Annotated in this window: 50 protein-coding genes (1 of these 50 only partly in view); 21 read left to right on the forward strand and 29 right to left on the reverse strand. The window is 65.1% G+C overall.

Annotated elements, in window-relative coordinates:
* Positions 1–10: 10 nt before the first annotated feature.
* From ACZ9AQ_RS18495 to flgB, 4 genes are read right to left on the reverse strand one after another with little or no spacing between them, the layout of a single operon-like run.
* On the reverse strand, positions 11–1,534 hold the full coding sequence (locus ACZ9AQ_RS18495) for a flagellar hook protein FlgE (protein WP_429206093.1): 1,524 nt from the start codon (positions 1,532–1,534) through the stop codon (positions 11–13).
* A gap of 38 nt (positions 1,535–1,572) precedes the next feature.
* Positions 1,573–2,286, reverse strand: a complete 714-nt coding sequence (locus ACZ9AQ_RS18500) for a flagellar hook assembly protein FlgD (RefSeq protein WP_429206095.1) — start codon at positions 2,284–2,286, stop codon at positions 1,573–1,575.
* Between the two features lie 14 nt (positions 2,287–2,300).
* On the reverse strand, positions 2,301–2,702 hold the full coding sequence (gene flgC, locus ACZ9AQ_RS18505; protein WP_429206096.1) for a flagellar basal body rod protein FlgC: 402 nt from the start codon (positions 2,700–2,702) through the stop codon (positions 2,301–2,303).
* A 14-nt stretch (positions 2,703–2,716) separates the two neighbouring features.
* Positions 2,717–3,133 carry a flagellar basal body rod protein FlgB gene (gene flgB / locus ACZ9AQ_RS18510; RefSeq protein ID WP_429206098.1) on the reverse strand — a complete coding sequence of 139 codons (417 nt, stop codon included), beginning with the start codon at positions 3,131–3,133 and terminating at the stop codon, positions 2,717–2,719.
* Between the two features lie 167 nt (positions 3,134–3,300).
* Here flgB and flgA point away from each other — a divergent pair, with 167 nt between their 5' ends.
* The 3 genes from flgA to ACZ9AQ_RS18525 all read left to right on the forward strand — a co-directional run bounded on the left by flgA (position 3,301) and on the right by ACZ9AQ_RS18525 (position 4,904).
* Positions 3,301–4,002, forward strand: coding sequence for a flagellar basal body P-ring formation chaperone FlgA (gene flgA, locus ACZ9AQ_RS18515; RefSeq protein WP_429206100.1), 702 nt, complete (start codon positions 3,301–3,303; stop codon positions 4,000–4,002).
* A gap of 116 nt (positions 4,003–4,118) precedes the next feature.
* Positions 4,119–4,430 (forward strand): flagellar biosynthesis anti-sigma factor FlgM, encoded by a 312-nt coding sequence (flgM, locus tag ACZ9AQ_RS18520; RefSeq protein WP_429206102.1) that lies wholly within the window; start codon positions 4,119–4,121, stop codon positions 4,428–4,430.
* A 3-nt stretch (positions 4,431–4,433) separates the two neighbouring features.
* Positions 4,434–4,904, forward strand: coding sequence for a flagella synthesis protein FlgN (locus ACZ9AQ_RS18525; RefSeq protein WP_429206104.1), 471 nt, complete (start codon positions 4,434–4,436; stop codon positions 4,902–4,904).
* A gap of 30 nt (positions 4,905–4,934) precedes the next feature.
* Here the strand turns inward: ACZ9AQ_RS18525 and ACZ9AQ_RS18530 are convergent, their stop codons facing one another.
* On the reverse strand, positions 4,935–5,819 hold the full coding sequence (locus tag ACZ9AQ_RS18530) for a LysR family transcriptional regulator (RefSeq protein WP_429206106.1): 885 nt from the start codon (positions 5,817–5,819) through the stop codon (positions 4,935–4,937).
* A 115-nt stretch (positions 5,820–5,934) separates the two neighbouring features.
* Between ACZ9AQ_RS18530 and ACZ9AQ_RS18535 the strand changes: the two genes are divergently transcribed.
* The 3 genes from ACZ9AQ_RS18535 to ACZ9AQ_RS18545 all read left to right on the forward strand — a co-directional run bounded on the left by ACZ9AQ_RS18535 (position 5,935) and on the right by ACZ9AQ_RS18545 (position 9,103).
* Positions 5,935–7,050, forward strand: coding sequence for an NADH:flavin oxidoreductase (locus tag ACZ9AQ_RS18535; RefSeq protein WP_476108284.1), 1,116 nt, complete (start codon positions 5,935–5,937; stop codon positions 7,048–7,050).
* Between the two features lie 96 nt (positions 7,051–7,146).
* A complete protein-coding gene (locus ACZ9AQ_RS18540; RefSeq protein ID WP_429206109.1) occupies positions 7,147–7,575 on the forward strand; it encodes a hypothetical protein in 429 nt (142 codons plus the stop codon).
* A gap of 181 nt (positions 7,576–7,756) precedes the next feature.
* Entirely contained in the window at positions 7,757–9,103 is a 1,347-nt protein-coding gene (locus ACZ9AQ_RS18545; RefSeq protein WP_429206111.1) for a chloride channel protein, read from the forward strand.
* 196 nt (positions 9,104–9,299) lie between these two features.
* Here the strand turns inward: ACZ9AQ_RS18545 and rfbC are convergent, their stop codons facing one another.
* The 4 genes from rfbC to rfbB are packed head-to-tail and all read right to left on the reverse strand — an operon-like array spanning position 9,300 to position 12,710.
* Positions 9,300–9,845, reverse strand: coding sequence for a dTDP-4-dehydrorhamnose 3,5-epimerase (rfbC, locus tag ACZ9AQ_RS18550; RefSeq protein WP_429206113.1), 546 nt, complete (start codon positions 9,843–9,845; stop codon positions 9,300–9,302).
* Complete coding sequence (gene rfbA, locus ACZ9AQ_RS18555; RefSeq protein ID WP_429206114.1) at positions 9,845–10,735, reverse strand: glucose-1-phosphate thymidylyltransferase RfbA; 891 nt, start codon at positions 10,733–10,735, stop codon at positions 9,845–9,847. Before rfbA ends, rfbC begins: the two co-directional genes overlap by 1 nt.
* Positions 10,732–11,637 carry a dTDP-4-dehydrorhamnose reductase gene (gene rfbD / locus ACZ9AQ_RS18560; RefSeq protein WP_429206115.1) on the reverse strand — a complete coding sequence of 302 codons (906 nt, stop codon included), beginning with the start codon at positions 11,635–11,637 and terminating at the stop codon, positions 10,732–10,734. The genes rfbA and rfbD overlap by 4 nt, the downstream gene beginning before the upstream one ends.
* Positions 11,634–12,710 (reverse strand): dTDP-glucose 4,6-dehydratase, encoded by a 1,077-nt coding sequence (rfbB, locus tag ACZ9AQ_RS18565; protein ID WP_429206117.1) that lies wholly within the window; start codon positions 12,708–12,710, stop codon positions 11,634–11,636. The genes rfbD and rfbB overlap by 4 nt, the downstream gene beginning before the upstream one ends.
* A 348-nt stretch (positions 12,711–13,058) precedes the next feature.
* Here rfbB and ACZ9AQ_RS18570 point away from each other — a divergent pair, with 348 nt between their 5' ends.
* Positions 13,059–14,132: a M35 family metalloendopeptidase gene (locus tag ACZ9AQ_RS18570; RefSeq protein WP_429206119.1), complete on the forward strand. Its 1,074-nt coding sequence runs from the start codon at positions 13,059–13,061 to the stop codon at positions 14,130–14,132.
* A 120-nt stretch (positions 14,133–14,252) separates the two neighbouring features.
* Here ACZ9AQ_RS18570 and ACZ9AQ_RS18575 read toward each other — a convergent pair whose 3' ends face one another.
* From ACZ9AQ_RS18575 to flhF, 6 genes are all read right to left on the reverse strand, one after another.
* Positions 14,253–14,756 carry a hypothetical protein gene (locus tag ACZ9AQ_RS18575; RefSeq protein WP_429206121.1) on the reverse strand — a complete coding sequence of 168 codons (504 nt, stop codon included), beginning with the start codon at positions 14,754–14,756 and terminating at the stop codon, positions 14,253–14,255.
* Between the two features lie 98 nt (positions 14,757–14,854).
* On the reverse strand, positions 14,855–15,610 hold the full coding sequence (motD, locus tag ACZ9AQ_RS18580; RefSeq protein ID WP_429206123.1) for a flagellar motor protein MotD: 756 nt from the start codon (positions 15,608–15,610) through the stop codon (positions 14,855–14,857).
* Positions 15,611–15,624: 14 nt separating this feature from the next.
* Entirely contained in the window at positions 15,625–16,368 is a 744-nt protein-coding gene (locus ACZ9AQ_RS18585) for a flagellar motor protein (protein WP_429206124.1), read from the reverse strand.
* Positions 16,350–17,078 (reverse strand): RNA polymerase sigma factor FliA, encoded by a 729-nt coding sequence (locus ACZ9AQ_RS18590; RefSeq protein ID WP_429206126.1) that lies wholly within the window; start codon positions 17,076–17,078, stop codon positions 16,350–16,352. The genes ACZ9AQ_RS18585 and ACZ9AQ_RS18590 overlap by 19 nt, the downstream gene beginning before the upstream one ends.
* Positions 17,079–17,122: 44 nt before the next feature.
* Entirely contained in the window at positions 17,123–17,944 is an 822-nt protein-coding gene (locus ACZ9AQ_RS18595; RefSeq protein ID WP_429206127.1) for a MinD/ParA family ATP-binding protein, read from the reverse strand.
* Positions 17,937–19,328 (reverse strand): flagellar biosynthesis protein FlhF, encoded by a 1,392-nt coding sequence (flhF, locus tag ACZ9AQ_RS18600; protein ID WP_429206129.1) that lies wholly within the window; start codon positions 19,326–19,328, stop codon positions 17,937–17,939. The genes ACZ9AQ_RS18595 and flhF overlap by 8 nt, the downstream gene beginning before the upstream one ends.
* 267 nt (positions 19,329–19,595) lie before the next feature.
* On the opposite strand from flhF, the gene ACZ9AQ_RS18605 reads away from it, so the two are divergent.
* The 3 genes from ACZ9AQ_RS18605 (at position 19,596) to ACZ9AQ_RS18615 (ending at position 20,771) form a co-directional block, all read left to right on the forward strand.
* A complete protein-coding gene (locus ACZ9AQ_RS18605) occupies positions 19,596–19,943 on the forward strand; it encodes a hypothetical protein (RefSeq protein WP_429206131.1) in 348 nt (115 codons plus the stop codon).
* A gap of 82 nt (positions 19,944–20,025) precedes the next feature.
* Positions 20,026–20,484 carry a DUF2778 domain-containing protein gene (locus ACZ9AQ_RS18610; RefSeq protein ID WP_429206133.1) on the forward strand — a complete coding sequence of 153 codons (459 nt, stop codon included), beginning with the start codon at positions 20,026–20,028 and terminating at the stop codon, positions 20,482–20,484.
* Between the two features lie 23 nt (positions 20,485–20,507).
* Complete coding sequence (locus tag ACZ9AQ_RS18615; RefSeq protein ID WP_429206134.1) at positions 20,508–20,771, forward strand: hypothetical protein; 264 nt, start codon at positions 20,508–20,510, stop codon at positions 20,769–20,771.
* A gap of 20 nt (positions 20,772–20,791) precedes the next feature.
* On the opposite strand, the gene flhA is transcribed toward ACZ9AQ_RS18615, so the two are convergent.
* The 3 genes from flhA to ACZ9AQ_RS18630 form a co-directional block, all read right to left on the reverse strand.
* On the reverse strand, positions 20,792–22,906 hold the full coding sequence (gene flhA, locus ACZ9AQ_RS18620; protein WP_429206136.1) for a flagellar biosynthesis protein FlhA: 2,115 nt from the start codon (positions 22,904–22,906) through the stop codon (positions 20,792–20,794).
* 4 nt (positions 22,907–22,910) lie between these two features.
* Positions 22,911–24,098 (reverse strand): flagellar biosynthesis protein FlhB, encoded by a 1,188-nt coding sequence (flhB, locus tag ACZ9AQ_RS18625; RefSeq protein WP_429206137.1) that lies wholly within the window; start codon positions 24,096–24,098, stop codon positions 22,911–22,913.
* Between the two features lie 125 nt (positions 24,099–24,223).
* Positions 24,224–25,402, reverse strand: a complete 1,179-nt coding sequence (locus ACZ9AQ_RS18630) for an MraY family glycosyltransferase (protein WP_476108289.1) — start codon at positions 25,400–25,402, stop codon at positions 24,224–24,226.
* Between the two features lie 502 nt (positions 25,403–25,904).
* Here ACZ9AQ_RS18630 and ACZ9AQ_RS18635 point away from each other — a divergent pair.
* Complete coding sequence (locus tag ACZ9AQ_RS18635) at positions 25,905–27,002, forward strand: hypothetical protein (protein WP_429206141.1); 1,098 nt, start codon at positions 25,905–25,907, stop codon at positions 27,000–27,002.
* Between the two features lie 74 nt (positions 27,003–27,076).
* Here the strand turns inward: ACZ9AQ_RS18635 and ACZ9AQ_RS18640 are convergent, their stop codons facing one another.
* The 3 genes from ACZ9AQ_RS18640 to ACZ9AQ_RS18650 form a co-directional block, all read right to left on the reverse strand.
* Positions 27,077–28,078, reverse strand: a complete 1,002-nt coding sequence (locus tag ACZ9AQ_RS18640; protein ID WP_429206142.1) for a fumarylacetoacetate hydrolase family protein — start codon at positions 28,076–28,078, stop codon at positions 27,077–27,079.
* A gap of 224 nt (positions 28,079–28,302) precedes the next feature.
* On the reverse strand, positions 28,303–29,439 hold the full coding sequence (locus ACZ9AQ_RS18645; RefSeq protein ID WP_429206144.1) for a phospholipase A: 1,137 nt from the start codon (positions 29,437–29,439) through the stop codon (positions 28,303–28,305).
* Between the two features lie 153 nt (positions 29,440–29,592).
* A complete protein-coding gene (locus ACZ9AQ_RS18650) occupies positions 29,593–30,309 on the reverse strand; it encodes a pseudouridine synthase (RefSeq protein WP_429206146.1) in 717 nt (238 codons plus the stop codon).
* 221 nt (positions 30,310–30,530) lie between these two features.
* On the opposite strand from ACZ9AQ_RS18650, the gene ACZ9AQ_RS18655 reads away from it, so the two are divergent.
* Positions 30,531–30,947 carry a hypothetical protein gene (locus ACZ9AQ_RS18655; protein WP_476108291.1) on the forward strand — a complete coding sequence of 139 codons (417 nt, stop codon included), beginning with the start codon at positions 30,531–30,533 and terminating at the stop codon, positions 30,945–30,947.
* A gap of 351 nt (positions 30,948–31,298) precedes the next feature.
* On the opposite strand, the gene ACZ9AQ_RS18660 is transcribed toward ACZ9AQ_RS18655, so the two are convergent.
* The 4 genes from ACZ9AQ_RS18660 to ACZ9AQ_RS18675 are packed head-to-tail and all read right to left on the reverse strand — an operon-like array spanning position 31,299 to position 34,479.
* Positions 31,299–32,300, reverse strand: coding sequence for a S49 family peptidase (locus ACZ9AQ_RS18660; protein ID WP_429206150.1), 1,002 nt, complete (start codon positions 32,298–32,300; stop codon positions 31,299–31,301).
* Entirely contained in the window at positions 32,297–32,707 is a 411-nt protein-coding gene (locus ACZ9AQ_RS18665) for a Rieske (2Fe-2S) protein (protein ID WP_429206177.1), read from the reverse strand. Before ACZ9AQ_RS18665 ends, ACZ9AQ_RS18660 begins: the two co-directional genes overlap by 4 nt.
* A gap of 16 nt (positions 32,708–32,723) precedes the next feature.
* Positions 32,724–33,383 (reverse strand): HAD-IA family hydrolase, encoded by a 660-nt coding sequence (locus tag ACZ9AQ_RS18670; protein WP_429206152.1) that lies wholly within the window; start codon positions 33,381–33,383, stop codon positions 32,724–32,726.
* A gap of 58 nt (positions 33,384–33,441) precedes the next feature.
* Positions 33,442–34,479: an RluA family pseudouridine synthase gene (locus tag ACZ9AQ_RS18675; RefSeq protein ID WP_429206154.1), complete on the reverse strand. Its 1,038-nt coding sequence runs from the start codon at positions 34,477–34,479 to the stop codon at positions 33,442–33,444.
* Between the two features lie 656 nt (positions 34,480–35,135).
* Between ACZ9AQ_RS18675 and ACZ9AQ_RS18680 the strand changes: the two genes are divergently transcribed.
* The 4 genes from ACZ9AQ_RS18680 to ACZ9AQ_RS18695 all read left to right on the forward strand — a co-directional run bounded on the left by ACZ9AQ_RS18680 (position 35,136) and on the right by ACZ9AQ_RS18695 (position 42,311).
* Positions 35,136–38,366: an Rne/Rng family ribonuclease gene (locus ACZ9AQ_RS18680; RefSeq protein ID WP_429206156.1), complete on the forward strand. Its 3,231-nt coding sequence runs from the start codon at positions 35,136–35,138 to the stop codon at positions 38,364–38,366.
* A 249-nt stretch (positions 38,367–38,615) separates the two neighbouring features.
* The gene (gene moaA / locus ACZ9AQ_RS18685) at positions 38,616–39,728 is read left to right on the forward strand and encodes a GTP 3',8-cyclase MoaA (RefSeq protein ID WP_429206158.1); all 1,113 of its coding nucleotides are present in this window, start codon (positions 38,616–38,618) and stop codon (positions 39,726–39,728) included.
* A gap of 33 nt (positions 39,729–39,761) precedes the next feature.
* Complete coding sequence (gene moeA / locus ACZ9AQ_RS18690) at positions 39,762–41,645, forward strand: molybdopterin molybdotransferase MoeA (RefSeq protein WP_429206160.1); 1,884 nt, start codon at positions 39,762–39,764, stop codon at positions 41,643–41,645.
* A 129-nt stretch (positions 41,646–41,774) separates the two neighbouring features.
* Positions 41,775–42,311, forward strand: a complete 537-nt coding sequence (locus ACZ9AQ_RS18695) for an REP-associated tyrosine transposase (protein ID WP_429206162.1) — start codon at positions 41,775–41,777, stop codon at positions 42,309–42,311.
* A gap of 73 nt (positions 42,312–42,384) precedes the next feature.
* Here ACZ9AQ_RS18695 and ACZ9AQ_RS18700 read toward each other — a convergent pair whose 3' ends face one another.
* From ACZ9AQ_RS18700 to ACZ9AQ_RS18715, 4 genes are all read right to left on the reverse strand, one after another.
* A complete protein-coding gene (locus ACZ9AQ_RS18700) occupies positions 42,385–43,716 on the reverse strand; it encodes a DNA recombination protein RmuC (RefSeq protein WP_429206163.1) in 1,332 nt (443 codons plus the stop codon).
* A gap of 8 nt (positions 43,717–43,724) precedes the next feature.
* Positions 43,725–44,150 (reverse strand): group II truncated hemoglobin, encoded by a 426-nt coding sequence (locus ACZ9AQ_RS18705; RefSeq protein ID WP_429206164.1) that lies wholly within the window; start codon positions 44,148–44,150, stop codon positions 43,725–43,727.
* A gap of 145 nt (positions 44,151–44,295) precedes the next feature.
* Positions 44,296–46,827: an ABC transporter permease gene (locus tag ACZ9AQ_RS18710; protein WP_429206165.1), complete on the reverse strand. Its 2,532-nt coding sequence runs from the start codon at positions 46,825–46,827 to the stop codon at positions 44,296–44,298.
* 21 nt (positions 46,828–46,848) lie between these two features.
* Entirely contained in the window at positions 46,849–47,856 is a 1,008-nt protein-coding gene (locus ACZ9AQ_RS18715) for an adenosine deaminase (protein ID WP_429206166.1), read from the reverse strand.
* A gap of 604 nt (positions 47,857–48,460) precedes the next feature.
* Here ACZ9AQ_RS18715 and ACZ9AQ_RS18720 point away from each other — a divergent pair.
* The 5 genes from ACZ9AQ_RS18720 to ACZ9AQ_RS18740 form a co-directional block, all read left to right on the forward strand.
* Positions 48,461–50,383 (forward strand): PrkA family serine protein kinase, encoded by a 1,923-nt coding sequence (locus tag ACZ9AQ_RS18720; protein ID WP_429206167.1) that lies wholly within the window; start codon positions 48,461–48,463, stop codon positions 50,381–50,383.
* A gap of 189 nt (positions 50,384–50,572) precedes the next feature.
* Positions 50,573–51,844, forward strand: a complete 1,272-nt coding sequence (locus ACZ9AQ_RS18725) for a YeaH/YhbH family protein (RefSeq protein ID WP_429206168.1) — start codon at positions 50,573–50,575, stop codon at positions 51,842–51,844.
* Positions 51,845–51,880: 36 nt separating this feature from the next.
* Positions 51,881–53,407 carry a SpoVR family protein gene (locus ACZ9AQ_RS18730; protein WP_429206170.1) on the forward strand — a complete coding sequence of 509 codons (1,527 nt, stop codon included), beginning with the start codon at positions 51,881–51,883 and terminating at the stop codon, positions 53,405–53,407.
* 869 nt (positions 53,408–54,276) lie between these two features.
* Positions 54,277–54,939 (forward strand): energy transducer TonB, encoded by a 663-nt coding sequence (locus ACZ9AQ_RS18735; protein ID WP_005665793.1) that lies wholly within the window; start codon positions 54,277–54,279, stop codon positions 54,937–54,939.
* Between the two features lie 85 nt (positions 54,940–55,024).
* A protein-coding gene (locus ACZ9AQ_RS18740; RefSeq protein ID WP_429206172.1) for a MotA/TolQ/ExbB proton channel family protein crosses the window boundary here: on the forward strand, positions 55,025–55,881 show its 5' portion. The gene runs 85 nt beyond the window's last position; only the first 857 of its 942 coding nucleotides appear in the window; the start codon lies at positions 55,025–55,027; the stop codon falls past the right edge of the window.

A 55,881-nucleotide genomic window follows, 5' to 3' on the forward strand; every position in this document is an offset into this window, starting at 1 on the left:
CGTTCAGTCATCAGCGCAGGTTCACCAGCGTCTGCAGCACCGAGTCCTGGGTCTTGATGGTCTGCGCATTGGCCTGGTACACGCGCTGCGCGGTGATCATGTTGACCAGCTCGGCGGTCAGGTCGACGCTCGAAGCTTCAGTGGCGCCTGCCTGCAGCACGCCCATGCCGCCGGTGCCGGCGGTGCCGATCAGCGGGGTGCCGGAATCGGCCGATTCGGCCCAGGCGTTGTTACCGAGCGGCTCCAGCCCGTTCGGGTTGGTGAAGTTGGCCAGGATCACCTGGCCCAACGGCTTGGTCTGGCCATTGCTGTACTGGCCCAGGATGATGCCGTCGGCGCCGGTGGTGAAGCGCTGCAGGGCGCCCGGCTTGTAACCGTCCTGGTCCAGGCGTTTCTCGCTGGTGGCGTTGCCGTACTGGGTGCTCTTGGCGAAGTCGAGCGTGACCGGGATCTGCAGCTCGGCGCCGGTCGACGGCACCACCGGCAGCGAGGCGGCGAACTTGCCGTTGAAGCCCGGGCCAGTGCCGCTGGTGGCCATGTTCAACGCGCCATTGGTGTCGAAATTCAGGGTGCCGAGCGGTTTCGGCGCCACGGCCAGCGAGTCCAGGATGGCGGCGTTGACCTGTTCCGGCGTGGCGCCGGGCACCGCGGCGGCGGCGTTGGCGGCGGCGCCGATCTTGGCCTGGTCGGCCGCGCTCATGGCCGGGTCGGCGGCGACGGCGGCGGCCAGCACGGCGTTGGCCGCCGAGGTGGCGTAGGCATTGATGGCGCCGGCCTTGCCCGCCGGGGCCGCGGTGTCCCAGGCGGTGCGCGCGCCCAGCACGCCGGCGTCGGTCAGGGTGACGCTGGCGGCCTGCGCCGATTCCATCTCGGTGCCGTCCATGCTGGTGTAGACGTCCCACTCGCCGGCCTGGGTCTTGACGTAGTACAGCGACAGGGTGTGCGGGTTGCCCAGCGTGTCGTATACGCTCACCGGGCTCTGCTTGTTGTAGGTGGTCGGATCGGCCGCGTTGAACGGCTTGTTGGCCGGCGGCTGGGTGCGCGAATCGAGCTGGATCTCGGCGAAGATGCTCGAGGTGACCTTCGGCGGCTGGTCCGAGGTGTCGATCTGGATCGGCACCGGCGCGCCGGCGGCCAGCTGGCCGTTCGGGCCCAGGCCGTAGCCGGTCAGCTTGGCGCCCTGGGCATTGACGACGTAGCCGCCCTTGTCGAGCGAGAACTGGCCATTGCGCGAATACTGGACCACGCCGGCCTGCTCGATGCGGAAGAATCCGGCGCCGTTGATGGCGATGTCGAGCGGGTTGCCCGAGGATTCGATATTGCCCTGATTGAATTGCTGGGCGATGGCCGCGACCTTCACGCCGATGCCGGCCTGGCTGCCGCCGGCGCCATTGAGCGCATTGGCGTAGACGTCGGCGAACTGGGTGGTCGAGCCCTTGAAGCCGACCGTGCTGGCGTTGGCGATGTTGTTGCCGATGACGTCAAGCGATTTGGCGGCGCCGTTCAAGCCGCTCAAGCCTTGTTGGAAAGACATGGTAATGCTCCTGATGAGGTAACAGGTAAGCGGCTTGCTTACATGACTTGTTTAATGTCGGCCAGGGTCACGGAACCCTTGCCCGGAAGGTTGAGCTTGACGCCATCCTTGCCGCCGGTGGTGACGCTGGCGACGCTGTCGAAGGCCAGCGCCTTGGCATCCCTGAGCGTCTCGCCGCCGCGGCTGGCCACCACGCGGAACGAATACGCCCCGTCGGGCAGCACGACCGGCTTGCCTTCGCTGCCGAGCTTGTTCGGGTCCGGCACGCCGTCCCAGGCGACCGGGACGATGCCCGCTTCCTGTTCGCCCAGCTCCAGCGAGGCGACGTCCTTGCCGCTCGCGTCGGTGATCACGATCTGCACCTTGTCGGCCGGGGTGTCCAGCTCCACGCCCAGGATCGCCTGGCTCTTGTGCAACAGGATGCCGTCGCCCTCGACCAGCACGCCGGAACCGATCAGCTGGGTGGCCTGCAGCGCCTCGGTCGACTGGTAGCTCGACTTGAGCGTTTCCAGGGTCGTGTTCAGCTTGTTCACGCCGGTCACGGTCTGCAGCTGGGCCAGCTGGCTGGTCATCTGCGCATTGTCCATCGGGTTCAACGGATCCTGGTTCTGCAGCTGGGTGACGAGCAGGGTCATGAACTTGTCGGTATCGGCCTGGACGCTGTCGGTCCCGGTCTTGGCCTTGGCGTTCATCGCCGCCTGCAGGTCGGAAATATTCGAGGTCGGGTTCTGGGAGCTGATCGGGCTGGTCATGGTCGCTGGGAAGGTTATTGGCCGATGGTCAGGGTCTTGAGCAGCATGGTCTTGGCTGCGTTCATGGTCTCGACGTTGGTCTGATAGGAACGCGAGGCCGACAGCATGTTCACCATCTCGTCGACCACGTTCACGTTGGGCATCGATACATACCCCTTGTCGTCGGCCATCGGGTGCTTGGGATCGTAGACCTGCTTGAGCGGCGACGGGTCTTCGACCACTTCGCGCACGCGCACGCCGGTGGCGCCCGAGGCGGTCGGCACCGACTCGAACACGACCGCCTTGGCGCGGTAGGCTTCGCCGCTGGGCGAGGTGGCGCTGTCGGCGTTGGCAAGGTTGCTGGCGGTAGTGTTCAGGCGCTGGGCCTGAGCGCTCATCGCCGAGCCCGACACATTGAAGATATTAAATAGCGACATGGTCAATCAGCTCCTTATTGGCTCTGCAGCGCCGTCATCAGGCCCTTCAACTGGCTGTTGATCATCATGACCCCGGCCTCGTAGCGCAGCGCGTTGTCGGCGAACTGGTTGCGTTCGACGTCCATGTCGACGGTATTGCCGTCGACGCTGCCCTGCACCACGCCGCGGTACAGCACCGGCGTGCCATTGGCCAGGGTGGCGCCGGCGGCGGCGCCGCGCGGGATGTGGCTGTTGCTGGTGGTGTTCATCGCGCCGGCATTCTTGCCACCCGCCATCGCGTTTTGCAGGGCGCTGGCGAAGTCGATGTCGCGCGCCTTGTAGTTGGGCGTGTCGGCGTTGGCGATGTTCGACGCCAGCAGTTCCTGGCGCTGCGAGCGCAGGGACAGTGCGGTTTCATTGAAACGCAGGTAGTTGTCGAGATTGCCGATCATGCTGCCTCCGGGTCTTGGGCTGGTTGGGACAGAAGCGATCATACGGACCGGCCTGCAACACCAATCGACGGAGAAGGAGGTGGAAATCCCCCGCTATTCAATGTTTCACTACGGAATCATTCGACCTAAGATGGCAGCATTCCGATCTCCCATCCACTGGAATCTCCATGAAACAGCAACTCGTCGCTTTTTCGCTGCTCGCCCTGGCGCTCGGCGGCGCGCAGGCGCAGCAACCATCCGGCGCCGCACGCCAGAAGGCGGAAGACCTGCGCAAGGTCGCCGAACAGTTCCTGAAGACCCAGAGCGCCGGCCTGCCGGGCCAGGTGACGGTGACGGTGGGCGGCGTCGACCCAAGACTGAGCCTGCCGGCCTGCCCGGCGCCGGAAGCCTTCCTGCAACCCGGCGCGCGCCCGTGGGGCAAGACCACCGTCGGCGTGCGCTGCGCCGCCCCGGCCTGGTCGTTGTATCTGCAGGCGCAGGTGAGCGTGGTGGCCGACTACGTCGCCGCCGCCGTGCCGCTGGCCCAGGGCCAGCCGCTGGACGCGCACCAGCTGGTGCTGGTGCAGGCCGACATCGCGGCGATGCCGAACGGCATCATCACCGACATGACGCAGGCAATCGGCCGCACCCCGACCATCTCGCTGCCGGCCGGCACCGCGCTGCGCATGGACACCCTGCGCAGCCAGCAGGTGATCAAGCAGGGCCAGTCGGTACGGCTGGTATCGCGCGGTTCGAACTTCTCGGTCACAAGCGAGGCAAAGGCGATCAACAACGCCAGCGACGGCCAGGTAGTGCAGGTACGCACCCAATCCGGCACCGTCGTCAGCGGCCTGGCGCGCAACGGCGGGATGGTGGAAATAGTTCTATAAAGAAATGTGATTTCGCGGCATCGAAATCGTGCTCGATCGCTAAAGTTTGTAAAGGCAGCGCCGTTACATCAAGCAGATCCCGGAGCTTGTAGCTTCGAACCGAGAAGGATGATGCTGTGAAAATCAACGATACGCTCAAGGGCAACCCCGGCCTCCAGCCGGCGACCACCCAGACGAATACCGCGCGCGGCGCCGACAAGGCCGCAACGACGGCGCCGACGACCCAGGCGCAGACCGACAGCGTGCGATTGTCCTCGCAGGGCCAGGCCATGGCCAATGCGGTGGGCGGCGCGCAGGTGTTCGACGCGAAGAAGGTCGAACGCATCAAGATGGCCATCGCCGATGGCCAGTTTCAAGTCAACTCCGAGAAAGTGGCGGACGGCTTGCTGGAAACCGTACGCGACTTGCTCCATTCAAGACAACGCTAAACCATGACGCCGAGCCCGACCCAGACCATTGCAGCCGAACACCAGCACCTCGACGCCCTCGTGGCATTGATGAAACAGGAACAGCAATCGCTGGTCGCGCTCGACGCCGACGAGCTGTCCAGCCTGACCACGCAAAAGAACGCCCTGCTGGCCAGTCTGTCGAGCCTGTCGCAACAGCGCCACGCGGCGCTGCGGGAAGCCGGATGCGAGGGGTCGGAAGCGGGCATGGCGCCATGGCTGGCCGCCAGCGGCGATGGCGAACTGCGGGAACGCTGGGAGCGCATGCTGGACGTGGCCCGCGAAGCCAAGGAACTCAATCGCGTCAACGGCATGCTGATCAGCAAGCAGCTGGCGCACAACCAGGGCGTGCTCAACGCCCTACGCACCCCGACCAATGCGCCGACCGGCGCGATCTATGGCGCCAGCGGCCAGACCGTGGGCCTGGGGGCATCGAAGCGGTATGTGATCGGCTGAAAAGCGCGCTGAACATCGGCAACGCCGGATTCAGCCGCCCAGGCGGGTCAGCTCTTCCTCCAGCGCATCCAGGAACACCTTGACCCGTTCCGGCACGTAGCGCCGGGTCGGCGTCATGGCCCACACCGACAGCTCTTCCATCGTTGCATCCTCCAGCTCGACGCGCACCAGGCTGCCCGCGCGCAGGTGTTCGTGCACGTCCCAGAAAGTCAGCATCGCCAGGCCGAGCCCCTGCACGGCGGCGGTGCGCGCGGCATCGACGCTGCTGGTCAGCACGCGCGCATCGACGCGCCTGCGCTGCAGGCTGGCGTCCACCACGAAGGGCCAGCGCGCCACCGCGTGCAGGCCGATGCACTGGTGGCGCTCGAGATCGGCCAGGGTGGCGGGGGTGCCGTGCGCGCGCAGGTAGCGCGGCGCCGCGCACAGCAGGCGCGGATTGGCGGCCAGGCGCCGCGCCACCAGTTCCGAATCGCCCAGGGTGGCTACCCGCAGCGCCAGGTCCAGGCCCTGGCCGACGATGTCCTGCACCCGGTCGGACAGGTCGAGGTCGACGCGCAGGTCGGGATGGCGCTCGAGCAGGGACGGCAGCAGCGGCAGCACGATGGCCTGGCCGAACACGCTGGGCGCCGTCAGGCGCAGCAGGCCGGAGGCGCGCATGCCGCTGGGCCGCAGGGCGCCGCGCGCGCTTCCCTCGGCCTCGGCCAGGGTGGCCGCATATGGCGCGAAGGTCTCGCCCTCGGCGGTCAGCGCCAGCGAACGCGTGGTGCGGTGAAACAGCCGCACGCCCAGGTCGGCTTCGAGCGCCGCGATGCGGCGCGACGCCTGCATCGGACCGATGCCGAGCTGGCGCGCGGCTGCCGACAAGGTGCCGCCGGCTGCCACCGCAAGAAAGATGCGCACATCCGAAATCTGCATGTTTATAACCGTATATGTTAAAGCGGCTGCTCACCGGCTCGTCTTTATCGTTCACTGGCGCTCGCCTAGCATGACTTCATCGTCGCCAAGCGACACCACCCGAGCGAGAACCGGCATGAGCGATACCCAGAACATGATTTTATCCGCAACCGATATAAAAGGCGCCAAGCTGCGCAACCGGCTGGCGGTGGCGCCAATGACCCGCGTCTCGGCGACGCCGGAAGGCGCCCCGACCCGTGCCATGCATGACTACTACCTGCGCTTCGCCCGCGGCGGCTTCGGGCTCGTGATTACCGAGGGCCTGTACACCGACCAGGCGTTTTCGCAGGGCTACCTGAACCAGCCCGGCCTGGCCGATGACGAACAGGCGCGCGGCTGGGCGCCCATCACGGCGGCGCTGCGCGACCAGGGCGCCCTCGCCTTCGCCCAGCTGATGCATGCTGGCGCGCTGAGCCAGGGCAATCGCTTCCGCAGCCACGGCGTGGCGCCATCGGCCATCCAGCCGAAGGGACAGCAGATGACCTTTTACTACGGCAAAGGCGAGTATGCCGTGCCGCACGAGATCAGCGAGGAAGAGATCGCGCAGGTCGTGCAGGGCTTCGTCGACAGCGCCGTGCGCGCGGTGCGCATCGCCGGCTTCGACGGCATCGAGATCCACGGCGCCAACGGTTATCTGCTGGACCAGTTCCTGAGCGCGCATACCAATCTGCGCACCGACCGCTGGGGCGGGCCGGTCGAGCGACGCGTCGGCCTGCTGGTCGAGGTGCTGACGGCGGTCAAGGCGGCCGTGGGCCCTGGGGTGCCGGTCGGCATCCGGATCTCGCAAGGCAAGGTGAACGATTTCACCAGCAAGTGGCCAGGCGGCGAACGCGACGCGCAGGCGATCTTCGGCGCGCTGGCGCGGGCCGGCGCCGACTTCATCCACGTTACCGAGTTCGAGGCATGGCAACCGGCCTTCACCGACGGCCGCGACAGCCTGGTGGCGCAGGCGCGCAAGCACGCGCCTAGCGTGTCCATCATCGCCAATGGCGGCTTGCATGACGCGCACCGCGCCAACCAGGTGTGCGCGGACGGCGCCGACGTGGTGGCGCTGGGGCGCGGCGCCCTGGCCAATCCCGACATGCCGAGCTTGTGGCAGCGCGGACTGGCGCCCCGCGCCTTCGACGGCGCCATCCTGGGACCGATCGCCGACATCAAGCAAAGTGAGCTGGCGCTGACTGGGCTCGACTGAACGGAAAGTCCTACGCGCAGGCGCTCTCTGCTCCTATTGGGAACACTGACGGGTGAACCCAGATGGGCATTTTGTCAGTGTGCCAAGGAGAACATGATGGAAGATCAACAACCGAAGGACGCCCGGCAAGACAATCCCGACCAGGGCCTGCGCCAGGGCCGCGCCGATTCCTCTGCGGGCTTCGTGACCGACGACAGGGGCGGCGCGTCGAGCATCGGTTCGGGCAACCAGCAGTCCGGCAACTTCGCCATGGCTGCGCCTGAAAGCAACGTCGGCCCGGCCGGCGCGGCGCAAAGCAGCCGTGGCACTGCCTCCGGGCCGATTCCCGGCGGCGCGCTGGGCAAGGCGCAGGCCGGGCAGGACGGCCAGTCGGAGATCGGCGGCGCGGCGACCGGCGGTTCGCCCGGTACCCACTTCGACCGGGCGGCGCAGGATTACGTGGGGCGCGCCAGCGAAGACAAGATCAGCGAGCGGCTGGCCGACGGGGCCGAAAGTTCCGGGACGCCGGGAGACGGGCCGCGGTAGCCGGACCGGGTGAACGCGCGCCAGGGCGCCATCCCGCCCGCCGTCGCCGCCATCGGGGCAAGACGTTGTCGCCATGGCGGATGACGGGCGGATGCCGCTCCAGGCGTCCCGGTTGCGCACCGAACAGCAATACATTCCTACAAATGCTTATAATGATGGCTCCGATCACTGTCCGGCCATCATGCCGCCCGAACCCTCTTCGCACGACGTGCGCTCCGCCTTCCGGCGTGAATTCGTTTCTCCCCATCTGTGGCGCACCCGGTTCGTCGTGGTCAGCATGGCCGCCGTCGCCGGCCTGGTCGTGGTCGCCTTCACCTGGCTCGCCGAATCGGCCTTCGGACAATTCCAGCAACTCAATGACCTGGCATGGTGGGCGCCGCTGATCTGGACGCCGCTGTGCTGCGCCGCCATCGTCTGGGTGACGCGCCGTTATGCGCGCGGCGCCGGCGGCTCCGGCATTCCGCAAGTGATGGCGGCGCTCGATCCCGCGCTGTCGGGCGGACGCCGGCCCCTGCTCGTGTCGCTCAAGCTGAGCCTGGCCAAGATCGGCCTGACCTCGGCCGGCCTGCTGGGCGGCCTGTCGCTCGGGCGCGAAGGCCCGTCGGTGCAGATCGCGGCCGGGGTGATGCTGTCGGCCCGGCGCTGGCTGCCGCGGCGCAGCAGCATCAGCGCCCATTCCCTGCTGGTGGCGGGCGGCGCCGCCGGCATCGCAGCCGCCTTCAACACCCCGCTGGCGGGCATCATGTTCGCGATCGAAGAGCTGTCGCGCACACCCGAGCAGCGCAACAGCGGCCTGATCGTCGCCGGCATCGTGCTGGCCGGCCTGATCGCGGTCTCGGTGCACGGCAACGGCCCCCATTTCGGCGTGATCCATGCCGGCCCGATCGGCCTGTCGCTGCTGTGGCCGGGACTGCTGGCGGCCGTGGTGTGCGGCTTTGCCGGCGGCCTGTTCGCGCGCCTGCTGCTGGCCAGCCTGCGCGGCACCTCCCCTGACCTGCCCAGCCGCTGGCGCGCCCGCTATCCGGTGCGCTTCGCGCTCGGCTGCGGCCTGGCGGTCGCCATCATCGGCATCGCCAGCGGCGGCGCCACCTACGGCAGCGGCAACGAAGCCACCCGCAGCCTGCTGGAAAACGAAGCCAGCGTGCCGGTCGCGTTCGCCCTGTTCAAGTTCGCCGCCACCTGGCTGACCGCGTGGTCGGGGGTGCCGGCCGGGATTTTCGCGCCATCGCTGTCGATCGGCGCCGCCCTCGGCCACGACATCGCCGTGCTGACCGGCTATCCGCATGCGCCGGCGCTGATCGCGCTGGGCATGGTCGGCTTCCTGGCCGCGGCAACCCAGGCGCCGCTGACGGCATTCATCATCGTCATGGAAATGGTCGACGGCCATGGCATGGTGCTGAGCCTGATGGCGTGCGCGGTGGTGGCCAGCACCGTGTCGCGGGTGCTCAGCCCGCCGCTGTATGGGGCGCTGGCGGCGATCCAGTTGCCGCCGCGGCTGCTGCGCGAAGGGAACGGCGAACGCGCATGACGGGCCCGGACTGAGGGAAGCGCTGATTTATTCTGGCGGATGGGATTGGCGACGGAAAAAGGCGCCCGGCAAGGCGTAAACCGCAGCCATACCGCGTGGTATGGCGAGGATTTACAACGCAGCAGGGCGTCTTCTTTCCGTGCCAAGACCGCCGCCATGAATAAATCAGCGCTTCCCTAGGCATCGGGATGACGCGTCAGTCGAACAGTTCGGCCGACGCGAATGGCACGCCCTGGCGGTCCTTGGCCGAGACGACCGGCGCGCCCGTGCGCGGCCACCCGATCGCCAGCTGCGGATCGTCCCAGGCGATGCAGCGCTCGTGCTCGGGCGCGTAGTAATCGGTCGCCTTGTAGACCGTCTCGGCGCTGGCGGACAGCACGATGAAACCGTGGGCGAACCCTTCGGGCACCCACAGTTGCGCCCGGTTTTCGGCGCTCAGCACTTCGCCCACCCACTGGCCGAAGGTCGGCGACGAGCGGCGCAGATCGACCGCCACGTCGAACACGCTGCCCCGCACGACGCGCACCAGCTTGCCCTGCGCCTGCCGCACCTGGTAATGCAGGCCGCGCAGCACGTTGCCGGCCGAACCGGAATGGTTGTCCTGGACAAACGCCACCGTGCGGCCCACTGCGGCGTCGAACAGATCCTGGCGAAAGCTCTCGTAGAAGAAGCCGCGCTCGTCGGCGAATGCGCGCGGAACGATGCGCAGGACGTCAGGGATCGCCAGCCGCGTAATCTGCATCAGCGTCCTTCTTTTGCCGTGCGCAACAGATATTGTCCATAATTGTTGCCCTTCATTGACGCTGCCAGCACTTCCAGCTGCCGTGCGTCGATCCAACCTTTGCGAAAAGCAATTTCCTCAGGACACGACACTTTCAGGCCCTGGCGTCGTTCGATCGTCGCGATGAACTGGCTGGCGTCGAGGAGCGATTCGTGGGTGCCGGTATCGAGCCACGCATAGCCTCGCCCCATGACTTCCACATGCAGCTTGCCGCTCTCCAGATACATGCGGTTCAAGTCGGTGATTTCGAGTTCGCCCCGCGCGGACGGCTTCAGTTCGCGCGCCATCGCCACGACGTCGCGGTCGTAGTAGTACAAGCCCGTGACGGCATAATTCGAGCGCGGCGCGGCCGGCTTTTCCTCGAGGCTGACCGCCTTGCCTTCGCCGTCGAACTCGACCACGCCATAGCGCTCCGGGTCCTGGACATGGTAGGCGAATATGGTTGCGATGTCGTGACGCGCATCGGCGCGCTCGAGCATTGGATGAAGATTGTGGCCATAGAACAGGTTGTCGCCCAGTACCAGCGCCGACGGCGCATCGCCGATGAAGCGCTCGCCGATGAGGAAGGCCTGCGCCAGGCCATCGGGCGACGCCTGCACCGCGTACGAGAGATTCAGCCCCCAGCGCGCACCGTCCCCCAGCAATTGCTGGAACCGCGGCGTATCCTGCGGCGTCGAAATGATCAGGATGTCGCGGATCCCGCCCAGCATGAGCGTGCTCAGCGGATAGTAGATCATCGGCTTGTCGAATACCGGCAACAGCTGCTTCGACATCGCCAGCGTGGCCGGATGCAGCCGGGTGCCGCTGCCGCCGGCCAGGATGATGCCCTTGCGTTTCACGGGTTCGCTCATAGGTTTCCTTGCGCCGACAACTCGGCGATCATGCGGTTCACGTGGTAGCGCCAGTCGGGCGGCGCCAGGCCGAAAGTGGCGCAGAATTTGCTGCAATCCAGACGCGAATTCGCCGGTCGCACGGCCGGCGCCGGCAATGCGCCGGCGGCGATCGGCTGCACGGCATCCGGTCCCGCTGCCAGCACCGCGCCATGCGCCTGCGCCTGCGCCAGCACATGCCGGGCGTACGCATGCCAGGTGGTGCTGCCGCTCGCGGCGACGTGATAAGTGCCGGACAGGCGGCGCGCGTCGTCCTTCTGGGCCGCGATGCGATACAGCGCCAGCGCCGTGGCGTCGGCCAGCAGTTCGGCGCCGGTCGGCGCGCCATGCTGGTCGGCGACCACGCTCAGGGATGCGCGTTCCTTTGCCAGCCGCAGCATGGTCTTGGCAAAATTGCTGCCGCGCGCAGCGAATACCCAGCTGGTGCGCAGGATCAGGTGCATGGCGCCACTGGCGCGGATCCGTTCCTCGCCGCCGGCCTTGGTATGGCCGTACACCGACAGCGGATTGACGGCGTCGGTCTCGACCCAGGCGCCCTCTTTCGCGCCGTCGAAGACATAGTCGGTCGAGTAATGCACCAGCCAGGCGCCCAAGGCGGCGGCCTCTTCGGCCAGGACGCCGGGCGCGACCGTGTTGCAAGCGTGCGCGGCGTCGCGGTCGCTTTCGGCCGCGTCCACTGCCGTGTAAGCGGCGGCGTTAACGATCACATCGGGCCCGACGGCGCGCACCAGCGCCCGCAGCGACGCGGAGTCGGCGATATCGGCTTCGCCGCGGCCACAGGCACGCAGCTCGCCCAGCGGCGCCAGCGCACGCTGCAGCTCCCAGCCGACCTGGCCATCCTTGCCGAGCAACAGGATCTTCATGCGGCCGGCCGTCCATCGGCGTAGTGCCGGTCGATCCAGTCGCGGTAGCCGCCGCTGGTCACGTTGCGCACCCATTCGCCGTTGGCCAGATACCACTCGACGGTCTTGCGGATGCCGGTCTCGAACGTCTCGGCCGGGCGCCAGCCCAGCTCGCGCTCCAGCTTGCCCGCATCGATCGCGTAACGGCGGTCGTGGCCGGGGCGGTCCTTCACGAACGTCATCTGCGCGGCATACGACTGGCCGTCGCCGCGCGGACGCAACTCGTCGAGGATCGCGCACAAGGCGCGCACCACGTCGATATTGGCCTTCTCGTTGCCGCCGCCGACGTTGTAGGTCTCGCCCGGCCGGCCGTCGGCCAGCACGCGCCGGATGGCGCTGCAGTGGTCGAGCACGTACAGCCAGTCGCGGATCTGCCGGCCGTCGCCATAGATCGGCAGCGGCTTGCCGGCCAGCGCATGGTGGATCACCAGCGGGATCAATTTTTCCGGGAAATGGAACGGGCCGTAATTGTTCGAGCAGTTGGTGGTCAGTACCGGCAACCCATAGGTATGGTGGTAGGCGCGCACCAGGTGGTCCGACGCCGCCTTGCTGGCGGAGTAAGGGCTGTTCGGCTCGTAGCGGTTCTGCTCGTTGAACGCCGGCGCGTCGCTGGACAGCGAGCCATACACCTCGTCGGTGGACACGTGCAGGAAGCGGAACGTCTCACGCAGCCCGGGCGCCAGGCCGTTCCAGTAGGCGCGCACCGCCTCGAGCAGATTGAAGGTGCCGACGATATTGGTCTGGATGAAGGCGCCGGGGCCGTCGATCGAGCGATCGACGTGGCTTTCGGCCGCGAGATTCACTACCGCACGCACCCGGTGTTCGGCCAGCAGGCGGCCTACCAGCGCGCCATCGCCGATATCGCCGCGCACGAAGTGGTGGCGCGGATTGCCCTCGAGGCTGGCGAGGTTCTGGAGATTGCCGGCGTAGGTCAGCTTGTCGAGGTTGACGACTGGCTCGTCATGCTGCGCCAGCCAGTCGATGACGAAGTTCGAGCCGATGAAGCCCGCTCCGCCGGTCACGAGGATGGTCATTCCTGCGGTTCCTGGTAAAAGTGTACATGGTCAGGCGGCGCCAGGGCGCCTTCCTGAGCCCAAAATCCAACGCACCATTCTCGGGGCGATATAGCTCGATTGTCAATGAGCGGCATGGCCCCCGGACAGCGCCGTACGCCAGGCGCGCCTACGCGGCTGCGTCGCTCGCCAGCCGCACGCCCATGGTCGCCCGCCTGCCAGCGGTCGCTGTTCTGTTACTTATTTGTATTAGTTTCGCCAGCCCATTGACTTGGTTTAAGAAGAGTAACAATGAACGTTGCATCAGCGCAAGATGCAGCACCTGTATGGGGTGACAGTGGGGAATCGCCATCATTTCAGGAGCCCGCCATGTCCCTCCACCCTGTCCTCCCGTCGGCCGCCGTCGCGGCCCTGGTGCTGTCGTTCTGCAGCAGCGCCGCGGCCGCCGTCGAGGTCACCGTCACGCCGGTGAAACCCGCCGTCGAGCGTGGCGACGACGTGCTGGTGCGCGTCACCCTCACCAATGCGTCCGGGGCCGCCCAGCACCTGCTGCGCTGGCGCACGCCGCTCTATGGGGTCGAGGCGTCCCTGTTCGAGGTGCGGCGCGACGGCCAGCCGGTGCGCTACCTCGGCCGGCGCATCAAGCGCGCGGCGCCCGGCCCGTCGGACTACGTGCGCCTGGATCCCGGCGCCTCGCTCAGCAAGACCGTCGAGCTGTCGCGGCTGTACGAGATGAGCGTGACCGGCAGTTACACGATCCGCTACCACAGCGCCGCCATGCCGGCGCCGGGCGCCGGTGTCCAGGCGGTGGTTGGCGAGCTGGTCTCGAAGCCGGTCAGCATCTGGGTCGACGGCCGCCTGCCGCGCGGCGCCAAGCCGGCCGCCATCGCGCCGGAACCGGGCGGGGCCGGCCTGAGCTACGCCAACTGCTCGAACGCTCAGCAAGAGCAATTGGTGACGGCGATGGATGCAGGACGCGCGATGACGCGGGATGCCCACGCCTACCTCACCTCGGGCAAGCAGTATGGCGAGCGCTACACGACCTGGTTCGGCGCGCCCGACGCCGCGCGCGGCGCCAAGGTCAGCGGCAATTTCACGGCCATCAAGGACGCGTTCGAGAACAAGCCGGTCAAGATCGACTGCGATTGCGACGAACCGTATTTCGCCTATGTGTATCCGGCGCGTCCCTATACCGTGTGGGTGTGCAGGGCGTTCTGGGCCGCGGCCGTGACCGGCACCGATTCGCGCGGCGGCACCCTGTTGCACGAGCTCAGCCATTTCGACGTGGTGGCGGCGACCGATGACCACGTGTACGGCCAGTCCGGCGCCGCCGAACTGGCGCGCACGGCGCCCGAGCGGGCGATCAACAACGCCGATTCACATGAGTATTTTGGGGAGAACACGCCGGCAGTAGGGTTGGCGGCTTCGCCGCCGACGCGGTGATGGTTATCGGTGCCCTTTTCGCGCCGGATGATCTTGCCGCTACCTATCACCGCGTTGGGTAATCTGGTCCAGTGGACCAGATTACGAGCCGCCGACCCTACGGTTCAAGCAAGCGTTGATTCACCGCTGCGTAAACGAAAACTTCACCGGAATCGCCGGACTGCTCTTGATGCTGCCCGCATCGACCTTGCCCAGGCTGGACAGCCACGGTCCGGCATAGCGGATCTCGTAGCTGTGCTGCCCTGGTTTGAAGGCATAGGCCTGGGTGATGTCGATTGTGTTCAGGTGCGTGGTCTGCGGCTTGACCTCGAGGTAGTCGGCCGGGCCCAGGGCCGCGCGCTTGACCATGCGGCCGGTGTAGGCCACTTCTGCCCCGGGTGTGCGCAGGTCGAAGCGCGGAGCGGTCAGGTCGTCGCCCAGGGCGATCTCGCGCGGGATCCACACCGACTGGTCGCCGCGGTTTTCGATCAGCACCCGCACCTTGACCGACTTGGCGCCGGTCTTCACTTCGAGCCGGTGATGCACGTTCACCTTGGCCTCCACGGCCTTGACCGCGCCGGCCAGGCCGCCCAGCGCCAGCAGCGTCGCCAGCACAGCTGCCGGCATGCTTCGTTTGACATGCATCTTGCCTCCTTCCGGGACGGGGCCACCACGGTTTGACAGACTCGCCGCCGCGGGCGCGACAACGGTCTTCCAATTATGACACGGGTAGTCGTGACAGTTCAGGGCAGAATGTTACCGCCTGTTTCAGGCAAGGCCGCCAGGATGGTCACCGCCACCCGCCGGTTGCGGGTCTGCCCGGACACGTCCGTATTCGGCGCCACCGGCCGCGTGTCGGCAAAGCCGATCGCCGACAGCCGCGCCGGCGGCAGTCCGTGGTCGATGAACAGGCGCACCACGCTCGAGGCGCGCGCGGTCGACAGTTCCCAGTTCGACGGATACACCGGGCTGGCGATCGGCACGTCGTCGGTATGGCCCTCGACCTCGATGCGGTGGCTGTCATCCCGGAGCAGGCCCGCCACCGCGCCCAGCACTTCGCGCGCTTCGGGATCGAGCAAGGCCTGGCCCTGCGCGAACAGCACGCTGGCGTTGATCTCGACGCTGATGCCGCGCGCGTTCTGGGTCACCCGCACCTGGCCCGACTTCACCAGCGGCAGCAGGGTCGCCGACAGCGCGCGCGCCATCGCGCCCATGCGCTCCTGCTCGCGCCGCGCGGCCTCGTTGCGCTTGCGGTTGATGATGTGCGACAGCGGCAGCACCGGCTCGACATTGGTGTTCACCTGCGTGGCCGCGCCGCGCCCGCCGAAGGCGTCGCCCAGGGCGTCGGACAGCACCTGGTACTTGCCCTCGTTGACGATGGAGATCGCGTACATCACCACGAAGAAGGCGAACAGCAAGGTGATCAGGTCGGCGTACGAGATCAGCCAGCGCTCGTGGTGTTCCTGCGGGACGTCCTCGTCGTAGCGCTTGCGGGCCATGATCTCGCGTGCCGTCAGTGGCGCGCCAGCAGGCTGGCGACGCGCTCGTCGACCACGCGGCCGTGGTCGCCGCTGGCCAGGTCGGCGAACACCTCGGCCAGGATCTCGTACTGCGCGACCCGGTCGTTGACGATCGCCTTCAATTTATTGCCGACCGGGTAGAGGAACAGGTTGGCCAGGCCCACGCCGTACACGGTCGAGACGAAAGCGACCGCGATGCCCGAACCCAGGCGCGCCGGGTCGGACAGGTTTTCCATCACCTGGATCAGGCCCAGCACGGCGCCCAGGATGCCGATCGTCGGCGCATAGCCGGCCGCCGATTCCCAGATGCGCGCCGCTTGCCGCTGGGCGAATTCATAGCCGTTGATCTCGTGCTCGAGCAGGCTGCGCAGCTTGTCGGGCGCGATGCCGTCCACCACCAGGCGCAGGCCCTTGGCCACGAACGGATCGGCCCTGCCCATATATTGTTCCAGCGACAGCAGGCCGTCGCGGCGCGCCGACTGGCTCCACAGCGCGATGTCGCGCGACAGCTTCTGGCGGCCGTTTTTTGGCGGCACGAACACCCAGCGCAGCATGCCGAGGCCGCGCAGGAACGTGCGCGACTCGCTCTGCAGCAGCACGGCGCCGAAGGTGCCGACGACGACGATGGCGAAGGCCGCCGGCTGCATCAGCGATGCGAACCTGCCGCCGTCGAGCGTGTAGCCGAGGAAAATGCCGGCGATCGCCAGCACCAGGCCGCCTACGCTGGCCCAGTCCATATATGCTCTCTCAAGGTGGTGCGCAGGCGCGCGACGGCCTGGGTGTGCAGCTGCGACACCCGCGATTCGGAGACGCCCATGACGGCGCCGATTTCCTTCAGGTTCAGCTCTTCTTCGTAATACAGGCCCATCAACAGCTTCTCGCGCGGCGGCAGGTTGTCGATGGCCTCGATCACGGCGTGGCGGAAGTCGGTTTCCATCAGGCCGCGCAAGGGGTCGCTGTCGTCCACCGCATAGCGGTCGAGGAAATTGCCGTCGCCGTCGTCGTCATGGAAATCTTCGTAATAGAGCAGCTGGTGGCCGCCCGAGTCGGCCAGCATGTCCTGGTAATCCTCGAGCGAGAGCTTGAGCGAGCCGGCCACCTCGGATTCGCTCGGCGGGCGGCCCAGCCGCTGCTGCAGCGCGTGCATTGCGGTCTCGACCTTGCGCATGTTCTGGCGCGTACTGCGCGGCATCCAGTCGCTGCTGCGCAATTCGTCGAGCATCGCGCCGCGGATGCGCAACACCGCATAGGTCTCGAATTGCGCGCCGTGGGTGTCTTCGTAGCGGTTGATCGCGTCCAGCAGGCCGATCATGCCTGCTTGCACCAGGTCATCGACTTCCACGGAAGGCGGCAACTTGGCCTTCATGTGGTGGGCAAGGCGCTTTACCAACGGCATATGCTCCGTCAGCAAAGAATTCTTGTCCGTTTTCCCTTTGACCGTGTACATGCTGGTGTCAGTCTTCTCTCTACTTGTTCTATTGCCGATGCCGGTCACGAACCTAAGCGGGCTGCGCCGCCCTGCTTGCCGAACTGCGGCATGGCGTTCAGCGCGAACTTGCCTGCGAGCTGGCGAAACGCCACCGACGCACCGGCCAGCGGAAAGGCATCGACCACGGCCCGGCCCAGGCGCGCGGCCCGGTGCAGGTATTCGTCGGCCGGCACAGAGCCCATGAAGCTGAGCTTGACGGCAAGATAACGTGTTGCTGCCGCTGACATATTATCGTATACCACCTTGGCCTCAGTCTCTGTCGCGCCGGTAACAAGGATCCCGAAAGGGCGCCGGCCCAGTTGCTGCGACAAGCGCTTGATCAGTGCGTAGGCATTCGTGATCGACGCCGCGCTGGTGGATACCTGCACCACGATCTCGGAATCCACCATCGAAGCCACCGGGAAATCGCCGTCGGGGCCGAGTTCGGCGTCGACGATCACGATTCCCGTTTGCAGCGCCAGCACGTCGAAGGTCTTGCCCAGGCGGCGCGCTTCGGCCGCCGTGTCGGGCACGCCCATCGGCACCACCGAAAAGCCTTGAGGCGCCGGGCGGATCACCTGGTTCAAAGCGCTTTCCTGGCGCGCCACCTGCAGCAGCGAGGCGCTGCGGTTCATGCCAAGCCGGCGCGCGACGCCGTAGTCCACTTCGCAGGCGTCGACGATCAGCACGTCGTTGCCGGCCTGGGCCAGCGAAGCGCCCAGGTTGACCAGCATGGCGCCCTTGTCGTCTTCGGGCGTGGCCGAGAGGAAGGTGACCACGCGCGGACGCGGGCCCTGCAGCATGCGGCGCAGGCCTTCGGCCTGGTCGAAATCGAAACTAGCCAAGGCTCACCTCGCGCGCGGCTTGGGCTGCCGCCATCATCAGCGGCAGGTCGGCGTCGGTAGTAGCGTTGCCGCGGTTGCGGAAGGCGCGGTCGACCAGCAGGGTGCGGTCGGCCACGTGCAGGTCTTCCGGCACACGCTGGCCGTTCGAGATGTAGTGCAGGTTCAGCTTCTGGCGGATCACGATGTCGAGCACGCCGCCGATCGACGTGGCTTCGTCCAACTTGGTCATGATGGCGCCGTGCAGGCCGCTGCCCTGGTAGGCGCGCACCACTTCGTTCAGCGTTTCGCCCGTCGAGGTCGAGTTCAGGCACAGCAGGCGCTTCACGTCGGCGCCCGAGCCGGACAGCATGGCGACCTGCTCGGCCACCATGTGGTCGCGCTGCGACATGCCGATGGTGTCGATCAGCACGGTGTGCTTGTTGCGCAATTCCTTCAGGGCGATGCGCAGGTCGGCTTCGTCCTTCACCGAGTGCACCATCACGCCCAGGATCTTGCCGTAGATGCGCAGCTGCTCGTGGCCGCCGATACGATAGGCGTCGGTGGTGATCAGGGCCAGCTTGTCCGGGCCGTGGCGCATCACGCAGCGCGCGGCCAGCTTGGCGGTGGTGGTGGTCTTGCCGACGCCGGTCGGGCCGACCAGCGCGTACACGCCGCCCTGCTCGAGCAGCGCGTCTTCGTTGCCGATGGTGGTCAGGTTACGGGCCAGCACGGTCTTTACCCAACGCATGGCCTCGAGCGCATCCTTGGTTGCCGACATTTTCTCGATCAGATAACGCGCCAGGGTGGCCGAAAAACCGGCAGCCAGCATCTCGCGCAGCACGGTGGCCTTGTGCGGCTCGCGCTGGGCGGTGGCGTTCCACGACAGTTCGGCCAGCTGGGTTTCCATCAGGCCGCGCATGGCGCGGATCTCGCTCATCATGCCGTTCATTTCGGCGGCGGCCGATTCCTTGGCCTGGGCGATGGCGGCGCTCATCATCGAGGTCATGGCGCTCATGTCGATCGCCGGCTCGGCGCTCGGGGCGCGGCGCTCGGCGTAGGTCGGGGCCGGGGTCACTTCGGTATAGGCTGGCGCGACCGGCGCCCTCGGCGCGGCCGGGGCGGCGTCCTGCAGGCGGCGCGACAGGAAGGCCGGAGCGGCTGCGGGGGCCGCTGCCTTGGCTGGCGCCAGGTCGTCGAAGTGCTGCAATTGCGGCGCCGGCTGGGCCATTTCCGAATCGGCGGCCGGCGCGGCCAGCGAGGCCACGTCATCGTTGTCCAGCGCCAGGATCTCGACCTGGCCGTCGACCGGACGGTTGGAGAGGATGACGGCGTCCGGCCCCAGGGCTTCGCGCACCTTGCGCAAGGCATCTCGGGACGTTGCTGCCGTAAATTTCTTCACCTTCATCTGGTTCTCCGCGCTTCAATCTGGTTCTGCATGACGGCACGATGCCTGTCGATAGGAACCATTATTGACGATGCTCTAGGGAAACCATCAGGGGAAAAGGATGGGGAAAAGGGCCTATTTCATCGACATCGGCAACAGCGATACATTTTGATTGAATGGCAAGCCGGTATTGTCGTCAGAAGGCGTCGCGGCCGGGCGATCTTTGTCCTACAAGAGAGGTCTAAGTGGGCAAGACAGGCTGACTGTCGATGGCCCCCGGGAGGCACCATGGTCAAATCGATTCGGCTGTTGTATCGCAAGGTCCAGGGCCGCGTGCGATGCAATTACAACTGGGACTGGCAAAAGATGTGCGAGCGCTCCGCCGTCATGGTCACCGCCGTCGAGTGGAGCGCCGGGACCGGGACCGGCGCCGCGGCCTATCCCCACGATTCCTCGCCCGGCCGCCCCCACCTGGGCCGGGCGAACGTGTATGTGACCAATATCGGACCGCACGATTCCGAGGGCGGGCCAGGCGGCGTCGAGTTCTATCTGCACGCCGACTCGGAGGTTCCGCTCGACGTGCTGGTGACCATTACCGACCTTGGGCTGGTCGAGCGCACGATCACCATCAAGTGATGAGCCTGTTGTTGCGGCTCAGCGAGCGAACGCGATCTATCTCCCATCATTAGCGTGTGCCAAAGCTTTTAGGAGATAGAGAATGATCGAATGCGCGTTTGAACTCAACGGACGGCCGATGAGCATGTTCAAAATGAATGCTTTGCAGTTCCCAGCTTTTTCAGGACTGGACAACCATGCCAACCAGCCGAGATTTGCATGCAATCCAGATCTCGGGCCGATTCCGCCTGGTGCTTACTACATCGTGGACCGGCGGTCAGGCGGCCGGTTGGGGCCGCTGCGCGATTTTTTCGTCGATCGTTCGGAATGGTTCGCCCTCTACGCAACGGATGGCAAAATCGACGACGAGACTTTCTGCAATGGCGTGAAACGAGGAAACTTTCGACTTCATCCACGCGGAGCGGCAGGTATTAGTAGAGGATGCATTACCATTCAACATCAAGCTGACTTCAACATCATTCGCGCGCACCTGAGAGCAGGCCGGCAGATCAACATACCAGGCAGTTCCATGACAGCTTACGGGCGGGTGACGGTCAAGTGAACAAGGTAATGACACGGACACTGATGACGATCTGGGTATTCGTAGCGACAGTCATGCTTGCTCGCTTCTGGCTACACTACTACTATCTCTTTCCACAAATACCTGAATCATTCGCCATCTGGCTGAGTACTCTTTACGGCGCTCGCAACGCAGAGGAAATAGCCGATATGGAAACCCTTCTCGCTTTGAGCACCGCTTTAGTCATTGTAGGGGCTGTCACCTTGTTCGCACGATGGATCTGGCGCAAATTCCGCCCGCTGGTGTTGCAGTCTGAACGATCAGGGTAACTCCACGCCTCCCTGCGCAATCACATCGGCACACCCACCAGGCTGGTCACCCGAATCGTCTTGGTTTCCGGCACTTCCGCATGCGACAGCACCTTCAGCTGCGGCACGGCGCGGCGCAGGAAGCGCGACAGGAGCACGCGCAGCGGGGCCGGCACCAGCAGCACCGGGGTGTGGCCCATCTGCTCCTGCTGGTTGGCCGAATGGGCCGCCTGCTGGGCGATGGTGTCGGCCAGGCCCGGCTCGATGCCGGTGCCGTCGCCGCCGGCGCCCATCGCCTGCATCAGGAGGCGCTCGAGGCGGTTGTCCAGGGTCATCACCGACAACTCGTTCTCGCCCGGGAACAGCTGCTGGACGATGGCGCGGCCCAGGGCCACGCGCACCACGGCGGTCAGTTCCGACGGATCCTGCGTCATGTTCGCGTGCTCCGACAGCGCCTCGATGATCGAGCGCATGTCGCGGATGTGCACGCCCTCGACCAGCAGGTTCTGCAGCACTTTCTGCAGGATCGACAGCGAGACGACCTTCGGCACCAGGTCTTCGACCAGCTTCGGCGTTTCCTTGCCCAGGTGGTCCAGCAGCGCCTGCACTTCCATGCGGCCCAGCAGTTCCGACGCGTGCATCGTGATCAGGTGGTTCAGGTGGGTCGCCACCACGGTGCCGGCGTCGACCACGGTGTAGCCCATGCTCTGCGCTTCGTCGCGCAAGCCGGCGTCGATCCAGGTGGCCGGCAGGCCGAAGGCCGGATCGACCGTCACCAGGCCTGGCAGGGTGCCGCTGGCCATGCCCGGGTTGATCGCCAGGAACTGGCCGTTCAGCGCTTCGCCGCTGCCCACTTCCACGCCCTTGAGGGTGATGCGGTAGGCCGATGGCTTCAGTTCCAGGTTGTCGCGGATGTGCACCGGCGGCGCCAGGAAGCCCACTTCTTGCGCGAACTTCTTGCGGATGCCCTTGATACGCTTGAGCAGCTCGCCGCCCTGGTTCTTGTCGACCAGCGGGATCAGGCGGTAGCCCACTTCCAGGCCCAGGGTGTCGACCGGCATGACATCCTGCCAGGTCGCTTCTTCGCTCTCGGCCGGGGCGCGGCTTGCCGCGGCGGCATCGGCGGCGGCAGCGGCGGCCGCTTCTTCCTTGGCCGGCCCTTCCTTGCGGCGCTTGGAAATCATGTAGCCGGCGCCGGCCAGCGAACCGCCCAGCAGCAGGAATACCAGATTGGGCATGCCCGGGATCATGCCCAGGGCGCCGATGATGGCGGCGGTGATGTACATCGTTTCGGGCTTGGCCATCAGCTGGTTGGTCAGCTGCGAGCTCACGTCCTCGTCGTTGGCGACGCGCGACACGACCATGCCGGCCGCGATCGAGATGATCAGGGAAGGGATCTGCGCCACCAGGCCGTCGCCGATGGCCAGCAGGGTGTAGATCTTGGTCGCCTCGCCGATCGCCAGGTCGTGCATCACCACGCCCACGATCAGGCCCGCCACCACGTTGATCACCGTGATCATGATGCCGGCGACGGCGTCGCCCTTCACGTACTTCGAGGCGCCGTCCATAGCGCCGTAGAACTCGGCTTCCTGCGCGACTTCCTGGCGGCGCTTGCGGGCGTCGGCTTCGCCGATCAGGCCGGCGTTCAGGTCGGCATCGATCGCCATCTGCTTGCCAGGCATCGCGTCCAGCGCGAAGCGTGCGCCGACTTCGGCGATGCGGCCGGCACCCTTGGTCACGACCGAGAAGTTGATGATGGTGAGGATGATGAAGACGACGATACCGACGGTGTAGTTACCGCCGATCAGGAAGTGGCCGAAGGCTTCGATGACCTTGCCGGCCGCGGCGGAGCCGGTGTGGCCTTCGGTCAGGACGATACGGGTGGAAGCGACGTTCAACGCCAGGCGCAGCATGGTCGAGACCAGCAGGATGGCCGGGAAGGCCAGGAAGTCGAGCGGCTTGACCGTATACAGTGCGGTCAAGAGCACGATGATCGACAGCGCGATATTGAAGCTGAAGAACACGTCGAGCGCGAAGGCCGGCAACGGCAGGATCATCATCGCCAGCAGCATGATGATCAGGACCGGCGCTGCCGCCTTGCTGCCTTGCGCACCAAGGCCGCTCATCCAGGCTGGCAGTTTCATGCTGTTGGTCATTCATTCACTCCGTGTTCAGTTCAGTTCGGCCCCCCCCTGGCTTGGGCGGCGCGTGCGACGCCGGGTTCAGCGGGTCCATCTCGTCAGGCACCTTCAACTTCGTCGGGCGATCCGGGTACTCCCCTTCGCCCTTCTTGTAGGCGCGCAGCTGGTAGACGTAGGCCAGCACTTCCGCCACCGCCGAATACAGCTTTTCCGGAATCTCGTCGTCGATGTCGGTATGCTTGTACAGGGCGCGGGCCAGGGCCGGGGCTTCCATCAGCGTGACCTTGTGTTCCTGGCCCAGCTCGCGGATCCTGGCGGCCACGTCGTCGATGCCCTTGGCCACGACCCGCGGCGCGCCCTTGCCATCCGCATACTTCAGCGCCACTGCATAGTGAGTCGGATTGGTCACGATCACATCTGCAGTAGGTACATTCTGCATCATCCGGCCCCGGGCCATTTCGCGCTGCAACTGGCGAATCTTCCCCTTAATCTGAGGATTGCCGTCCGACTCCTTCGATTCCTGGATCACTTCCTGGCGCGTCATCTTGAGTTTGTCCTTCCAGTGCCATAACTGGTAAGGCCCGTCGATCAGGGCGATGACGCCCAGCGCGCCGACGATGAACAGGAAGGATTTGCCGATCATGGCGCCCACGTGGGCGCTGCTTGCATTGAGCGGCTCGACCGCCAGGCCCAGCATCGCCTCCTTCTGGCTGCTGACGACGATATAGGCCACCACGCCCACCACGATGGTCTTGGCGACCGCCTTGAGCAGCTCGACCAGGGCGTTTTTCGAAAACATATTGCCAATACCCTTGATCGGGTTCAGCTTCATGAAGTTGGGCATGAACGCCTTGGACGAGAACAGCCAGCCGCCGATCAGGAGCGGCGACACCAGGGCGATGACCATGATGGCGACCGCGATCGGCAGGCAGGCCAGCAGCACCCCCACCAGGTCGCCCAGGATGCGCTCGATCAGGATGGCGGGATTGAAGACCTGTTCGCGGTCGAGCGACAGGCCGGACTTGAGCGCCAGGCTCAATTCACCGACGAGCATGCCGCCGAAGGCCCACAGGCAAGCCCCGGCGGTCATCAGGACGGTAAAGGTGGCCAGCTCCCGCGACCTGGGAACGTCGCCTTCCTCGCGCGCCTTCTCGATCTTCCGGGGCGATGCGTCTTCTGTCTTTTCTGCGTCGCTATCTTCCGCCATTCCTGCTCCGTCAAACTATTTCACATGCGCCTTTGCACTGCGCAAATGAAATTATCGCCGGAATTGCCGTGCGGCCAGGAAGAAAACAAGAGGGGAAATCGGCCGCTGTTCGCGGCCGGCAGGCATTACATACGGCGGTGGACGAAGGCCGCGGCCGGCTGTTCGCGTCCACGGTCGGCCAGGGGCGCCGCCTGGGTGGCCGCGGTCGGCTTGGCGATGCGGGCGGACACGATCACCGGCGCAATCACCGGAGCGATCGGAGCGATCGGAGCGATCGGGCCGACCATGGGCTTGACCAGCTTGACGGTGGACGCGGTGGCCGGCGCCAGTGCGGCGGCAGCCACATGCGCCGGCAGGCGGCGGCGGGCGCGCCAGGCGGCGACCACCAGCCCGTACACCGCCAGGTACAGCGCGAAACTGGCGACCACGCCCTGCATCAGCACGCCGGGCGTGCCGGCGTGGTTGACGGCCAGCGCGGCCGGCACCAGGGCGATGCTCCACGACACCGGCGATACGCAGGCATTGCGCAGCGGCGCCGGCAACATGCGCAGGTAGCGCGCGGTGATCGCCGTCTTGACCAGGCTGTGCAGGTGCCAGCTGTCCGGATGGCCCGGATGGCGACGGCACCACAGGCGGCGGCAGATGGTAAACACGGTTTCGAAGACCGGATAGGCGCAGGCCAGCAGCGGAGCCCAGGCCGAGACCGACGGGTTGCGATAGACCAGCATCACCGACAGCCAGGCCAGCAGGAAGCCCAGCAGGTAGGCGCCGCCGTCGCCGAGGAACAATTTCCCAAGGGGGAAATTGACGACAAAGAATCCGGCCGTCACCGCGCAGATCACGAAGCACAGCTGGGCCAGGTGGACGTCGCCGGCGCCCAGGGCGATCAGGCCCAGGGTGGCCAGGCCGATCACGACCGTGCCGCTGGCCAGGCCGTTGAAACCGTCGATGATGTTGACCGCGTTGGCCACGCCGCCGACCGCGAAGGCGGTGAACAGCACCGAGAACGGCAGCCAGCCCAGCAGGCTGTCGAGCGGCGCCAGGCCGGTGTATTGCAGGGTGACGCCGGTCAGGAACCAGCAGACCGCGCCGCTGGCCATAGTCGCCAGCAGACGCGCGCGCACCGACACGGTGCGGGTCAGGTCTTCGGCCAGACCGAACACGAAGGCCGGCAACGAGGCGATCAGCACCGGCAGCAGCAATTCTTGCTGCGCCTGCGGCAGGACGCCCAGCGCCATCCACAGGCCGGTCATGATGGCGGCGCCGCCGATGCGTGGGGTTGGCGTGATATGGAATTTCTGCACACCGCGGGTCGCGTCGAGCGAATAGCGCCCATGCCAGCGTGTAGTGAACACGAGCAGGAGGGAACAGATCAGCGATGTAATAAAGCCAATTTCGAGGCCGGCCATGGGAAGGTTATTAATACTCATAGAACCACTTTGTTAACTCGTCAATTCTATCGCATTTCTCGTTGATCTTCCGACAAACGTGCTGGGCCACGGATTCTATCCCAATGTCACAACAGTGCCGTTTCGTTATACAAGCCATTGATTGTGCAGCAACAATTCGACGATTCTAGGTAGATTGCGATCTGCCAATCAATCTCCCTGAAACTTCTCCTAATATTTCTCGACAAATTGTTACACTTTTCTCCAGTGAAATTTAGATAGATTAATTTCTTGTTCACAAATAAGGTGGGCCATGGCAAAACATAATCGACGGCCGTATAGTTTCATTTTCTATATTGTTTTATGCCTGAGTGCGCTTTATCCTGGCCTGGCCCGATCGCAAGCCCCTTCCCCCGAATTGCTGGAAGCCCGGGCCCGCCTGCTGGAAGCGGAAACCCGGCAGGCGCTGGCCGAAGCCGAGCGCGCCGAACTGCTGGCGCGCCTGCCGCCGGCCCAGACCAGGGCCCTGAGCGGCAACGTCGACGCCGCCAAATTCGGCGCCGCCGGACTGGCGCGCGCGTTCGACCTGGCGCTGGAACTCGCGGAGCAGGTCTGCGCCGGCCTGCCCCAGGAGCGCCAGGTCATCCTGTACGACCCGGCCGTCAGCCAGGGCGTGGTGGCGGCGCGCATCGTCGACGGCGCGCTCGCACGCACCGCGCAGGAATTAACCGAGCGCAATCTCGAGCTGCAACACTACATTAACGCGCAGACCCCGGAATCGGCTGACCGCCGGCCGGCGATACCGCTGATCTGGCTGACCGCGCCCACGGTATTGCTGCGCGCCGGCGCCGATCTGGCCAGCCTGTTCAAGAGCGACGCCACCTTCACCGGCATCGCCTATGGCGACGGCGCGCGCGCCCTGTTCGCCAGCGCGCTGGCGCGTTCCTGCCCCGCCCGCCTGGCCGGACTGAACGGCGGCTATATGGGCGAACTCGACACGGCGCGGCACGCCAGCCTGCTCGAGCGGGTCAGGCTGGTGGGAGTGGCACGCTCGGTGCTGGCCCAGCACGCGGCGCGGCTGGAAGTGCTGGCCGACGCCGCCAAGGGCGAGCGCAAGAAGGAGCTGCAGGCCGTCGAAACCGCCGCCAGGGCCCAGTTGAAGGCGGTCGACGCGTTCACCGAGGGGCTGCGCGCGGGCGAAGCCAGCGACAAAAGTCCCCTGTTCACCGCGGCGCGCTACCTCGGCCAGGCCGAGCGCAGCGCCGGCGCCCTGGTGCTGGACGTCGACCTGCGGCTGGAAGGCCTGACCCAGGTGCGCGGCAACCTGTTCGGCGGCGAACGCCTGTCCTTGTCCGGCGTGGCCTTCCTGTGGTACCGGCTGCACGAGCCGGACGGCCGGCTGCTGCGCGCCGACGCGCTGCGCCGGGTGAGCGCACCGGTCGAGGTCCGGCTACGTGGCGCACGGGCGGATGAAGAATTCTGGCACGCAGGGTCGGCGGCTCCGCCAGCGAGGTGATAGTTGACACAAGATCATCCGGCGCGATATCGGAGCCGGCAACGATCACCGCGTCGGCGGCGAAGCCGCCGACCCTACGGGGATCTCAAGGTCTGCTCGATCGCGCCGAATAACGATTTGCCGTTCTCATCGAGCATCTCGATGCGCACCGTGTCGCCGAAACGCAGGTACTGGGTGACGGCCGCGCCGCCATCGAGTATTTCTTGCCAGCGCTGTGTGGCGATGCTGGCGTAGCCCGGCGTGTGGCGGCGCGTCGCGCGGTTCGCCATCACGCCCGCGCCGACGATGGTGCCCGCCTCGACCTTGCGGCTGCCGGCCAGCGCCGCCAGCAGTTGCGGAAAACTGAAGACCATGTCTTCGCCCGCTTCCAGGGTCCCGACCGGATTGCCGTTCCATACCACCCGCAACGGCAGCGCGGCCTTGCCGCCGCGCCAGGCCTCGCCCAGCTCGTCCGGCGTCACCGCCACTGGCGCGAAGGCCGTCGCCGGCTTCGCATGCAGCAGGCCCAGGCCGGCGGCCCGCTCATTAGCCACGATATTCTCCGCCAGGTTCTGCAAGGTGACGTCATTGGCAAGGAGCAGCAGGCGGATCTGTCCATGTGCCGCGTCCGGCGTCGCGCCTTGCGCCAGGTCGCCGCTCACGATCGCCAGTTCGGCGCCGAAGTCGATGCCCCACTCTTCGCGCGCCAGCACCAGGTCTTGCCGCGGCCCGAGGAGGCCGTCGCCGGCCGCCCAGGCCAGCTGCGGCGCGTCGCGCCAGGCCGCCGGCAGTTCGGCGCCGGCGGCGCGGCGCTCCAGTTCGTGGTGATGCAGGTAGGCGGCGCCGCACACCCGCCCGCTGGCGCGCGGCAGTGGCGCCAGGCAGCGGGCCGGATCGAAGTCGAACGGACGACGCGCCCTGCCCTCGTTCAGCTGGCGGTACAGGACGTCGAGCTGGGGAGCGATGAAGGCCCAGTCGTCGAGGGCGGCGCGCAGGCTGGGCGCGATGCCGTCGGCGACGTGGCCGGTTTTCAGGTCACGCGACACCACGGCCAGCTGGCCGTCGCGGGTGCCGTCGTCGAGCGTGGCGAGTTTCATGAAAGGGGCCTTTAGAACCTATCCCGGTAGGTGGGAGGAAGTTCATGTCGATGCATGGCGGGCGTGAGCAAGGCGCGAGGAGGCCGCATGGCGAGCCATGCAACGACGAGGTAGCATGGCATGGGGTGCCATGCTACACAGCACCTGCCTGCCAGGCGCTCTCGGCCCGACTCTCACCTACCGGGATAGGTTCTCAGTGCGAGCCCGCCATTCTACGATACGGCTCAGTACTTGACGATCACGCCGGCGCCGAGGACGCGCTGGAAGTAGTTATAGTCGATCATGCTCTGGCCATAGCCCGAGAAGGCGTGGATATAGCCTTTGACCGGGCCCGCCAGCGGGAAGGCCCAGCCGAGCTGGACCGCGCCCTTGTCGGTGCTGAAGTTACGCCGCACCATGGCCGAAAGCTCGTGGCCGCCACCCAGGCGGTAATTGCCTTCCAGTTCGAAACGGCCCATGTAGTCGACGATGTCCGGATTGTCGTCATCCTCGTTCGACTCATTGATGCGTTTCCACATCTTGGCCGTCATCGTCAGCGGACCGCGTTCCAGGCCCAGCTGGGCATACACGCGGTTCCAGCTGCGCGACAGTTCCGACGACTGGCCATTCGACTGGTGCACGAAGCCCAGGTTCAGGAAGCGCACGTTGACGCCCGCCAGCGCGAAGTCGAGCGGCGTCACCGCCATGACTTCAGGCTGGTAATTCGTCTCGCGGAACGGGCTGGAAGCGCGGTGGTTGGCCGCCTGCCAGAAGCTGTTCTGGGTGTAGCCGAACCAGACGTCGACCGGCAGTTCGAACAGCGTCTCGACCATCTTCATCTTGAAACTGAGCTGGAACTCCAGCTCGGCCTTCGACAGGCCCTCGGCATCCGGATCGGAGGCCAGGAAGTCGCGGTACGGCTCTTCGTTCGGCCGGTGGGTGCGGGTCGCCATCAGGTAGCTCGGGCGGTGCGGACGGAACTTGAACACGCCGCGCTTGTCACGCGCGTCGAGCTCCCAGTGGCTGCTCAGCGTGTACTGCGACGCGGCCTGCACGACGGGGTCGACCGAGGCGGTCTGGTCCACCGCGCTGCTGCGCGGCGCGTCGAACGCGCCCTGCGCCACCGGCGCCGTGGTCGGCACCGGCGGCACGGCGGCCGGAGTAGCGGACGTGGCAACCGCCGCGCTGGCCGGACCAGGGCCGGCGGCGGACGCCTCCTGGCTGGCGGCAATGCCGTCGAAGCAGGCCAGGCGCTGGCTGCCTTCGGCGATGGCGGAGCATGCCGCCAGGGTTTGCGGTGCGGTCTGGGCCAATGCCGGCAGGGCCAGCAGGAGCGGAACCAGGGCGATGGCATGAGAAAGTTTCGGGCGATAGGCGTGCATATTTATTGTTTTATATCATAACGTTCGTGCAGCAACTGATGTTCAGTTGCCATCGCGCGTAAGTGTCGCGGAAATTTCTTATTGATGTCGCACGTATTGCATCCAGGCATGCGAATATCGCCCGCCCTGCGCCCCGCCCTGCTCGGAGAGCGTTCAGGCCGGCGCCAGCAGGTCGAGCTGGGCCTGGTCGAGGAAGCACCATTCGCCCTCTTCGAGGCCGAGCGATGCCAGGGTCAGGCCGCCGATTTGCGAGCGGTGCAGCGCGCTGCAATGGTTGCCGGCGGCGGCCAGCATCCGCTTGACCTGGTGGTATTTGCCCTGTTCCAGGACGATCTCGAGGGTATGTTCGCCGCGCTGGACGCAGGACACCGCCTTCAGGGGCGCCGGCTCGTCGTTCAGTTGCACGCCGGACAGCATCTGGGCGACCAGTTCGGCGGTCACCGGCTCGGCGGTCGTGGCCTGGTACACCTTGGGCACATGGCGCTTGGGCGAGGACTGGGCGTGGATGAAGGGGCCGTCGTCCGACATCAGGAGCATGCCCGTGGTGTCGTGGTCGAGGCGGCCGACCGGCTGCACGTCGCGCCAAGTGAACTGTTCCGGCAGCAGGGTCAGCACGCCCGGATGGTGGCTCGGTTTCCGCGAACATTCGAAATTGGCCGGCTTGTACAGCGCGATATAGACGTGCTCGCGATAAGGCCACGCTTCGCCGAACACGGTCAGGACCAGGCCGTCGGTGTCGAAGGTGGCCTTGTAGCTGTCGACGGTTTCGCCATTGACGGCGACGTCGCCGTCTTCGATCAGCGCACGGCAATATTTGCGGGTGCCGAATCCCTGCGATTGCAGGATACGGTCTAGGGACAATTTACTCATGGGCCGAGACTTTACCAGATGCGCGCGCCCCTTTGGGAAAGCATTGCCGGCCAACTTTGTTACCGTTACCTCGGACCCATTTTGCATGCCTACGTTCATTTGAGCAGTATCAAGCCTGCTGAGATTCGCATTGATAGACTTCAACACGTTAGGAATCCGCCTAACGGCAACTAGGGCGTCTTTGATCGAGGGGCGGCCGTAGCCAAAGGATAGGAATGAACGTGAACGACGATCTCAACCCAGTGAATGGAAAGCTTTCCGCGGATGAGGCCCATTGTGCGCGCCAACGGCTCGCCCAGGACCATGCGGCGCTTTTCCCCACCCGACTCGCCATGGCGCGTTGGTCCGGCGGCGGCCTTCCGCACCTGCACGGCGGCCTTCCAGCGCTACGCGCCGCCTGGTATGCCCGCACCGTGCGCGACCACCAGGCTTGGCTCGACCGTGGCGGTTTTGCCCAGCACGACGACATGATACCGTTGCGAAAACCGACCATGTGGCACCCACCGAAGGTGAGCTTGCCACAAGGCGCATTGACGGTTCAGCAACAAGACAGCCATTCCCCGACGCAGCAGAATTCGCAGTCACCGTGCCGTTCGGATCGCGATGGCGATGCCCGTCAGTGCGGCACTTATACCTGAACCGGCACGCCTCCTGGCAGGACGCCAGAGGCACCCCGATGAGACCGGGAAAACAGGGCGACGGAAAAACTGGAAGAGCGCAGCAGGCGTCCCGATCAGGTGGCGTCGATGAGTTATAAATGGAAACGACGGCGCAAGGCCGTCGTTTCCGTTCCTGCGGCCGGCACGCCATGCGGCAAGCCTCCGAGGGATGTACTACCGTGAGGAATGGAATTCTCTCGAAAACCGCAGCACGTGCGGTGGATAGCGTGTCGCCCTCCGGGCCGATCGAAGCGTCTGCCTCCCCGCCCTTGCTGCTCACGCTACCGTTCCACTATAGCCATTTGCCGTCTGTATTCAAGGACAAAATGCTCAGCGCAATTTCGGCACGGCTCCGTGGTAGGCCGCCTTGACCGCGCTTTCGCCGACCGCGGCGCCAAACTTCTTGAGCACCCTTTCCGGCAAGCCTTCGTGCGCCGTGTAGTCGACGATGTCCTCGGCCTTGACGATGTCGCGCGCCACCGTGTCGACGGTGCCGAAGGCGTCGGCCAGGCCCATGTCCACCGCCCTGGCGCCGGTCCAGTACAGGCCCGAGAAGGTTTCGGGGGTCTCCTTCAGGCGCTTGCCGCGCCCGGCGCGCACCACGGCAATGAATTGCTGGTGGATTTCATTGAGCATCTCCTGGGCATGTTCGCGATGCTTCTCGGACTGCGGACTGAACGGATCGAGGAAACCCTTGTTCTCGCCGGCCGTCAGCAGGCGCCGCTCGACGCCGAGCTTGTCCATGGTGCCGGTGAAGCCGAAGCTGTCCATCAGCACGCCGACCGAACCGACGATCGAGGCCTTGTTGACATAGATGCGGTCGGCCGCCGAGGCGATGTAGTAGCCGCCCGAGGCGCAGATCTCGTCCACCACCACATACAGGGGTTTATCGGGGTAGCCGCGCTTGAGGCGCTGGATCTCGTCCACGATGATGCCGGCCTGTACCGGGCTGCCGCCGGGGCTGTCGATGCGCAGCACGACCGCCGCCGACCCGGGGTCGGAAAACGCCTTATTCAGCGACGGGATCACGGTGTCGGCCGCGCCGCTGCCTTCCGCTTCGATTTCGCCGTTAATTTCGATCAGGGCCGTGTGGCGGCCCAGGTTTTCGACGTCGCCGCTGCCAAAATTGAAGTCGTAGTATGCCCACAGCGCCAGCAGGGCGACGCTGAGGAAGCTCAGTTTGAAGAAAATGCTCCAGCGCCGGGCGCGGCGCCGTTCCTGGACGGTGGCAAACACCAGTTTCTCGAGCGTTTCGCGCTCCCAGTTGCCGATCGTCGGATGCGATGCGAGCCGGCTGTCGCCGGGTTGGTCATGGCTCGTTTGGTCACTCATAAAGTCGAATGGGGGGTCGAAGGCGAGCGCTGTTCCTGCGCAGGGGCGCGGAACCGCTCGTCGGGCCGCCAGTATATCTTGCCCGCGCCTTCGTGTACGGCGATCGGATGCAGGCGCCCACCGCGACACGGACCGCCGGCGCACCTGCCGCTGCCGGGCTCGTAGACCGCGCCGTGGGTGGCGCACATCAGGTACTGACCGCCGGACTCGAAGAACTCCCCTTCCCTCCAATCGAGCTCGACCGGAACGTGGGCGCAGCGGTTGAGGTAGCCATACACCTGACCGCCGTGGCGGATCACGAACCCGGTGGCCGGCTGCCCCCAGGCCAGCAGCGCAAAGCGCATGCCACGGCCGCCATCGAGCAAACCATCTGCATCGCACACGAACAGGGATTCATCTTCCGCCATCTGCGCGCTCGCGGATTCAGGCATGCGCGAGCAGCCAGGCATGCAGCTCGGGGATCGAGCGCGCCGAGAACAGCGGCTGGCAAGCCTGCAGCTGGGCCACCGGATGCGCGCCGAACTCGACGGCAATGCCGGACGCGCCAGCATTGCTCGCCATCATGAGATCATGGGTGGTGTCGCCGATCATCACCGTGCGGCGCAGGTCCTGGCCCAGTTCACGGGTCAGTTCTTGCAGCATCGCGGGATGGGGCTTCGAGAATGTCTCGTCCGCACAACGGGTAGCGTCGAAGATCGACAGCAGGCCGGTCGCGTTCAGCGCCCGGTTGAGACCCACCCGGCTCTTGCCGGTAGCCACCGCCAGGAAGTAGCCCTCGTTGTCAAGATCGGCCAACATCTCCCGAACGCCCTTGAACAGTACCAGTTCGTGGTCCTTGGTGAGAAAGTGATAGCGGTAGCGCTCGACCATGCGCGGGTACATGGCCGGCTGGATGTCCGGCATCGCCGCCTGCATCGCCTCGGCCAGGCCGAGCCCGATGACGTGGGCGGCCGAAGCGTCGCTCGGGACCGGCAGGCCCAGGTCGCGCGCCGCCGCCTGGATGCACTTGACGATCGCCGCCGTGCTGTCCATCAGCGTGCCGTCCCAGTCGAACACGATCAGATCAAATTGTTTTCTTGCCATTGTTTAGCGGCAGCCCAAGGCGCCGGTCTCCGTCGTTTTTTGATCGTCCAAGCGTCTATCATGCATCTGGCGCCCTTATGCCGGGCGCGCCCAAGCTTATCAGGAACCGCTCGCATTCTTCCGGCATCGGCGCGCGCAAGGTCATGCGCTCGCCGCTGTCCGGGTGGGTAAACGTGATCTGGTGCGCGTGCAGGAACATGCGCTTGAGCGCCCCGCGTCCCGCGCCAGCCTTGTGCAACTGTTTATTGAAGGCGAAGTCGCCATACTTCTCGTCGCCCAGGATCGGAAAGCCGCTCGACGCCAGGTGAACCCGGATCTGGTGCGTGCGGCCCGTCTTGAGTTCGGCTTCGAGCAAGGCGAAATCATGCCATTTTTTTAATAGATTGAAAATGGTATGCGCTTCCTGGCCGCCCGCCTGGACCACGACCCGCTTTTCGCCATCCGCCGTCGTGTATTTATGCAGCGGCAATTTGACATGCTGGCGCTTGTTTTGCCAGTCGCCCTTCACCGCTGCGAAGTAACGCTTGTCGGTCGTCCCGTCGCGCATCTGGTCGTGCAGGTGGGTCAAGGCGCTGCGCTTTTTGCCGATCAGGAGCAGGCCCGAGGTTTCGCGGTCGAGCCGGTGCACCAGTTCCAGGAACTTGGCTTGCGGCCGCGCCGCGCGCAGTTGCTCGATCACGCCGTAGGACACGCCGGAGCCGCCATGCACGGCCACGCCGGCCGGCTTGTTAATGACGAGCAAGTGCGCGTCTTCGTACACGACCGGGAATTCGGTGCCCGGCACGGTCTCGTTGCTGGCTTTCTCGGCGACGCGGATCGGCGGGATGCGGACCATGTCGCCCTCGGCCAGGCGGTACAGCTGGTCGATCCGGCCCTTGTTGACGCGCACTTCTCCCGAACGGAGGATGCGATAAATATGACTCTTCGGTACGCCTTTGCAGACACGCAACAAGTAGTTATCGATACGCTGTCCGGCGTCTTCTTCGCCGATTGTGACAAATTGCGCCTGCAGAGCCTGTTGTGATGAAGGGGGAACAACACCGTTTTGAATCGCCATTCGCTCTGTCTTCCCAGAAATTCTCTCTAAGTCCTTCATTTTGAATATATAATCGACAGGCGGCGGTCAAACCTCTGCTGGTGTAAGAATTAAAACGATATTTTACACAGGGGCGCGCTCCATCGGCCCCGCTTATTGCAAATTCGATGGAAAGTAACGTGTACGCACATCCTTGCGCCGATCAAGGTTGCACCTGCAGTTGTAATCGGGTTGCGCGCAGAGATGCAGGATTGGATTGTCAGGATTCTTAAGGATAAGTACCGGCAAGCAAATCTTGCTTGTCGGGTGATGGTGTCGATAACGCTTGTCGTTTTCGCCAGGCTAGACGCGAGGTCCTCCTCCAGACTTGTGAGTCAGGCTGTCTTTTCGCCTCCAGGTCCTGGACGGTCGTCGGCGTCGAGCCGGGCTGGTTTTAGCACACCCCCCTCGCTCCGCTGTGCCACCCCAACGTGGTGGCAGGCGGCCAGCGCAGGTCGCGGCGTGCATGGACAATGACGTTCGGCCCCACAGCGCCCCGTTGCGGCAGCGACCCGGTGTTTACTCGCGGTTTCATTCGCGATGATCACTGTTTCCAGCTGCATCGCACGCTACGGGCATTCCCCTCTCCTGGATTCCCATCCCCGCATACATCCCTGTAGCTGCGCCGCCCGCGAGGGCGGCCATCACACGGCCCACGGGTCGCGGAGTTTATAAAAATGAAACGCATGTTGTTTAACGCTACGCAGCAAGAGGAGCTGCGCGTAGCGATTGTCGACGGTCAAAAGCTGATCGACATCGATATCGAGACCGCCGGTCGCGAGCAACGCAAGTCCAACATCTACAAGGGTGTCATCACCCGCATCGAACCCTCCCTCGAAGCCTGCTTCGTCTCCTACGGCGAAGACCGCCACGGATTCCTCCCCTTCAAAGAAGTCGCCCGCACGTATTTCCGCGAGGGCGTCGACGTGCGCAACTGCACCATCAAGGAAGCGCTGAAGGAAGGCCAGGAAATCATGGTCCAGGTCGAGAAAGAGGAACGCGGCAACAAGGGCGCCGCCCTGACCTCGTTCATCTCGCTGGCCGGCCGCTACCTGGTCCTGATGCCGAACAATCCACGCGGCGGCGGCGTGTCGCGCCGGGTCGAAGGCGAAGAGCGCCAGGAACTGCGCGAGACCATGGACAAGCTCGACCTGCCGCAAGGCATGTCGGTGATCGCCCGCACCGCCGGCATCGGCCGCAACGTCGAAGAGCTGCAGTGGGACTTGAACTACCTGATGCAGCTGTGGCGCGCGATCGAAGGCGCCGGCAAGTCGGCCTCTGGCGCCTTCCTGATCTATCAGGAGTCGTCGCTGGTCATCCGCGCCATCCGTGACTATTTCCAGCCCGACATCGGCGAAGTCCTGATCGACACCGACGAGATCTACGAACAGGCCCAGCAGTTCATGAGCCACGTGATGCCCGACATGGCGCACCGCGTAAAGCGTTACAGCGATGACGTGCCGCTGTTCTCGCGTTTCCAGATCGAACACCAGATCGAGACCGCGTATGCGCGCACCGTGCCGCTGCCATCGGGCGGCGCGATCGTGATCGACCACACCGAAGCCCTGGTCTCGATCGACGTCAACTCGGCGCGCGCCACCCGTGGCTCGGACATCGAAACCACCGCCTTCAACACCAACTGCGAAGCGGCCGACGAAGTCGCCCGCCAGCTGCGCCTGCGCGACCTGGGCGGCCTGATCGTGATCGACTTCATCGACATGGAAGTGGCCAAGAACCAGCGCGAAGTCGAGCAGCGCCTGAAGGACGCCCTGCACCACGACCGCGCCCGCGTCCAGATGGGCAAGATCTCGCGGTTTGGCTTAATGGAGCTTTCGCGCCAGCGCCTGCGTCCTTCGCTGTCGGAAGGCTCGCACGTGACCTGCCCGCGCTGCTCGGGCACCGGCCACATCCGTGATACCGAATCGTCGGCCCTGCAAGTCCTGCGCATCATCCAGGAAGAGGCCATGAAAGAGAATTCGGCCGCGATCCACGTGCAGGTGCCGGTCGACGTCGCCGCCTTCCTGCTGAACGAAAAGCGCGGCGAAGTGCTCAAGATCGAGAACCGCCACCGCATCACCGTGATCCTGATCCCGAACAAGCATCTGGACACCCCGCACTACAAGCTCGAGCGCATCAAGCACGACGATCCACGCCTGGAAGACGCGCACGCCAGCTATGCGATGGCCGAGACCGCCGACACGGACATGGCCTACGCCAAGCGCCAGAAGGAAGAAGCCAAGCCGCGCCAGGAAGCCGTGGTCAAGACCATCACCCCGGCCCAGCCGGCCCCGGTGGTCGACCGCAGCGAGGCGGCCAAGCCGGCCAAAGCCGCCGCCGCTCCTGCCGCCGCCCCCGTCCCCGCTCCCGCTCCAGTCGAGAAAGGTTTCTTCGCCCGCCTGCGCGACTTCTTCTTCGGTAAACCAGAAGAACCGGCCCCGGCGCCAGTCGTGGCCGACAAGCCGGCCGCGCCGGCGCCGGCCGAGCGCGGCGACCGCAACAACCGCAACAAGGGTGGCCGCAACGGTGGCCGCAACGGCGAACGCGGCGCCAAGCCAGGCCGTGAGCGCGAAGAGCGCGACGCGGTTGCCGCCACCGCCCCCAAGGGCGCGCCGGGCGAGGAAGCCATCAAGGGTGCACCGGGCGCACAGGCCGACGAGGCCCGCGAAGGCCGCCAGCCGCGCCAGCCGCGCGAGCGCAAGCCGCGTGAACCGCGCGAACAACTGGAAGGCGCAGCGCGCGTCGAGGGCGCCGAGCGTCCCGATCGTGCAGAACGCGGCGGCGAGCGCAAGGAACGCCAGCCACGCCAGCCGCGCGAGCGCACCGAGCGTACCGAACGCACCACCCAGGCCATCGAAGCCAGGCTCGACGAAGTGAGCGTGAGCCAGGTCGTCTCGACCGCCACGGTGGCAGTGAGCACCAGCGGTCCGGAAGGCACCCAGGAAGTCGTGCAGCAGGTCGTCAAGTCGGTGACGACGATCGGCCCGGACGGCGAGGACCTCGAAGGCGAAGGCGACGAACCGCGCCGCCGCCGCCGTCGTGGCGGCCGGAACCGCAATCGCCGTGACCGCGACCAGATCGAGGGCGGCGAGGCGCTGGAAGGTTCGGACGAAGCGCCGGCATTCACCCCGGTAGCCGACGAGGAAGCCGCCAAGGTTGCCGCTGCCGCCAGGGCCGCGAAGACCAGGCCGGCGCGCGCCACCAGGCAAGATGCATGGCCGTTCCCGACCGCGGCGTCGGTGGCCGCTGCGAAGGCGGCGCACGAGAAGGCTGCTGCGCCTGCGCCGGTCGCACCGGCGCCGGTTGCTGCCGAGCCGATCCCGTTCCCGACGGCAGCCTCGGTTGCTGCTCAGCAGAACATGTTCCCGACCGCGGCATCGATAGCTGCTCAGCAGAACATGTTCCCGACCGCAGCGTCGGTGGCTGCGGCGCATGCCGCGGTCGAACCGGCCCCGGCCCCGGCACCAGCTCCAGCTCCAGCTCCGGCCGAACAGCCTCCGGCTCCGGCCGAGCAGGCGCCAGTGGCGCAGGCGGCGCCAGTGCTTGCTCCCGTGGTCGAGACCGCGCCGGTGGCTGCACCGGTCGCCGCGTCGGCGGTCGAGACGGCTCCGGCAGCCGCACCGGCCATCACCGTCGCGCCGACGCCAGCCGCCGCGCCTGCGGCCAGCGCGCCGGCGCCCGGCGCGGCCCTGGCCGCAGCGCCGGTCGTCACGGCGGCGCCGGCCGAAGCACCGGCCAAGCTCGACGACGTGCTGGCCCAGGCCGGCCTGCAACTGGCATCGACCGACCCTGAAAAACTGCGCGCCGCGCAGGAAGCTTCCGTGGCAACCCCGGTTCGCCTGGGCCGCGCCCGCAAGCCGGTCGCCGCGCCGGTCGACGAGCCGCTGGTGCAGGTCGATACGCGCCAGTAAGCCCCGGTTAGCTGTCCCGGCAGGGCGATCCCGCGCAGGCGGGAACCCAGGTTCGCAAGCGCTGCACGGCGCCGCCAAACCTGGGTTCCCGCCTCGCGGGATGTCTTTTTTGGCGCCGCCCAACAAGACGTTCGCAGACTCACGGATCATGTCGCATTCACTGAACGCATTCACTGAGCGGCATGCTGTATCCACCCCGTTCCCCAAGCGTCACGGGCAGCTTCATCAGCCCCGTGCTATCGTACTGAAATGGCTGAAAAAATCATTCTGATCAACGACCTGCGCTCGTCCGCGCTGCGGGTCCCGGCCGTGCCTGAAGCGCCGACTGGCCTGCTCAGCGACGCGCTCGGCCGGCCCCTGCACGACCTGCGCATCTCGGTCACGGACCGCTGCAACTTCCGCTGCGTGTACTGCATGCCGAAGGAAGTCTTCGACAAGGATTACCAGTACCTGCCGCACGGCGAGCTGCTGTCGTTCGAGGAAATCACGCGCGTGGCGCGGCTGTTCATCGCGCACGGCGTCGAAAAGCTGCGCCTGACGGGCGGCGAGCCGCTCTTGCGCAAGAACCTCGAGCGCCTGGTCGCGATGCTGCGCGCACTGCCGACGCCGAGCGGCCGTCCGCTCGACCTGACGCTCACCACCAATGGCTCGCTCCTGGCGCGCAAGGCGCAGGCGCTGAAAGACGCCGGCCTGGACCGCGTCACGGTCTCGCTCGACGCGATGGACGACCAGGTGTTTCGCAGGATGAATGACGTCGACTTCGCCGTCGCCGACGTGCTGCGCGGCATCGACGCCGCCCACGCGGCCGGCCTGGGGCCGGTCAAGGTCAACATGGTGGTCAAGGGCGGCACCAACGACGACCAGATCCTGCCCATGGCGCGCCACTTCAAGGGCACGCCGACCATCCTGCGCTTCATCGAATTCATGGACGTCGGCGCCTCGAACGGCTGGAACATGCGCGAGGTCGTGCCGTCGCAAGAGGTGGTGCGGCGCATCGCGGCCGAGCTGCCGCTGGTCCCCAGTGCGGCCAATTACGTCGGCGAGACCGCCTCGCGCTGGCGCTACGTGGACGGCGGCGGCGAGATCGGCGTCATCTCGAGCGTCACCCAGGCCTTCTGCGGCGACTGTTCGCGCCTGCGCCTGTCGACCGAGGGCAAGCTGTATACCTGCCTGTTCGCCACCCGCGGCCACGACCTGCGTGCGCTGCTGCGCGCGGATCGCAGCGACCTCGAGCTGTCGGGCGCCATCGCCCAGCTGTGGCGCGCGCGGGCCGACCGCTATTCCGAGACGCGTACCGCGGAAACGGGCATCGGGCAGCGCGACGGTGCGCGCAAGGTCGAAATGTCCTACATCGGCGGTTAATGCGGGGAGAATAAAAAAGACATGGAGACAGGGATGATCAGCGGACTGGTACTGGCGGGCGGGCGCGCCTCGCGCATGGGCAATGTCGACAAGGGCTTGCAGCCTTTCCGATCCAGCACCATGGTCGAGCACGTGCTCGCGCGCCTGCGGCCGCAGGTTGGCCCGGTGGCGATCAGCGCCAACCGCAACCTGGATACCTATCGCGCTTTCGACGCGACGGTGTTGCCCGATGAAATCGCGGACGGGGTGGAACCGTATCCAGGCCCCCTGGCCGGCCTGGAAACGGGCTTGCGCCACTGCGCGACGCCCTACCTGCTGGCCGTGCCCTGCGATTCACCGTTCCTGCCGCCGGACCTGGCATCGCGCCTCTTCGCCGCGCTGCAGGAGGCGGATGCCGACCTCGCCTACGCCGCCACCCGGGAGCCGGGCATGCGCACACAAGCGCATCCCGTGTTCTGCCTGGTGCGCGCGGACCGCTTGCCTGCGCTGACCTCGTACCTGGTCGAGGGCGGCCGCCGCGTCGACGGCTGGTATCGCGACCTGAAAGCGGTCGAGGTCGTCTTCGACGATACCGATGCCTTCCGCAACATCAATACCCTGGACGAGCTGCGCGGGCTGGACGACGCCGCGCCGCCCTTCCCTGCCAGTCTGGCCCAGGTAGCCAGCTGCATCAACGGCTACGATCCGGATGCCCTGCGCGTGCAGGACGCCCAGCGCATCATCCGTGATTTCGTGCAACCCGTGCGCGCGGTCGAGATGGTCGCGCTGCGCGCTTGCCTCGGCCGCGTGCTGGCGCGCGACCTGGTCTCGCCGATCGACGTGCCGGCGCACGACAACTCGGCCATGGACGGCTACGCGCTGCGCGGCGGCGACCTGCCGGCCGAAGGCGCCGTGACCCTGAAGGTGGTCGGCGTCGCCTATGCCGGCAAGCCGCTGGGATTGCGCCCAGGGCCCGGCGAATGCGTGCGCATCATGACCGGCGGCGTGATGCCGGCCGGGTGCGACAGCGTGCTGCCGCAGGAATTCGCCGAAAGCGCCACCGACGATACCGTCACCCTGCGCGCGGGCGCGATCCGTGCGGGCGACAACCGGCGCCTGGCGGGCGAAGACCTGAAAGCCGGCAGCGCCGCCCTGAAGGCCGGCCGCGTGATCCGCCCGGCCGACCTGGGCTTGTGCGCTTCGCTGGGCTTCGCCGAGATCCCCGTCCAGCGCCGCCTGCGCGTGGCCTTCTTCTCGACCGGCGACGAGCTGCGCTCGATCGGCGAGCGGCTCGACGAGGGCTGCGTGTATGACAGCAACCGCTACACGATCTACGGCATGCTGCAGCGCCTGGGCTGCGAGATCATCGACATGGGCGTGGTGCGCGACAGCCCGGAGGCGCTGGAAGAAGCGCTGCGCACCGCCTGCGAGAACGCCGACGCGATCATCACTTCGGGCGGCGTCTCGGTCGGCGCGGCCGACTACACCAGGCAGGTGATGGCCCGCCTGGGCGACGTCACGTTCTGGAAGATCGGCATGCGTCCGGGCCGGCCGCTGGCTTTCGGCCGGGTAGCGTCCAACGGCCGCAGCGCCTTTTTATTCGGCCTGCCGGGCAATCCGGTGGCGGTGATGGTCTCGTTCTACTTTTTCGCGCGCGAGGCGCTGCTGCGCATGATGGGGGCCGAGGCGCCGCTGCCGCTGCTGCGCGCGCGCAGCGTCGACGCGATCCGCAAGAAGCCGGGGCGCACCGAGTACCAGCGCGGCATCGTCGCGCGCGGCGCCGACGGCGAGCCGGAGGTGCGCATCACCGGATCGCAGGGCTCGGGCATCCTGCGCTCGATGTCGGAGGCGAACTGCATGGTGGTGCTGCACGATGGGCAAGGCAACGTCGCGGCGGGGGAGATGGTGGATATCTTGCCGTTCGAGGGGTTGTTCTGACGATCGCTGAACGCGTCGGCGGAGAACCCGCCGACGCTACCGTAGGGTTGGCGGCTCTGCCGCCGACGCGTTCGACACACATTTGATCTGCCACATCTGCTTGCCGGATCGCTTCTTTACGATCTCGGCATGGCCCGCTACCGCCGTGCCCTCGATGGCGCCACCTACTTCTTCACGGTTGTCACCTACCGGCGACGCGCCATCCTGTGCGACGAACCTGTACGCCTTGCGCTGCGGGCGGCTTTCGGACGCGTTCGTGCCCGCCTACCCTTCCATATCGATGCGATCGTCCTGCTGCCCGATCACCTGCACTGCATCTGGACATTGCCCGACGGCGACGTGAATTTTTCCGCACGGTGGTCGCAGATCAAACATCATGTCGCATTTGCTTGCCGGGATAAGTACGGAAATTTTACGGTGACGGCCGCCCAGCGGCACCGCCGAGAAGCGCCGATATGGCAACGAAAATACTGGGAACACCGGATTCGGGATGAACGCGACATGGAAAAACATGTCGATTACATTCATTACAATCCGGTCAAGCACGGATTGGCCACGTGCGCCGCGTCATGGGAATATTCATCGTTCAACCGATATGTCGAGAACGGGGTTTATCCAACCGACTGGGGTGGGACGGATCAAGCGCGCAAAATGACGTTGGAGTGATTTACGAGCAGGTTGAACGCGTCGGCGGCGGAGCCGCCAACCCTACGGAAGCGTTCATCCTTCGGATTTAAAATCAATCGTCCCGCTCCGACTCATCCGGCCCCAGCATCAACTGCGCCGCCTCGCTCGGCAACGCCTCCACCGATTTCAACTTGCGCGCCATCTGACGGCTGCGTACCTCGGCGCTCTCGATGTTCTTGGCCGCCTTTTCCAGTGTCAGCTTGGTGGTGGCCAGCACGTCGCCGAACTTGGTGAACTCGGTCTTGACCGCCCCCAGCACCTGCCACACCTCGGACGAGCGCTTCTCGAGCGCCAGCGTGCGAAAGCCCATCTGCAGGCTGTTGAGCAGCGCGCTCAGGGTCGACGGGCCCGCGATCGTCACCCGCAAAGTGCGCTGCAGATCGTCGGCCAGGCCGGGACGGCGCATCACCTCGGCGTACAGGCCCTCGGTCGGCAAGAACAATATGGCGAAGTCGGTCGTCTGCGGCGGCGACAGGTATTTGTCGCAAATGGTGCGCGCTTCGCCCCGCACCGCCCGTTCCAGCTCGGCGCCGGCGCGCGCCACGCCCTCCAGGTCGGCCTGGTCGCTCGCCAGCAGCAGGCGTTCGTACTGCTCCTTGGGGAACTTGGCGTCGATCGGCAGCCATAGCGGCGCACCGCCGTCGACCACGCCGGGCAGCTTGATCGCGAACTCGACCCGCGCATTCGATCCGGCCACGGTCTCGACGTTCTTGGCGTACTGGTCGACGGTGAGCACTTGCTCGAGCAGCATCTCGAGCTGCACCTCGCCCCAGGTGCCGCGGGTCTTGACGTTGGTGAGCACCCGCTTCAGGTCGCCCACGCCGATCGCCAGCTGCTGCATCTCGCCCAGGCCCTGGTGCACTTTTTCCAGCCGCTCCGACACCTGGCGGAACGATTCGGAGAGGCGCGTCTCCAGCGTCGCATGCAGTTTTTCGTCGACCGTCTGGCGCATCTCTTCGAGGCGCCTGGCGTTGTCGGTCTGGAGATCGCGGATCTTGGTTTCCAGCGTGTTGCGCACTTCGAGCATGCGCTGGGCGTTCGATTCGGTGAGACTGCCCAGCGTCTGCTGCAGGGTGTCGGCGAAGCGCTTCAGCGCGCGCGCCTGTTCCTCGCGCCCGCTGCTCGAGTGCAGCTGCATCTGCTGGCGCATGCTGTCGAGCTGCTGGACCGTGGCGCTCAGGTTCTGCGCCATGGACTGGGTCAGGTGGGCCGTCAGCTCCTGGCGCGTCGACTGCGCGCTCGATTGCAGCTCCTGGCGCAGCTCGCGCTCCAGGCGTTCGACATGGTGGCCGTCGCCGCTGCCGCGCATGCGCAGGAGGACGGCCACCAGCAGTCCGGCCACAATGACGAGGCCGGCCAGGATGAGGATGTCGGCAACGGTCATGGCGCCGCTCAATCGGGTTTGTTGCGCATCCAGTCCGCGGTCTGGAAGAAGGAATTCATCATGCGCACGCGCAGCGCGTCGTCGTAGCCCAGGTCTTCCATGGCCCACGCCATGCAGCGCAGCCACTGGTCGCGCTCCTTGCTGCCGATCGCGAACGGCAGGTGGCGCGCGCGCAGGCGCGGGTGGCCGTAGCGCTCGATGTACAGGTTGGGGCCGCCCATCCAGCCGGACAGGAACATGAAGGTTTTCTCGCGCGAGCCGTCGTTGGGCACCGGGTGCATGGCGTGGATGCCGGCGAATTCCGGCTCCAGCTGCATCAGGTCATAGAAGCGGTCGACCAGCGCGCGCAGGCGCTCGCCGCCGCCCATCATCTCGTACAGGGTCTGGGATTCGGCCTGCACGTCGGTCTGTGTTTCGGTGTTGTGTTCGGACATTCCGCCATCATAGCGTAGGGTTGGCGGCTTTGCCGCCGACGCGGCGATGGTTGGCCGAAAAATTATCCGGCACGACATCGGCGCCGATAACAATCACCGCGTCGGCGGCCGAGCCGCCAACCCTACGTCGGGAGCCAAGCCCGAATCAAGCTTCGCGCAGCGTCTGCAACGGCGGCTGCCGTAGCACCCCGCGCAGGCCCAGCCAGCCCCCCACGATCGCGCACAGCGCGCCAACCAGCAGGCCCGCGACCCATACGCCCGGTTCGAACACCCAGGGGAACTTGAACTGGTAGGTGGCCAGGGCCCAACCCAGCGCCGCCGCGCCGCTCGCCGCCAGCAGGCCGGCCAGGCCGCCCACCAGCACGAACTCGATGCGCTGCGCCTGCGCCAGTTGCTGGCGCGTGGCGCCCAGCGCGCGCAGCAGGCCCGCCTCGCGCGTGCGCTCGGATTGCGACCCCATCAGCGCCGCATACAGCACCAGCACGCCGGAAGCGAGCGTGAACAGGAACAGGAATTCGACCGCCGTCACCACCTGGTCCAGCACGTCCTGCAGCTGGCGGATGATGCCCGAGACATCGATCACCGTCAGGTTCGGATGGTTGCGGGTCAGCGCATTGCCCAGGTTCGCAGCATCCGGCGGCAGGTGGAAGGCCGTCATGTAGGTGGTCGGCGCATCCGCCATCGCCGCCGGATTGATGATGACGAAGAAGTTGGCGCGCATCGAGCCCCATTCGAGCTTGCGCACGCTGGTGATCCTGGCGTCGACCAGCAGGCCCGCCATGTCGAAGCGCATGGTGTCGCCAAGCTTGAGGCCCAGGCGCTCCATGATGCTCTGCTCGACCGAGGCCTCGGCCACGCCGGGCGCGTCCTTGAACCACTCGCCCTGCACCACCTCGTTCGCCTGCGGCAGCACATCCGTGGTCGACAGGTTGAATTCGCGGTTGGCCAGGCGCCGCGCCTCGCCGTCCTGGAAGGTGTCGCGCGTGATCGGGTTGCCGTTGATGGCCGTCAGGCGGCCACGGATCATCGGGTACAGCACGGGTTCCTTGACGTTGGCCGCGAGCAGCTGGCCTTCGACGTCCTGCTTTTGCTCGGGCAGGATGTTGATCACGAAGCGGTTCGGCGCATCGGCTGGCGTGGCCAGTTGCCAGGCCGCCATCAGGTCGCCGCGCACCACGGTCAGCAGGAGCAGCGCCATCAGGCCCAGCGCCAGCGACACCACCTGGACCACGGTGGCGCCGGGCCGGCGCTGCAGCGACGTGACGGCGAAGCGCCAGGCCTGGTTCTTGAACGCGCCGCGTATCCGGCGCAGCCCTTGCAGGCCGAGCCAGGCCACCAGGGCGAAGAAGGCGAAGCCGCCCAGGAAGCCGCCGGCGGTGATCAAGGCCAGGGTCGGGTCGCCCGCCTGCCACAGGAGCAGCAGGAAGAACACGCCGATGCCCAGGCCGTAGGTCGCCAGCGCGGCCGGCTGCGGCGCGCCCTGCTCGCGCCGGATCACGCGGTTGTGCGGCACGTTGCGCAACTGGAGAATCGGCGGCAGCGCGAAGCCGACCAGCAGCAGCATCCCCGTCGCCACGCCCTGCAGCGCGGGCAGCATCGACACCGGCGGCAGCTCGGTCTTGATCAGGGAGGCGATCATCTCGAGCAGCACGAAGTGGGCGCCGAAGCCGACCAGCACCCCGATCACGCTCCCCAGGAGGCCGATGAAGGCGAATTCGAGCAGGTACAGCACGGTGACCTGGTTCTGGGTCAGGCCCAGGCAGCGCAGCATGGCGCAGGCGTCCAGGTGGCGGCCCATGAAGCGGCGCGCCGCCATCGCCACCGCGACCGCCGCCAGCATCGCCGACAACAGGCCCACCAGCGACAGGAACAGGCCGGCGCGATCGAGCGTGGCGCGCATTTCGGGGCGGCCGTTTTCCAGCGTCTCGATGCGCACGCCCTTGATATTGCCGGCGCGGATCTGCGCGCGCACCCACTGCTCGTAGTCGCGCACCGCGGCCATGTCGTTCGCGTCCTTTGACGCGACCATCAGGCGGAAGCTCACGCGCGCGAAGTCGTCGATCAGGCCGGTGGCCTGCAAGTCTTCCAGCGCCAGCATCACGCGCGGCGCGAAGTTGGCGAACGAGGCGCCCTTGTCGGGTTCGGTGGCGATCAGCTGGGCGATGCGGAACTGGCTGTTGCCCAGGGTGAGCATGGCGCCGACCTCGGTGCGCAGCTGCGGCAGCAGGGCGGGATCGACCCAGACCGTGCCGCGCGCCGGCACCGCGCGCGTGGGCGTGCCCTGCGCGCCGGCGGCGGCGACCGGGTCCGTCGTGACGCTCATCTGGCCCCTCAGCGGATAGCCTGTCGACACCGCCTTGATCGACGACAGCTGGGCCAGCGAGTCGTCGCCCTCGCCGGCTTGCGCCATGCTCGGGAAGGTGACGGTCTCGGCCAGCAGCAGGCCCCGTTTCAGGGCTTCGTCGCGCCACGCCTGGCGCACCGGGTCGTCGGTATTGACCAGCAGGTCGGCGCCGAGCAGCTGGTGGGCGTCGCGGTCCATGCCGGCGCGCATGCGGTCGATGAAGAAGCCGACCGAACTCAAAGCCGCGACCGCGACGATCAGCGCCACCAGCAGGAAGCGCAGCTCACCGGCGCGCCAGTCGCGCGCCGTCATGCGAAGAGCCTGGACGAACATGGATTTCGCTCCTGTCTGGAATCAGGGGTTGCCGAAGAAGGCGTCGACTTCGGCGAGGAAGGCGCGCTTGCGCTCCGGGTCGATGAAGGCGGCCTGGAAGCTGTTGCGCGCCAGTTGGCGCGCATGGCGTTCATCCAGCGGCAGCGCGTCGAAGGCGGCGAAGTAGTTCTCGTTGACGTAGCCGCCGAAGTAGGCCGGGTCGTCCGAGTTGACGGTCACCGCCAGATTGGCGTCGAGCAGGGTGCGCAGATTGTGCGAACCCATCACGTCGAACACGCGCAGCTTGATGTTCGACAGCGGGCATACCGTCAGCGCCACCTGCTCGCGCGCCAGGCGCTCGACCAGGGCCGGGCTTTCCAGGCAGCGCACGCCGTGGTCGATGCGCTCGACCTTGAGCACGTCGAGCGCGCTCTCGATGTAGGCTGGTGGGCCCTCCTCGCCCGCATGCGCGACCAGGCGCAGGCCGAGCGAACGGGCGCGCGCGAACACGCGCGCGAATTTCTCGGGCGGGTGGCCGACCTCGGACGAATCGAGGCCGACGCCGATGAATTTGTCGCGGTAGGGGAGCGACTCTTCGAGCGTGGCGATGGCCTCGTCCTCGGACAGGTGGCGCAGGAAGCACATGATCAGGCTGGCGCTGAGCGGCGCGTCCCGGCAGGCGCGCCAGATGCCGTTGATGACCGTCTCGAACGGCACCCCGCGCGCGGTATGGGTTTGCGGATCGAAGAAGATTTCGGCGTGGCGGACATGGTCGGCATGGGCGCGCGCCAGATACGCCGCAGTCATGTCGTAGAAGTCTTGTTCCTTCAGCAGCACGCTGGCGCCGGCATAATAAATGTCGAGGAAAGATTGGAGATCGGTGAAAGCGTAGGCCTCACGCAACGCTTCGACCGAGCTGAAAGCGAGATCGACCCCGTTTCTTTGCGCAAGCTCAAAAATCAGTTCCGGTTCGAGCGAGCCCTCGATGTGGATGTGCAGTTCTGCCTTGGGCATGTTCTGCAGCAGATTGCGCAGGCGTTCGTCGAGCATGGTTTTCTCCAACAAGTACTTCAGTAAAGACGCAATAGTCCGGGTCAGCATGGCCCGACCGACAAGTGTAACGCATGCGCGCCATCCGCCTGCGCCATAGCGAAAATGGCTGCGTTCGGCTTAGTGACATGCACGATTCGCGTGCGCCGCGTGTTGAGCAGTTCGTGCACTATCGGCACACAACGGAAGAAAATAAAGGCGCCGCCGGCTCACCGATCTTTCGTTCAAACCGGCCTCGACGCCGTGCTCCGGCCCCACCTTCCCACGGCCGCCGCGACGCCTGCAAAAACCCGATTTTCGATAGTTGAATCAACTACTTGGCACCGCCTCAACAGCTTGCGCGACACTGCTTTGACTTCGGAAACCAATAGGCACATAATAAATTTCATAAACGCAAAAAAGGCGTTCTCCACCACGCGGATTTGACGAGCCGTTAAATCCACGACAAGCAACCGCACGTGAATTCGACAAACGGCGCCGGCCATTCCGGCGCGGCACGTGACGACCGAACAGGGAGAGCGCGACAAGGATACCGGGGCCCCAGGCAGCTTCGACAGTGGCTGCTGTGACAGTGATTCGTTGTTGGCACATTAAAGGAACTTCAATGAGCATCTTTGAAAACTACGCGGCCCGCTATGAGCGCACCCGGGAAGAGGAATACTCCCTGGCGGAATATCTCCAACTGTGCAAGAAAGACCCGCTGACCTATGCCAGCGCGCCGGAACGCATGCTGGCCGCGATCGGCGAGCCGACCCTGGTCGATACCCGCCTCGATTCGCGCCTGTCGCGTATCTTCGCCAATAAGGTGATCAAGATCTATCCAGCCTTCCGCGAGTTCTACGGCATGGAAGAAGTGATCGAGCAGGTCGTGTCTTATTTCCGCCATGCGGCGCAAGGACTCGAAGAGCGCAAGCAAATCCTGTATTTGCTTGGCCCGGTCGGCGGCGGCAAATCGTCGATCGCCGAGAAACTCAAAAGCCTGATGGAACTCGTGCCCTTTTATGCGATCAAGGGCTCGCCGGTGAATGAATCGCCGCTGGGCCTGTTCAGCGAGGAAGAAGACGGCACCATCCTCGAAGAAGACTACGGCATTCCGCGCCGCTACCTGCGCACCATCCCAAGCCCGTGGGCCGTCAAGCGCCTGCATGAATACGGCGGCGACATCAATAAGTTCCGCGTCGTCAAACGCTATCCGTCGATCCTGAAACAGGTCGCGATTTCCAAGACCGAACCGGGCGACGAAAACAACCAGGACATCTCTTCGCTGGTCGGCAAGGTCGATATCCGCAAGCTCGAGGATTTCCCGCAAGACGATCCGGACGCCTACAGCTATTCCGGCGGCTTGTGCCTGGCGAACCAGGGCCTGATGGAATTCGTCGAGATGTTCAAGGCGCCGATCAAGGTGCTGCACCCGCTCCTGACCGCCACGCAGGAGGGCAACTACAAGGGCACCGAAGGCTTCGGCGCGATCCCTTTCGACGGCATCGTGCTGGCGCACTCGAACGAATCCGAGTGGAAGACCTTCCGCAACAACCGCAACAACGAGGCTTTCCTCGACCGTATCTATATCGTGAAGGTGCCGTATTGCCTGCGCGTGTCCGATGAAATCCAGATCTACGACAAGCTGCTGCGTAATTCGTCGCTCGACAAGGCGCCGTGCGCGCCCGGCACCCTGCGCATGATGTCGCAGTTCGCCGTGCTGTCGCGCCTGAAGGATCCCGAGAACTCGAGCATCTTTTCCAAGATGCTGGTCTACGATGGCGAGAACCTGAAGGACACCGACCCCAAGGCCAAGTCGCTGCACGAATACGTCGACTATGCCGGGGTGGACGAAGGCATGAACGGCCTGTCGACCCGCTTCGCCTTCAAGATCCTGTCCAAGGTCTTCAACTTCGACAATACCGAGGTGGCGGCCAATCCGGTCCACCTGCTGTACGTGCTCGAACAGCAGATCGAGCGCGAGCAATTCCCGCCCGAGACCGAGCAGCGCTATCTGTCCTATATCAAGGAGCACCTGGCGCAGCGCTACGTCGACTTCATCGGCAAGGAGATCCAGACCGCCTACCTGGAAAGCTATTCCGAGTATGGCCAGAACATCTTCGACCGCTACGTGACCTTTGCCGACTTCTGGATCCAGGACCAGGAATTCCGCGACCCGGATACCGGCGAAAGCTTCGACCGCGAATCGCTGAACGCCGAGCTGGAAAAGATCGAAAAGCCGGCCGGGATTTCGAATCCGAAAGATTTCCGCAACGAGATCGTCAACTTCAGCCTCAGGGCGCGCGCCACCAATGCCGGCAAGAATCCGGCCTGGACCAGCTACGAGAAGTTCCGCAGCGTGATCGAGAAGAAGATGTTCTCAAATACCGAGGAACTTTTACCGGTGATTTCCTTCAATGCAAAAGCGAGCGCCGAGGATGCGAACAAGCACGCCGACTTCGTTGCCCGCATGGTGGAGAAAGGCTATACACCCAAGCAGGTGCGTCTGTTGTGCGAATGGTATCTGCGTGTGCGCAAGTCGTCGTAACGATGCGCCTTGCGTGTTGCCGAATGGCTGCAGGCCGCTACCGGCAAGGCGCAACGCCGCGCGTGCGCCGCACGCTCGTTCGCGCAGCGTATTAAGATAGGGGTGCCGTCGCTCGCGACGGCACTGAAGCGCCAGCGACAAGCGCCACATGTCGCCAGTTCCGCGCTTATTATGAGCAGGAGGCCTGTTTTGACTTACCTCATCGACCGTCGCTTGCAGGGCAAGAACAAGTCTGCGGTCAACCGCGAACGTTTCCTGCGCCGCTACAAGGCGCAGATCAAGGATGCCGTCGGCCGCGCCATCAAGGGCCGCTCGATCACCGACATCGAGAACGGTGAAAAGGTCACCATTCCCGTCAAGGACGTGAACGAACCGCATTTCGGCCACGCCCATGGCGGCGTGTACGAAACCGTCAACCCCGGCAATACCGAATATCAAAAGGGCGACCAGTTCAACCGGCCCCGCGGCGGCGCCGGCGGCGCCGGACGCGGGCGCGCCGGCAACAGCGAACAGACCGTCGAAGACGATTTCATCTTCGAGCTGTCGCGCGAAGAATTCATGAATTACTTCTTCGAGGATCTCGAGCTGCCGAACATGGTCAAGACGCAGCTGACCCAGACCATCGAATACAAGAGCCAGCGCGCCGGCTACAACGTGTCCGGCACGCCCTCGAACATCCACGTGCTGCGCTCGCTGCGCGGCGCCCTGGGCCGCCGCATCGCCGTCGGCGGACCGGCGCGACGCCAGCTGGCCGAGGCGGAAGCCGCGCTGCAGGCGCTGCTCGACGAAGGCGCGCCGTCCGACGACGAAGGGGTCGTCGCGCTCAGGGACCGCATCCATCATCTGCACATCCGGCTCAATGCCATCCCGTTCATCGACCCGTTCGACCTGCGTTACTCGAACCGGATCAAGGTCCCCAAGCCCAGCACCCAGGCCGTGATGTTCTGCATCATGGACGTGTCGGGCTCGATGGACGAGACGCGCAAGGATACGGCCAAGCGTTTCTTCATCCTGCTGTATCTGTTCCTCAAGCGGGTCTACGAAAAGATCGACGTCGTCTTCATCCGCCACCACACGGCGGCGGCCGAGGTCGACGAGAACGAGTTCTTCCATTCGCGCGAGTCGGGCGGTACCGTCGTCTCCTCGGCCCTGCACCTGTTGCAGAAGGTGATCACCGAACGCTACGGCAGCGCCGACTGGAACGCCTACGTGGCGCAAGCCTCGGACGGCGACAACTGGGATAACGACTCGGTGCTGTGCAAGCAGATTCTGACCAGCGCGATCATGCCGCGCGTGCAGTATTACACCTATGTCGAGATCACCGACGGCCCGCCGCAGAACCTGTGGGAACAATACTGCGACGTCGCTGCCCAGCACCGCAATTTTGCGATGCAAAAGATCGTGACCCCGGCCGACATCTACCCGGTATTCCGGGAACTGTTCAAGAAGCAGGCCAAATAGCCTGCGACACGGACGCAGCAAACAGCGAGGCGCCCCATGCCAAGAGATCCAAGCAATCCGCGCGCCCTGCCCGAACAGTCGGAGTGGACCTTCGACCTGATCGAACAGGCGCACGAAGAAATCAAGCGGGTGGCCAGGCGCTACGGCCTGGACACCTATCCGAACCAGCTCGAGATCATTACCGCCGAGCAAATGATGGATGCCTACACCTCAGTCGGCATGCCGGTGTCCTATAACCATTGGTCTTTCGGCAAACACTTCCTGAGTACCGAGAAGAGCTACCGCCGCGGACAGATGGGCCTGGCTTACGAGATCGTCATCAACTCGAATCCCTGCATCGCCTACCTGATGGAAGAAAACAGCCTGACGATGCAGGCGCTGGTGATCGCCCACGCCGCCTATGGCCACAATTCTTTCTTCAAGGGAAATTATCTGTTCCGCAGCTGGACCGACGCCGACGCCATCGTCGACTATATGGTGTTTGCCAAGAACTATATCGCCGAGTGTGAGCAGCGCTATGGCATCGATGCGGTCGAAGAGCTGCTCGATTCCTGCCATGCGCTGCAAAACTACGGTGTCGACCGCTACAAACGGCCGGCCAAGCTGTCGGTGGCGCAAGAAGCGGCGCGCACCAAGGAGCGCGAGGAATACGCCCAGTCCCAGGTCAATTCGATCTGGCGCACCCTGCCCCAGCGCGAAGAACAGGTGGCGGCGGATGCGCCGACCCGCCGCTTCCCGCCCGAGCCCGAGGAAAACCTGCTGTATTTCATCGAGAAATACGCGCCGCTGCTCGAACCCTGGCAGCGTGAACTGGTGCGGATCACGCGCAAGATTTCGCAGTATTTCTATCCGCAGCGGCAGACCCAGGTGATGAACGAGGGCTGGGCCACTTTTTGGCACTACACGATCCTGCAAGACCTGTATAAAGAAGGGATCGTCGGCGACGGCTTCATGCTCGAGTTCCTGCAAAGCCACACGAACGTGGTCTACCAGCCGCCGGCCAACAGCCCGTATTACAGCGGGATCAATCCCTATGCCCTGGGTTTCGCGATGATGACCGACATCCGGCGCATCTGCGAAAACCCGACCGACGAAGACAGAACCTGGTTCCCCGACATCGCCGGCAGCGACTGGCTCAAGACGCTCGACTTCGCGATGCGCAACTTCAAGGACGAAAGCTTCATTGCCCAGTACCTATCGCCCAAGCTGATTCGCGACTTTCACTTCTTCGCCGTGCTGGATGACGACCGCAGCGACAAACTGACCATCTCGGCGATCCACGACGAGGCCGGCTACCGCTACGTGCGCCACAAGCTGGCCGAGCAGTACAACCTGGGCAGTCGCGAGCCGAACATCCAGGTCTGGCAAGTCAATACCCGCGACGATCGCGCGCTGACGCTGCGCCACACGCAATACAACCGCCGTCCGCTCAACGGACAGGCACAAGAGGTGCTCAGGCACGTGGCCCGTCTGTGGGGCTTCGACGTGCGGCTGGAGACGGCCGACCCGGCCGGGCACGTGGTCAGCTTCCTCGAGTGCCGGCGCGAGAAGCGAGGGCGCTAAAACCGCGCTGCGCTTTTCTCCTCTGCGGTTCGCCTCCACGGCGACGCCCGCTGGCAATCACGGGCGTGGTGGACGGGCTTCCCGTCCCACCACGATTTTCCATTTCGACGGCCCGTCGTGGCGCCCTCCCCTCTCCTTTCATTCCAGTCCACATGCTTCCTGCGTGGCACGAGCACCTTGCCTTGCTTATGCATGTTCAATTCGACTGATCCGCTATCGCCAACATACAGATTTCATGGTATGTTTCCGACATCACATGTTAGTTCTGTCACATCCAAGTCATGGCAATTTGACGGTGAAAGCCCTGGCATCAAACACGTAATATAGTTTGTCGCAGAAGGTGTAGGAGCACGCAGCTTTCATTCCTGTCAAACCGAAATCGTGGAATGACGCACGGTTGAGGCAGCTCAAGCGGCACAAGGGGTTTCAATTCTATCTATATGCCATGGTTGTTCGGGACGGCTTCCAGGGCATTCCCAGAATGCCGGGGGCTGATAAGAATTAGCTATTGTTTGCAGAAAGGCCATTGTAGGGTCATATGAAATTCGCCAAGTCGCTGATTTAGCAAAAGAAATTTGGTGAATACGGCCTCTGCACTGATCTTGTACGCGATGAGGAGAATCTTTACTTAAACTACACATTTTCCGGCCTTCCGGCCCCCCTCAAACCGACCGCGCCAGGCTTGTATAGATGAGCTGGTTTGCCTGCATTTACAGGTAGTTAGCGCACCTTTCGGTGCTGTAAAAATGTATGTGCAAAAAAGAATTCGTAGGTATAATTCCTCGATGTCCCGGATGCGGCTCTAGGCTTATGTCGTGTTTAGTGGGTTTGGTAGCAACAAAAAAGAGTTGGTATTGGAGAAATATGGCATGAATTTTTCGAATGAAAAGCAACCCGGGAAAAATTTCACAGGATTCATCGTAGTCGTCATCCTTCACATCATCGTGGGATGGGCGCTCGTGGCTGGCCTGGGTACCCGGATCGTCAGCACGGTGACCGAAGCTGTGGAAACCAAGCTGATTGAAGAGACCGCCCCGCCGCCGCCGCCGGAAACGCCGCCGCCGCCGCCGCCGCCAGAAATGAAAGCGCCGCCGCCGCCGTTCATCCCGCCGGTCGAAGTGCAGGTGCAGCAACCGCCGCCACCGCAAAACACGATCGCCACCGCGACCAACACGCCGCCGCCAACCACCCAGCTGGCTCCGCCGGCGCCGCCCGCTCCTCCGGCTCCGCCGGCGCCGCCGGCACGTGGTCCTAGCCGCACGGAGGCAGTGGCTGACTTTAATACTTGCGCACGTCCGGAATATCCACGTTCGTCGCAGCGCAATGAAGAAACCGGTACCACGACCCTGCAGTTCCTGATCGGTGTCGATGGTCGGGTGATGGAAGCCAAGCTGGCGAAGTCGAGTGGCTTCCGTGACTTGGACCGAGCCGCGCAATCGGCTCTGAGCAAATGCCGATTCAAGCCCGCCATGATCGATGGCAAGCCGGAACAGGCGTGGACAGCGGTGCAGTACGTCTGGACGCTGGAATAAAACCGAGACAGGTTACCGTCTCAAACTTTGATTGTCGTTGTCGTTAAGTTCAGCGAACTGTCTATTTAATATCTTTGGAGGAAGCATGTTTAAGAATACCCGTTTGTCCGCTTTCCTGGCGGCTGTCCTGTTGTCGGTAACCGCAGCATCGGCTCTGGTCTCGGCCCCTGCCTTCGCTCAAGAAACCCCGGCAACCGACGCAGCTGCACCAGCGGCGACCGACGCAGCAGCTCCAGCTGTTGACCCAGCTGCCGCTCCTGCAGACGCTGCTGCCGCTCCTGCAGACGCTGGCGCGCCAGCCGCTGCGCCAGGTGGCGAGCAAACCGAAGAAGTCTATAACCCGTACGGCCTGCAAGCCATGTGGGAACACGGCGACTTCGTCAACAAGGGCACCCTGATCATCCTGTCGCTGATGTCGATCGGTTCGTGGTACATCATCATCACCAAGCTGATCGATCAGCAGAAGATCATGAAGCAGTCGAAAGACATGCAATCCAAGTTCTGGAAAGCGCCATCGATCGCTGCTGGTTCGGCGCAGCTGAAAGAAGGTTCGCCATTCCGCTTCATCGCTGAAACCGGCACCAAGGCAACCCAGCACCACGACGGCGCCCTGCTCGAGCAGATCGACCTGTCGACCTGGGTCACCATGCAGATCCAGCGCGCCGTGGACCGCGTCCAGTCGCGTCTGCAAGATGGCCTGTCGTTCCTGGCAACCGTCGGTTCGACCTCGCCGTTCATCGGTCTGTTCGGTACCGTCTGGGGCATCTACAACGCACTGACCGCCATCGGCATGTCGGGTAACGCATCGATCGACAAGGTCGCAGGTCCAGTCGGTGAAGCACTGATCATGACCGCCTTCGGTCTGTTCGTTGCAGTTCCTGCCGTTCTGGGTTACAACTGGCTGGTGCGTCGTAACAAGACCGTCCTGGAAGACATCCGTTC

The sequence above is a fragment of the Massilia sp. UYP34 genome (assembly GCF_056279385.1).

Excerpts from the sequence above, each read along its gene's own strand:
- ACZ9AQ_RS18495 (WP_429206093.1), bottom strand. The coding sequence starts at position 1,534 with ATGTCTTTCCAACAAGGCTTGAGCGGCTTGAACGGCGCCGCCAAATCG.
- ACZ9AQ_RS18500 (WP_429206095.1), bottom strand. The coding sequence starts at position 2,286 with ATGACCAGCCCGATCAGCTCCCAGAACCCGACCTCGAATATTTCCGAC.
- flgC (WP_429206096.1), bottom strand. The coding sequence starts at position 2,702 with ATGTCGCTATTTAATATCTTCAATGTGTCGGGCTCGGCGATGAGCGCT.
- flgB (WP_429206098.1), bottom strand. The coding sequence starts at position 3,133 with ATGATCGGCAATCTCGACAACTACCTGCGTTTCAATGAAACCGCACTG.
- flgA (WP_429206100.1), top strand. The coding sequence starts at position 3,301 with ATGAAACAGCAACTCGTCGCTTTTTCGCTGCTCGCCCTGGCGCTCGGC.
- ACZ9AQ_RS18525 (WP_429206104.1), top strand. The coding sequence starts at position 4,434 with ATGACGCCGAGCCCGACCCAGACCATTGCAGCCGAACACCAGCACCTC.
- ACZ9AQ_RS18530 (WP_429206106.1), bottom strand. The coding sequence starts at position 5,819 with ATGCAGATTTCGGATGTGCGCATCTTTCTTGCGGTGGCAGCCGGCGGC.
- ACZ9AQ_RS18535 (WP_476108284.1), top strand. The coding sequence starts at position 5,935 with ATGAGCGATACCCAGAACATGATTTTATCCGCAACCGATATAAAAGGC.
- ACZ9AQ_RS18540 (WP_429206109.1), top strand. The coding sequence starts at position 7,147 with ATGGAAGATCAACAACCGAAGGACGCCCGGCAAGACAATCCCGACCAG.
- ACZ9AQ_RS18545 (WP_429206111.1), top strand. The coding sequence starts at position 7,757 with ATGCCGCCCGAACCCTCTTCGCACGACGTGCGCTCCGCCTTCCGGCGT.
- rfbC (WP_429206113.1), bottom strand. The coding sequence starts at position 9,845 with ATGCAGATTACGCGGCTGGCGATCCCTGACGTCCTGCGCATCGTTCCG.
- rfbA (WP_429206114.1), bottom strand. The coding sequence starts at position 10,735 with ATGAGCGAACCCGTGAAACGCAAGGGCATCATCCTGGCCGGCGGCAGC.
- rfbD (WP_429206115.1), bottom strand. The coding sequence starts at position 11,637 with ATGAAGATCCTGTTGCTCGGCAAGGATGGCCAGGTCGGCTGGGAGCTG.
- rfbB (WP_429206117.1), bottom strand. The coding sequence starts at position 12,710 with ATGACCATCCTCGTGACCGGCGGAGCGGGCTTCATCGGCTCGAACTTC.
- ACZ9AQ_RS18570 (WP_429206119.1), top strand. The coding sequence starts at position 13,059 with ATGTCCCTCCACCCTGTCCTCCCGTCGGCCGCCGTCGCGGCCCTGGTG.
- ACZ9AQ_RS18575 (WP_429206121.1), bottom strand. The coding sequence starts at position 14,756 with ATGCATGTCAAACGAAGCATGCCGGCAGCTGTGCTGGCGACGCTGCTG.
- motD (WP_429206123.1), bottom strand. The coding sequence starts at position 15,610 with ATGGCCCGCAAGCGCTACGACGAGGACGTCCCGCAGGAACACCACGAG.
- ACZ9AQ_RS18585 (WP_429206124.1), bottom strand. The coding sequence starts at position 16,368 with ATGGACTGGGCCAGCGTAGGCGGCCTGGTGCTGGCGATCGCCGGCATT.
- ACZ9AQ_RS18590 (WP_429206126.1), bottom strand. The coding sequence starts at position 17,078 with ATGTACACGGTCAAAGGGAAAACGGACAAGAATTCTTTGCTGACGGAG.
- flhF (WP_429206129.1), bottom strand. The coding sequence starts at position 19,328 with ATGAAGGTGAAGAAATTTACGGCAGCAACGTCCCGAGATGCCTTGCGC.
- ACZ9AQ_RS18605 (WP_429206131.1), top strand. The coding sequence starts at position 19,596 with ATGGTCAAATCGATTCGGCTGTTGTATCGCAAGGTCCAGGGCCGCGTG.
- ACZ9AQ_RS18610 (WP_429206133.1), top strand. The coding sequence starts at position 20,026 with ATGATCGAATGCGCGTTTGAACTCAACGGACGGCCGATGAGCATGTTC.
- ACZ9AQ_RS18615 (WP_429206134.1), top strand. The coding sequence starts at position 20,508 with ATGACGATCTGGGTATTCGTAGCGACAGTCATGCTTGCTCGCTTCTGG.
- flhA (WP_429206136.1), bottom strand. The coding sequence starts at position 22,906 with ATGACCAACAGCATGAAACTGCCAGCCTGGATGAGCGGCCTTGGTGCG.
- flhB (WP_429206137.1), bottom strand. The coding sequence starts at position 24,098 with ATGGCGGAAGATAGCGACGCAGAAAAGACAGAAGACGCATCGCCCCGG.
- ACZ9AQ_RS18640 (WP_429206142.1), bottom strand. The coding sequence starts at position 28,078 with ATGAAACTCGCCACGCTCGACGACGGCACCCGCGACGGCCAGCTGGCC.
- ACZ9AQ_RS18645 (WP_429206144.1), bottom strand. The coding sequence starts at position 29,439 with ATGCACGCCTATCGCCCGAAACTTTCTCATGCCATCGCCCTGGTTCCG.
- ACZ9AQ_RS18650 (WP_429206146.1), bottom strand. The coding sequence starts at position 30,309 with ATGAGTAAATTGTCCCTAGACCGTATCCTGCAATCGCAGGGATTCGGC.
- ACZ9AQ_RS18660 (WP_429206150.1), bottom strand. The coding sequence starts at position 32,300 with ATGAGTGACCAAACGAGCCATGACCAACCCGGCGACAGCCGGCTCGCA.
- ACZ9AQ_RS18665 (WP_429206177.1), bottom strand. The coding sequence starts at position 32,707 with ATGGCGGAAGATGAATCCCTGTTCGTGTGCGATGCAGATGGTTTGCTC.
- ACZ9AQ_RS18670 (WP_429206152.1), bottom strand. The coding sequence starts at position 33,383 with ATGGCAAGAAAACAATTTGATCTGATCGTGTTCGACTGGGACGGCACG.
- ACZ9AQ_RS18675 (WP_429206154.1), bottom strand. The coding sequence starts at position 34,479 with ATGAAGGACTTAGAGAGAATTTCTGGGAAGACAGAGCGAATGGCGATT.
- ACZ9AQ_RS18680 (WP_429206156.1), top strand. The coding sequence starts at position 35,136 with ATGAAACGCATGTTGTTTAACGCTACGCAGCAAGAGGAGCTGCGCGTA.
- moaA (WP_429206158.1), top strand. The coding sequence starts at position 38,616 with ATGGCTGAAAAAATCATTCTGATCAACGACCTGCGCTCGTCCGCGCTG.
- moeA (WP_429206160.1), top strand. The coding sequence starts at position 39,762 with ATGATCAGCGGACTGGTACTGGCGGGCGGGCGCGCCTCGCGCATGGGC.
- ACZ9AQ_RS18695 (WP_429206162.1), top strand. The coding sequence starts at position 41,775 with ATGGCCCGCTACCGCCGTGCCCTCGATGGCGCCACCTACTTCTTCACG.
- ACZ9AQ_RS18700 (WP_429206163.1), bottom strand. The coding sequence starts at position 43,716 with ATGACCGTTGCCGACATCCTCATCCTGGCCGGCCTCGTCATTGTGGCC.
- ACZ9AQ_RS18705 (WP_429206164.1), bottom strand. The coding sequence starts at position 44,150 with ATGTCCGAACACAACACCGAAACACAGACCGACGTGCAGGCCGAATCC.
- ACZ9AQ_RS18710 (WP_429206165.1), bottom strand. The coding sequence starts at position 46,827 with ATGTTCGTCCAGGCTCTTCGCATGACGGCGCGCGACTGGCGCGCCGGT.
- ACZ9AQ_RS18715 (WP_429206166.1), bottom strand. The coding sequence starts at position 47,856 with ATGCTCGACGAACGCCTGCGCAATCTGCTGCAGAACATGCCCAAGGCA.
- ACZ9AQ_RS18720 (WP_429206167.1), top strand. The coding sequence starts at position 48,461 with ATGAGCATCTTTGAAAACTACGCGGCCCGCTATGAGCGCACCCGGGAA.
- ACZ9AQ_RS18730 (WP_429206170.1), top strand. The coding sequence starts at position 51,881 with ATGCCAAGAGATCCAAGCAATCCGCGCGCCCTGCCCGAACAGTCGGAG.
- ACZ9AQ_RS18735 (WP_005665793.1), top strand. The coding sequence starts at position 54,277 with ATGAATTTTTCGAATGAAAAGCAACCCGGGAAAAATTTCACAGGATTC.